Here is a 47,413-nt window from a genome sequence, read left to right as displayed (position 1 = left end):
CGGCGAGCGAGGCGCGCAGCGCGGCCGTCCGGTAGGCGCCGGCGAGCGGCTGGTCCCGGCCGCCCGCGTCGACCAGCACGGCGGCCTCCGCCTTGGTGTCGTCGAGCGCGTCGAGCAGCCGGTGCACGGTGCGGTCGTCCAGGAAGGGGAGGTCGGCGGCGAGCAGCAGCACCCGGTCGGCGGTCACGCCGGCGAGGCCGGCTGCGACGGCGGCGACCGGGCCGCCGCCGGGCGGCTCCTCGCGGGCCCAGTGCACGGTGCGGGCGACGGTGCGGACGGGGCCGACCACGACGGTGGTGCGGGCGTCCGCGCAGGCCTCCAGCACGCGGTCGAGCAGGGTGCGGCCGCCCACGTCCAGTCCGGGTTTGTCGACGCCGCCGAGCCGGCTCGCGGCGCCGCCGGCCGGCACGATCACGTCGAAGACCGTCATGCCGCCAGTATCCGCCGTGCGGCGCGCCGTTGGGGAGCATCGTCCGGGAGCGGGCGGGCGGGCGGGTTCAGTCCTCCTCGACGATCTCCGCGTCGACGATCTCGGCGTCCTCGGCCGGCGTGGTGTTGGCCGCCGCGCCGAGGTCGAGGATGGCGGGCAGGGTGAGCGCGCCGTACCGCTCGTTCATGGCGGCGGCCAGCGCCTCGGGGTCGTGCGGGTGGGCGGCCAGGGCGCGGTCGAAGTCCTGCAGGTACTCGCCGGTGAAGGCGAGCACCCGCAGGGCGTCGTCGTCGGTGCCGGGCGCACGGTGGCCGGCGACGACCCGTTCGGCGCCGAGGTCGGCGATCCGGGCCAGGTTGTGCGCCCAGTCGATCCGGCGGTAGGCGTCGGTGTCGGCCGTCCAGACGTGGGTGCCGTTGTAGACGAAGTCGCCGGCGAGCACGGTGCGGATGCTCGGGATGTGCACCACGGTGGAGCCCTCGCAGTCGCCCTGGCCGAGGGCGAGCACCCGGATCGGCTGGCCGTCGACCATCAGCGGCTGCGGCAGCAGCGGTGCGGGCAGCAGCGGCTGGTCGGGGATGTCGTCGCCGTAGACGGGCTTCCACTCGGCGACCTTGGCGGCGGCGGTGCGGGCGATCCCGTCGACCACCGGCGGGGCGGCCAGCAGCTGGGCCTCGGGGAAGAGCCGCAGCACCTCCTCCGCGCCGAAGTAGTGGTCGGGGTGGCGGTGGGTGACCACGATGGCGAGCAGCCGGCGGCCCTTGCCGGCGATCCACTCGGCGAGTTCGCGGCCGGCGCTGCGGGTGAGCTGGGCGTCGACCAGGATGGCGGTGCCCTGGCCCATGATCAGCACGGAGGTCGCGAAGAAGGCGCTCTCCGGGCCTGTGAAGACGTCGATCTCCAGCGGCGGGTGGCCCGGCCCGGGGGCCGCGCGGTGGGGTCCGGCGGTCTCGTCGGGCGGGTTGGGCGTCACATCGGCTCCCTGGTCGGCGGGGCGGCCCGGCGGGCCGCTCGTTCGTACCAGCTTGGTCGGTGGGGGTACCGATCGCCGGTCAGGCGCGCCCGGGCGGGTGGAGCGGAGGGCCGCCCGGGCGCGGGGGCGTCAGGCCGCGACGCGGCTGCCGACGGCCTCGGCGCGGGCCGCGGCGTCCACCAGGGCCTTCGCCTTGGAGGCGTCCGCCTGCTCGGCGAAGCCGGCCAGTGCGGGGTTGACCCGGGCCAGGGTGAACTCGGGCACCACGAAGTCGACCTCCAGGCCGAGCATGCCGGTCAGCACCTTCTCCAGGTAGGTGGTGACGAACTCGAAGCTCTCCCGCGGGGTGCCGGGGCCGTACGCGCCGCCGCGGGAGGCGACCACGGTGACCGGGGTGCCGGCGGCGGAGGGCTGCTCGCCCGCGCTGCGGCCGATCACGATCACCTGGTCGAGCCAGGCCTTGAGGGCCGACGGGATCGTGAAGTTGTACATCGGGGTGCCGATGACGACGGCGTCCGCCTGCTCCAGCTCGGTGACCAGCTGCTCGCGCAGGGCCCAGGCCTGCTGCTGCTCGGGCGTGCGGTGCTCGGCCGGGGCGAAGGCGGAGGTGATGCCGGCGGCGTCCAGGTGCGGCACGGGCTCGGCGGCCAGGTCGCGGTAGATCACGGTGCCACCCGGGTTGGCGGCCTCCCAGGCCTCGCGGTAGGCCGCGGAGACCTCGCGGGAGACGGAGCCCTCGGAGAGCGCGGACGAGTCGATGTGCAGCAGCGTGGGCATGGCGATGCCTCCATTTCGAAAGTTACTGCAGCGCAGTGCGTTGCTTCCACAACAGTAGCAGCTTACTTTTCTGCAGTCACTTGCCGCAGGGCAGTACCCTGGACGACATGGCGCAGGAAACAGCACCGGCACACACGGCCTGTACGGGGGCGGACGCCGCCATCACCCGGGTCTTCGCCCTGCTCGGCAAGCGCTGGACGGGGCTCGTGGTCGCCGTGCTCAGCCACGGTCCCGGCCACTTCTCCGAGCTGCGCCGCGCCATCCCCGGCATCAGCGAACGGATGCTCTCCGACCGGCTCACCGAGCTCGGCGAGGCAGGCCTGGTGCTGCGCGAGGTCGACGAGGGCCCGCCGCTGCGGGTCCGCTACCGGCTCACCGAGTCCGGCGCCGCCCTCGGCCCCGCCCTCACCGAGCTGCGCGCCTGGGCCGAGCGCTACCTGCCCCCGCTGCCGCCCGGCGGCTGCCCGTAGGGCACACCCGGACACGACGAAGCGCCCCGCCGCGGACACCGAGCAGTCGCTCGGCACCGCGACGGGGCGCTCCCGTCACCCCGGAGGGTTACTTCTTGTTCTTGCCGGTGATCTTGTCGAGGCGGGAGGTGATGCCCCAGGTGGTGACGCGCCAGAGGGCCTCGACGACGATGTTGCGGCTCATCTTGGAGGCGCCGTGCTCGCGTTCGACGAAGGTGATCGGGACCTCGGCGACCTTGAAGCCGGCCTTGACGGTGCGCCAGGCGAGGTCGACCTGGAAGCAGTAGCCGGCGGAGGCGACCTCGTCCATGCCGAGGCCGAGGAGGGTCTCCTTGCGGAAGGCGCGGTAGCCGCCGGTGACGTCGCGGATCGGGACGTCGAGCATGAGGCGGGAGTAGGTGGAGCCGCCGCGGGAGAGCAGCAGGCGGGACTTGGGCCAGTTGACGACCTTGCCGCCGGGTACCCAGCGGGAGCCGAGGACGAGGTCGGCGCCGCGCAGGGCGGTGAGCAGGCGGGGGAGTTCCTCGGGCTGGTGGGAGCCGTCGGCGTCCATCTCGACGAGGACGGTGTAGCCCTGGTCGATGCCCCAGCGGAAGCCGGCGAGGTAGGCGGCGCCGAGGCCTTCCTTGCCCTTGCGGTGCAGGACGCGGACGTGGTCGTCCTCGGAGGCGAGCTTGTCGGCGAGGTCGCCGGTGCCGTCGGGGCTGTTGTCGTCGGCGACCAGGACGTGGACCTCGGGGACCGCGGTGCGGACGCGGGAGACGATCCGCTCGATGTTCTCGGCCTCGTTGTAGGTCGGGATGATCACCAGCACCCTGCCGAGATCGGCGAAGGTGGTCTCCTCAGGGGCAGTCACGGCACAGCCTTTCGAAACTTCGGGGAACGATGCGGCGAGCCCGCAGCCGGAGGGGGTTCGACAGCGCATGTCATCGCGACAGGGCCCGGATGGCATCCGAGCACACGGCCCGGAATGCGGATCGTACAACGTCGTGTCCACCCCACCGGCCGCCGGGACGGGCGGCCACCGGGCAACAGGTAGTCTCAGCACCACGTGAACACCCGAAGGTCGCGCAGCAACCGGTCGCTCGCGACCGGCTCCCCGGCCGGCCGGCGCCCTTTCCGGGGCATCGGCGGCGGCCGGCACCCGGAGCCCCGCACCGGGTGTCGACGACGAGACCGTGCGGGCCGTCCCGCACCGAACAGGGTGGGAGCCGCGATGCGGGACCTCAGTCAGCTGGTGAAGGCGTACGACGTCCGAGGCGTGGTGCCGGACCAGTGGGACGCCTCGTACGCCCGTGCCTTCGGCGCGGCCTTCGTGCAGGTGCTCGGCGCCTCCGCGGTCGTCGTCGGCCACGACATGCGGCCCTCCTCCCCCGAGCTGTCCCGGGCCTTCGCCGAGGGCGCCGCCGCCTACGGCGCGGACGTGGTGGAGATCGGCCTCTGCTCCACCGACCAGCTCTACTACGCCTCCGGCAGCCTCGACCTGCCCGGCGCCATGTTCACCGCCTCGCACAACCCGGCGCAGTACAACGGCATCAAGCTGTGCAAGGCCGGCGCCGCCCCGGTCGGCCAGGACACCGGCCTGACCGAGATCCGCGAACTGGTGGAGTCCTGGCTCGCCGAGGACGGCACCGTCACCGTCCCCGCCGCCGCGGGCGCCACCCCGGGCACGCTCTCCTCCCGGGAGACCCTGGACGGCTACGCGGCCCACCTGCTCTCGCTCGTCGACCTGTCCGCGATGCGGCCGCTCAAGGTCGCCGTGGACGCCGGCAACGGCATGGGCGGCCACACCGTTCCGGCCGTGCTCGCCGGACTGCCGGTCGAGGTCGTGCCGATGTACTTCGAGCTGGACGGCACCTTCCCGAACCACGAGGCCAACCCGCTGGACCCGAAGAACCTGGTCGACCTGCAGGCCAAGGTGCGCGAGGTCGGCGCCGACCTCGGCCTCGCCTTCGACGGCGACGCCGACCGCTGCTTCGTGGTGGACGAGCGCGGCGAGCCGGTCTCGCCCTCGGCGATCACCGCGCTGGTCGCCGAGCGGGAGATCACCCGCGCCCGTGCGGCCGGCGAGGAGAAGCCGACCGTGATCCACAACCTGATCACCTCCTGGACGGTGCCGCAGGTCGTCACCGACCTGGGCGCCGTGCCCGTCCGGACCCGCGTCGGCCACTCCTTCATCAAGGAGGAGATGGCCCGCACCAACGCCGTGTTCGGCGGCGAACACTCCGCGCACTACTACTTCCGCGACTTCTGGCGGGCCGACACCGGCATGCTGGCCGCGCTGCACGTGCTGGCCGCGCTCGGCGGCCAGCAGCAGCCGCTCTCGCGGCTGTGCGCGCAGTACGACCGCTACGCGGCCTCCGGCGAGATCAACTCCACCGTGGCCGACCAGGCCGGCCGGACGGCCGAGGTGCGCGCGGTCTACGGCGCGCTGGAGGGCGTCTCCGTCGACGAGCTGGACGGCCTGACGGTGGCCGGCGACGACTGGTGGTTCAACCTCCGGGCGTCCAACACCGAGCCGCTGCTGCGCCTGAACGTCGAGGCCAAGGACCCGGCCCGGATGGCCGAGCTGCGCGACGCCGTGCTGGCGATCGTCCGCGCCTGACCCGCGGCTCGCGGTGCGGCGGCCCCGGGCCGGGCCGCCGCACTGCACCGTCCGTACACACCGCTCGGCTAGAGTCTGGCGTTCCGACAGAGCCACCCCGCAGGGAACAGCGAGGAACCGAGCCGATGGACAGGCTGCAGAACACCGTCCGCCCCTACGCCTGGGGATCGACCACCGCCATCCCCGCCCTCCTCGGCGAGCAGCCCACCGGGGAACCGCAGGCCGAGATGTGGCTCGGGGCGCACCCCGGCGACGCCTCCCGCCTGGAGCGCGGCGACGGAACGACCACCCTGGACGCGGTGATCGCCGCCGACCCCGAGCGCGAGCTCGGCGCCGCCGCCGTCGCCCGGTTCGGCCCCGCTCTGCCCTTCCTGCTCAAGGTCCTCGCCGCCGGCAAGCCGCTCTCCATCCAGGCCCACCCCACGCTGGAGCAGGCCCGCACCGGGTTCGCCGCGGAGGACGCCGCCGGCATCCCGGTCGAGGCCCCGCACCGCAATTACAAGGACGCCAACCACAAGCCCGAACTCATCTGCGCTCTGGACGAGTTCGAGGGCCTCTGCGGGTTCCGGGAGCCCGCCGAGGCTGCCGCGTTGATGGCCTCGCTCGCGGTGCCCGCGCTCGACCCGCTGATCGACACCCTGCGCAGCAAGCCCGCCCCGGAGGCGCTCGCCGACGCCCTCGCCGCCGTCCTCTCGCTGTCCGGCGAGAAGGCCGAGCGCACCGTGGCCGAGGTGGCCCGCGCCGTCGAGGCCGCCGCCGCGGGCGACCCGACCGGCGCGATGGCCGGATACGCCTTCGCCGCCCGCGAGTTCCCCGGCGACACCGGACTGATCGCCGCCCTGCTGCTCAACCACGTCCGACTGCAGCCGGGTGAGGCGCTCTACCTGGGCGCCGGCATCCCGCACGCCTACCTCCGCGGCACCGGCGTCGAGATCATGGCCAACTCGGACAACGTGCTGCGCTGCGGGCTGACGCCCAAGCACATCGACGTCCCCGAACTGCTGCGCGTGGTCGTGTTCGAGCCCGGCGCCCCCGACGTGCTGCGGCCCACGGCCGCCGCCGACGGCGAGCACCACTACCCGGTGCCGATCGACGAGTTCCGGCTCTCCCGCTACACCCTCGGCGCCGCGCCCGCGGTTCTGCCCGGCCGCGCCCCGCAGATCCTGCTCTGCACCGAGGGCCTCGTCCGGCTCACCTCCGCCGGCGGCGGGACGCTGGACCTCGCCCGCGGGCAGTCCGCCTTCCTGCCCGCCGACGGCACCGACACCACCGTCGCCGGGCCCGGCGCCACGGTCTTCCGCGCGACCGTCACCCTCTGACGCCCGGTCGGCTGCGCGGCGGGGCCCCGCGGCTCCGCCGCGCAGCCAGGGATCGGCACTCCCAGGGTCGGCTCTCCTCTCCCGCCGCCGATCGCACGGTGACAGCCTCGAAGCACGCCGACCGGCCGGGCCGCCGCCCGACCAGCGAGATTCGAGGAGAGCACCATGCGCGCTGTCACAGTCCGGAGCTACGGAGACGCCCGGCAGGCCGAGATCACCGAGGTGCCCGTCCCCGTCCCCGGGCCGGGCGAGGTCCGCGTCCGCAACCGGGCGCTGGCCGTGCACCCCGCCGACACCGCGGTGCGCTCCGGTCTGATGGCCGGGCTGCTCGGCGCACCACCGTTCCGGCTGGGCTGGGACGTCGCCGGCACGGTGGACGCGGTGGGCGAGGGTGTCACCGCCTTCGCGGTCGGCGAGGACGTCATCGGCCTCTCGCACTGGTTCGCCACCCGTAACGGCACCCACGCCGACCACGCGGTGCTGCCCGCCGACCAGCTCGCCCCGGCCCCGGCCGACGTCCCGGCCGCGACCGCGGCGGCGCTCCCGCTCAACGGACTGACCGCGCTGCAGGCCGTGGAGCGCACCGGCCTCGGCGCCGGCGGCACCCTGGTGGTCACCGGCGCCGGCGGCAACCTGGGGAACCTCACCACTCAGCTGGCGCTCGCCCGCGGCGTGCGCGTGATCGCCGTCGCCGGTCCGCGTGACCAAGCGGAACTCGCCGCCTTGGGGGCCGAGTTCGTCGCCCGCGGTGAAACGGCCGTGGACGCCCTGCGTCGTCTGGCCCCCGCCGGCGCCGACGCGGTGATCGACACCGCCGGCCTCTCGACGCCGCTGCTGGCGGCGGTGCGCGACGGCGGCCTGTTCGTCGCCGTCCGGCCGCCGGCCGCACCCGCCGCCGAACGCGGCATCGAGGTCGCCGTCCACAACGTCCGCCCCGACGGCGCCCAGCTCGCCGGACTGGCGAAGCTGGTCGCGGACGGCCGGCTCGTCGTCCGGGTGGACTCCGTCCTCCCCCTGGAGGAGGTGGCCGCCGCGCACGCCCGACTGGAGGCGGGCGGCACCCGCGGCGCCGTGGTGCTGACGGTCTGACACCCGGCGCCCTGCCCGCCGGAACGCACCGGGCCCGCACGGGCGCACGAGCCCCGCCGGCCCGTGCGGAAGGCGCCAGCCCGCAGCACCGCCGGACGGCGACGCCTCGCGAACCAGGGCGCCTCAGCCCAGGACGGGGTGGGCGGCCTGGTACGCCAGCCGTTCCTCGGCGCCGTCGCCGATGCGGGTCAGGAGTTCGTCCAGCGCCAGGAACTCCTCCCAGCCGGGGCGCCCCCCGGCCCGGCACAGCTCGGCCACGACGCGGTCCTCCAGGTCGGGCAGGCGCTTGTTCTTCCAGACCTTGTCGGCGAGGCTCACCAGCAGGTCCTCGGCCCGGGTGCCGGGGGCGTCCCAGGTCGCGTGCCCGGCGGCGAACCGGGCCAGTTCCTCGGCCACCCCGTGCTCCAGCAGCAGTTCACGCCCGGCCGGCTCGTGCGCCGATCCGGGGCCGGACAGTTCGGCGGGGTGCCGGACCTTGCCGATGTCATGGGTGGCGGCGCCGAACAGCACGGCCTCCCGGTCGACTTCGAGCGCCGGGCAGTGCTCCGCCACCCAGCCGAGGAGCTGCCCTGCGACCTCGTGGACGGCGCGCAGATGGGCCACCAGGCGGGGCGGTGCACCGAGCTCCTGCAGCAGCTCCGCGACCTCCTGCGGCAGCGGCCGCAACCGCGGTGCCCGGCAGTCGTCCAGAGCGATGGCGAGCACGTCCACGGCCGTCCCCGTGCGGGGTCTCGCCGCTCGTGGCATGTCGATCGTGCGTGACCTCGGCGTTCCCGGCTGTCTCACGACCTTGTCACCCATCATCGGTCTCAAATCCGTGGCATTTCCTCGCGGGGGCGAGGTCGAGATCGGGCGGCTTGCCCGTGTCGGCCGAGTACACCACGCCGGGCCCCGATCACGAGGACCGCCGGCGAGCCCGGATCGCGCACCGACGGGTTCCCGCGCCACGCTGGTCTGTACGCCGCACACCCACGGACGGAAGGCTGGGCCATGCGGAAACTGATCTACGGCATGAACCTGACCCTGGACGGCTACATCGCCGCGGCCGGCGACGACATCGGCTGGAGCGGACCGCCGAGCGACGAGCTGTTCCAGTGGTGGCTCGACCACGAGCAGGCGAGCGGCCTGTCGCTGTACGGGCGCAAGCTGTGGGAGACGATGAGCTCCTACTGGCCGACCGGCGACCAGCAGCCCGACGCCACCCCGGCGGAGATCGAGTTCGCGCGGAACTGGCGGGACACGCCGAAGGTGGTGTTCTCCTCGACGATCGACAAGGTCGACTGGAACACCCGCCTGGTCACCGGCGACGCGATCTCCGAGATCACCCGGCTCAAGGCCGAGGACGGCGGCCCGATGAACATCGGCGGCGCAACGCTCGCCGGGGCGGCCATGCGGGCCGGGCTGATCGACGAGTACGTGATCGCCGCCCATCCGGTCCTGGTGGGCGGCGGCACGCCGTTCTTCACCGCGCTGGACAGCTGGGTGAACCTGAACCTGGTGGAGACGCGGACGTTCCCCGGCGGCGTGGTCCTGACCAGGTACGAGACGAGGCGCTGAGCAGCGGCCCCTCAGCCCATGTCGCGGGTCATGTCGACGAAGCGCGAGTAGTGGCCCTGGAAGGCGACGGTGATGGTCGCGGTGGGGCCGTTACGGTGCTTGGCGACGATCAGGTCGGCCTCGCCCGCACGCGGGGACTCCTTCTCGTAGGCGTCCTCGCGGTGCAGCAGGATGACCATGTCGGCGTCCTGCTCGATGGAGCCGGACTCTCGCAGGTCGGAGACCATCGGCTTCTTGTCGGTGCGCTGCTCGGGGCCTCGGTTCAGCTGGCTGAGCGCGATGACCGGGACTTCGAGCTCCTTGGCGAGCAGCTTGAGGTTACGGGACATGTCGGAGACCTCCTGCTGACGGCTCTCGGCCCGGCGGGAGCCGCCGGACTGCATCAGCTGGAGGTAGTCGATGACGACCAGTCGGAGATCGTTGCGCTGCTTGAGCCGACGGCACTTGGCCCGGATCTCCATCATCGACAGGTTCGGCGAATCGTCGATGTACAGCGGCGCGTTGGTGACGTCCGGCATCCGGCGGGCGACCCGCGTCCAGTCGTCGTCCGTCATGTTGCCCGAGCGCATGTGGTGCAGCGCCACCCGCGCCTCGGCGGAGAGCAGGCGCATGGCGATCTCGTTGCGCCCCATTTCGAGCGAGAAGATCACGCTGGGCAGGTTGTTGTGGATGGAGGCGGCCCGGGCGAAGTCCAGCGCCAGGGTCGACTTGCCCATCGCGGGACGGGCCGCGATGACGATCATCTGACCCGGGTGCAGGCCGTTGGTCAGCTGGTCGAAGTCGGCGAAGCCGGTGGGTACGCCGTTCATCTGGCCGGCCCGGGAGCCGATCGCCTCGATCTCGTCGAGGGCGCCCTCCATGATGTCGGCCAGCGGGGCGTAGTCCTCGTTGGTGCGCTGCTCGGTGACGGCGTAGATCTCGGCCTGCGCGGCGTTGACGATCTCGTCCACGTCGCCCTCGGCGGCGTAGCCCATGCCGGCGATCCGGGTGCCGGCCTCCACCAGCCGTCTGAGGACGGCCCGCTCGTGGACGATCTCGGCGTAGTACTCGGCGTTGGCCGCGGTCGGAACGGAGTTGACCAGGGTGTGCAGATAGCCGGGGCCGCCCACCCGGGCGAGCTCGCCGCGCTTGGTCAGCTCGCCCGCGACGGTGATCGGGTCGGCGGGCTCGCCGCGCGCGTACAGGTCGAGGATCGCGCCGTGGATGAGCTCGTGGGCGGGCCGGTAGTAGTCGGCCGGCTTGAGCACCTCGACCACGTCGGCGATGGCGTCCTTGGAGAGCAGCATGCCGCCGAGGACGGACTGCTCGGCCGCCAGGTCCTGCGGGGGAACGCGCTCGAAGCCGTCGGCGGCGGGCGTCCGGTCCTCGTCGCCCCCGCCGTCCCGCCGGCCGCCCTCACCACGCCGGAATCCGTCGCCGCCGCGCTGGAAGGCGCCCCGGCCGCCGCCCTGGCCGCCGCCGTCACGGCCGCGGGAGACCGGCAGACGGTCGCTCGGGGTGCTGGGGAAGGAGCCGGGACCGAAGGCGTCGTCGGACGGCTGCCAGTCGTCCTCCGGGGGCGGGGGAACGTCGTGGTCGTCGTACTGGGGGCCGGTCACGCGTGTTCCCCGATCAGCGAATCGTGCGAGTGGAGCGGGCCTTGCCGATGACGCATCCTCCTTCATACGCCAACCGGCCGACATTTCCGCCACCGGGCCACGGGTGTCGCGCGGGGCGGGCCCCGGGCCGGCCCGGAACGGGCGCAGGGCAGGGGGCGGGTCGGCGCCCCACGCTACGGCGCCGGGGGCCGTTCGGCCAAGACGGTTATCCACAGGGGGTGTGGACGACGGGGCGGCACCTGTGGAGAAGTGCCCGAAACCTGTGCACAACCCTGTGGACAGCTCTGTGGATAACCACACCATCCATCCACCGTCAACCGGCTGACCTGGGACTACTTCCTCGATCGGCTGTGCATGAGAAAAAGTTCACACGGCCGCCCGTTCACCCGACAGGCCGTGGACATCCCGCCCCCACGCCCCTCGATCAAGATTTCGAGTAAGTGATGCATCTCCTATTCACCACTTACCTGTGGATGAGTAGGCTGGCTCACATGACCTCCCCGACCGCCCGCCGCCGGCACGACCGCGAGATCCTCGCACTCGCCGTGCCGGCCTTCGGCGCACTGGTCGCCGAGCCGCTCTTCCTGATGGCCGACTCGGCGATCGTGGGCCACCTCGGCACCGCCCAGCTGGCCGGGCTCGGCATCGCCTCCGCCGTGCTCACCACCGTCATCGGCGTCTTCGTCTTCCTCGCCTACGCCACCACCGCCGCGGTCGCCCGCAGGATCGGCGCCGGCGACCGGCGGGCCGCCGTCCAGCAGGGCGTGGACGGCATCTGGCTGGCACTGCTGCTCTCGGCCGGACTCGTCGTGCTCACCCTGGCGCTGGCCCCGCAGGCGGCCGACCTGCTGGGCGCCTCCCCCACCGCGGCCCCCTACGCCGTCACCTACCTGAGGATCAGCGCCCTCGGCATCCCGGCGATGCTGGTGGTGCTGGCGGCCACCGGCGTGCTCCGCGGCCTGCAGGACACCCGTACCCCGCTGCTGGTCGCGGTGGCCGGGTTCGCGGCGAACACCGTGCTCAACCTCGGTCTGGTGTACGGCGCCGGCCTCGGTGTGGCCGGCTCCGCCTGGGGCACCGTGCTGGCCCAGAACGCGATGGCCGCCGCCTACCTGGTCGTGGTGGTGCGGGGCGCCCGGCGGGAGGGCGCGGGCCTGCGTCCGGACGCCGGCGGGATCCGGGCCTGCGCCCGGGCCGGCGGGCCGCTGCTCGTCCGCACCCTCAGCCTGCGGGCCGTCCTGCTGATCGCGACCGCCGTGGCCGCCACCCTGGGCGACGCCGAGATCGCCGCCCACCAGATCACCATGACCATCTGGTGCTTCGTAGCCTTCGCCCTGGACGCCGTGGCGATCGCCGGGCAGGCGATCATCGGCCGGCACCTGGGCGCCGGCGACGTGGCGGGCACCCGCGCGGCCACCCGGCGGATGGTCGAGTGGGGCATCGGGGCGGGTTTGCTGCTCGGCCTGCTGATCGTGCTGGCCCGGCCGCTGTACGTGCCGCTGTTCACCGCCGACCCGGCGGTGCAGGCCCAGCTCGCCACGGCGCTGCTGCTGGCCGCGCTGACCCAGCCGGTGGGCGGCGTGGTCTTCGTCCTGGACGGGGTGCTGATGGGCGCCGGCGACGGCGGCTACCTGGCCGCCGCGATGCTGGCCACCCTGGTGCTCTTCGCCCCGGCCGCGCTCGCGGTGCCCGGCCTCGGCGGCGGACTGACCGCGCTCTGGTGGGCGATGAACCTCTTCATGCTGACCCGGGCGGCCTTCCTGGTGCTCCGGGTGCGCACCGGACGCTGGCTGGTGACCGGCGCGGTCCGCGCCTGAGTTGGCCACGGCCCTGAGCCCACCGGGCCGCCCGGCCGGAACGACCGAGAGCCGGCCTCCCCTCGTGGGGAGGCCGGCCCTCGGGCTGCTACGGGAGCGCTCAGGCAGCCACGACGTTGACGTCGAGGTTGGCCTGCACGTCGGAGTGCAGCTTGACCGAGACCTTGTGGGTGCCCAGGGTCTTGATCGGGGAGGCGATCGCGACGGCGCGCTTGTCCACCGCCGGGCCGTCGGCAGCCTTGATGGCGTCGACGACGTCGGCCTGGGTCACCGAGCCGAACAGGCGGCCGGCGTCGCCCGAGCGGACGGCGAGCTTGACCTGCAGGCCCTCGAGCTTGGCCTTGACCTCGTTGGCCGCCTCGAGGGTCTGGATCTCGTGGATCTTGCGGGCGCGACGGATCGCGTCGACGTCCTTCTGGCCGCCCTTGGTCCAGCGGATGGCGAAGCCGCGCGGGACCAGGAAGTTGCGGGCGTAGCCGTCCTTGACCTCGACGACCTCGCCGGCGCTGCCGAGGCCGGGGACCTCGTGAGTGAGGATGATCTTCATTCTTCGGTCACCCTCTCTTAGCGCGTGGTGGAGGTGTAGGGCAGCAGCGCCATCTCACGGCTGTTCTTCACGGCCGTGGCGACGTCACGCTGGTGCTGGGTGCAGTTGCCGGTGACCCGGCGGGCACGGATCTTGCCGCGGTCGGAGATGAACTTCCGCAGCAGGTTCGTGTCCTTGTAGTCAACGTAGTTGACCTTGTCCTTGCAGAAGACGCAAACCTTCTTCTTCGGCTTGCGAGCAGGCGGCTTCGCCATCATGTGCTCCATTGGGGATGGACGGCCCGGACGCGCGAGGCGGCGCGGACCGCACGAAATCTCTCAGCATGCCGGGGCCCGGCCCAGGGGCCGTGCCCGGCGTGCACCGCTAGAACGGGGGCTCTTCCGAGTAGCCGCCGCCGGAGTTTCCACCCCAGCCGCCGCCCTGGTTCCCACCGGAGGGAGCGGAGGACGCCCACGGGTCGTCGGACGGGCCGGACTGACCGCCGGGGTTACCACCCCAGCCGCCGCCGCCACCGCCCTGCTGGCCGCCCCAGCCGCCGCCGGACGGAGCCCCGCCCTGCTGGCCGCCGAAGCCGCCGCCACCGCCCGGGCCGCCGGACCGGTTGGCCCGGGTGACCTTGGCGGTCGCCGACCGGAGGCTCGGGCCGACCTCGTCGACCTCAACCTCGAAGACCGTCCGCTTCTCGCCTTCCTTGGTGTCGTAAGACCGCTGGCGCAGTCGGCCCTGCACGATGACGCGCATGCCCTTCTGCAGCGACTCGGCGACGTTCTCCGCCGGCTGCCGCCAGACGTTGCACGTGAGGAAGAGGCTCTCGCCGTCCTTCCACTCGTTGGTCTGGCGGTCGAAGGTGCGCGGGGTGGACGCGATACGGAACTTCGCGACCGCGGCACCCGACGGGGTGAAGCGCAGCTCGGGGTCGTCGACGAGATTGCCGACGAGGGTGATGACGGTCTCGCCTGCCATGGTGGTGATGACCTCTCGGAAAAAGGAGTTCTGCGGTGCTCGCTCGGCGTTTCACGTGAAACACCGGGCGTGAGTCACCTGACGCCGGAGGCGTCAGAGGTGGCTCAGTGGGTGTCCGGGCGCAGGACCTTGGTCCGCAGAACCGACTCGCTCAGGCTGAGCTGGCGGTCGAGCTCCTTGACGACCTCAGGCGTGGCCTTCAGGTCGATGACCGAGTAGATGCCCTCGGACTGCTTGTTGATCTCGTAGGCCAGACGACGACGGCCCCAGGTGTCGATCTTCTCGACCTTGCCGCCACCGGTGCGGACAACGTTGAGGAAGTTCTCGATCAGGGGGGAGACAGCGCGCTCCTCGACCGACGGGTCGAGGATCACCATCACCTCGTAGTGACGCATGGGTAACCCACCTCCTTTGGACTCAACGGCCACGGTCTCTCCGTGGCAGGAGGGTTGTGCAGCGTCGCACCGGTGCGGTGTCGACTCCGGCCACCGTAGTGGCGGGGTCTGACAACCGGTCCCGGCGAAGGGCACACGGGGGCACACCTACACCAGTGCAGACCGCACAGCCTACCGGGCCGGAGCTGCCGACCCAAAACGCATAGGGGTTGTGATCCAGGGCATACCGGCCGCAATCTGGACGGAACGGCACGCTGTCCGGTCCGTGCCGCCGACGGGCACCCGCCCGTCCCGCCCGTAGTCCACCCGGGAGGTGGGTCCCATGGCTCAGACCGTCCGCCGGTTTCCGGCCCTCACCCTCAACACCGACGGCCACGCGCACCCGCGCGAGAACGCATTCGTCGCGGTGGCCGCCGTCTTCGGCCTGCTGGCCTTCGTCAGCGCGTTCTTCGACAGCCTGCACATCATGAGCTCGTGGACCGGCCTGGTCGGTGTCGTGGCCGGCCTGTGGGGCCAGTTCATCTCGGTCACCACGGCCGAACGCTTCGCCCTGGTGATCTCCACCGGCCTGGCCGGGGTGGGTCTCTACCTCGGTCTCGCGCACGGCGGCTTCTTCGGGGGCCTGTGGTGACAGCCGCGCGCCGGAGCCCCGCGTGACCTCCGGTGCCCTCCCCGTGTACCCGGGTGTGCTCAGGTATGCGGAGAGGGCACCGGCACGTCCGGCCAGTCCCAGCAGAAACGGACCATTCGGGCGATAGGGTCGCCGTGACCTCACCCTGGAGCGCCCGACCGAGGAGGAGCATCCCAGCATGAGCCTGCGCCTGAGGACGATCAGTCGCGAGGAGCACCTCGCCTTCGTCCAGTCCCGTCCCTCCGCCAGCCACATGCAGGTGCCCGCCTGGGCCGACGTCAAGGCCGAGTGGCGCTCGGAGAGCCTCGGCTGGTTCGACCCGTCCGGCGGGATCGTGGGCGCGGGCCTGGTGCTCTACCGCCAGCTCCCCAAGGTGAAGCGCTACCTGGCCTACCTGCCGGAGGGGCCGGTGATCGACTGGTTCGACCAGGACCTCGACGCCTGGCTGCAGCCGATGCTGGCCCACCTCAGGGCCCAGGGCGCCTTCTCGGTGAAGATGGGCCCGCCGGTGGTCGTCCGCCGCTGGGACGCCACCACCCTCAAGGCGGCCATCGCGAGCAAGGAGGCCAAGCGGCTGCGCGACGTCGAGCCGGACTGGTACGAGCCGCGCGCCTTCGAGGTCGCCGACCGGCTCCGCCGGGCCGGCTGGCTGCAGGGCGAGGACGGCGGCGCGGGCTTCGGCGACGTCCAGCCCCGGTACGTCTTCCAGGTGCCGCTGGCCGACCGCTCGCTCGACGACGTGCAGCGCGGCTTCAACCAGTTGTGGCGGCGCAACATCAAGAAGGCCGAGAAGAGCGGCGTCGAGGTCGTCCAGGGCGGCTACGACGATCTGGAGGTCTTCCACCGGCTGTACGTCGTCACCGCCGAGCGGGACCGATTCACCCCGCGCCCGCTGGCCTACTTCCAGCGGATGTGGAAGGCACTGGCGGCCGAGGACCCGAACCGGATGCGGCTCTACATCGCCTACCACGAGGGCGAACCGCTGGCCGCGACCACCATGCTCGCCGTCGGCGAGCACGTCTGGTACTCCTACGGCGCCTCCGCCGACCACAAACGCGAGGTCAAGCCGTCGAACGCGATCCAGTGGCGGATGATGCGCGACGCCTACGCCCTCGGCGCCACCCTCTACGACCTGCGCGGGATCAGCGACACCCTGCAGGAGGACGACCACCTCTTCGGACTGATCCAGTTCAAGCTCGGCACCGGCGGCCAGGCCGCCGAGTACCTCGGCGAGTGGGACTTCCCGCTGAACAAGCTGCTGCACAAGGCGCTCGACCTCTACATGTCGCGCCGCTGAGACGCCCTCACCACATCCTCGGGGAGTGACGATGACCCTGTCGCTGTACGTGGACACCGCCCGGTGGCGGGCGCACCAGCAGGCGGTGCTGGCGGAGTTCCCCGGCCTGGTGCCGGTGGCCAAGGGCAACGGCTACGGGCTGGGCAACGCCCGGCTCGCCGAGGAGGCCGCGCGGCTCGGCACCGGGATGCTGGCGGTGGGCACCGCCCGGGAGGCCGCCGACGTCAGCTTCCCCGGGGACCTGCTGGTGCTCACCCCGTACCGGCCGGGCGAGGACGCGCCCGCCGTGCCGCCGGGGACGATCCGCACGGTCGCCCACGTCGAGGCGCTGCGGGCGCTCCCGGCCGGCACCCGGGTGGTGGTGGAGTGCATGACCAGCATGAGACGCCACGGCATCGCCCGCGCCGACCTGGCGAAACTGCCGACGGACGGCCCGGTGGTGGAGGGCTTCGCGCTGCACCTCCCGCTGGACCGGCCGGACGGCTCCGACCCGGTCGGGGAGGTGGCCGACTGGATGGCGGCGATCGCGGCGGCCGGCCCGGCGCCGGCCTCGGTCTACCTGAGCCACCTGGCCGCCGACGACGTGGCCCGGCTGAGCGCCCGCCACCCGGACACGGCCTTCCGCTCCCGGATCGGCACCCGGCTCTGGCTCGGCGACGTCGCCGCGCTGCACGCCGCGGCCACCGTGCTGGACGTGACCGCGGTGGCCAAGGGCGAGCGCTACGGCTACCGCCAGCACAAGGCGCCGTCCGACGGCCACCTGCTGGTGGTGACCGGCGGCACCGCGCACGGGGTCGGCATGGAGGCGCCCAAGTACCTGCACGGCATGCTGCCCCGGGCCAAGGGCCTGGCCCGGGCCGGCCTGGCCGCCGTGAACCGGACCCTGTCCCCGTACGCCTGGGCCGGCCGCCAACTGTGGTTCGCCGAGCCGCCGCACATGCAGGTGTCGATCCTCTTCCTGCCCGGGGAGCTCAAGCCCCCGGTGATCGGCGACGAACTCCCGCTCACCGTCCGGCACACCACCACGCACTTCGACCGCGTGGTCGACCACCGGGAGACCCTGCTGGGCGCGGCCTAGGGCTCGTCCCGGCCGGCGGCGGCGCCTTCCGCAGGCACCGGGGTGCCCTCGTCGGGCTCCGTCCAGGTCCAGTCGTCCCGCGGCGCGTACTCCGCGTAGGTCGCCTCCTCGCGCAGCCGGCGGGCACTGCCCAGCACGAAGACGTCCGGGGCGCCGTCCAGCACGCCGCCGGACGGGTCGTCGCTGCCGTCCCAGCGCACGGGGTCGTGCTCCGGGTGCAGCATGTCCCGGACGACCATCGCGCAGAGGTAGAGCGTGCCCAGCAGGTGCAGGGCGATCGCCAGGTGGTACCAGTCCTGGCCGATGCCGTGCTGCTTGGAGTCGCCGGTGTAGGCGAGGTACGACCAGACGCCGAGGAAGTACAGCACCTCGCAGGTCTGCCAGATCAGGAAGTCCCGCCAGCGCGGCCGGGCGAGGGCGGCGAGCGGGATCAGCCACAGCACGTACTGCGGCGAGTAGACCTTGTTGGTGAGCACGAACGCGGCCACCACCAGCAGGGCGAGCTGGGCGAAGCGGGGGCGCCGCGGGGCGGAGAGCGCGAGCCAGCCGACGGCCAGGCAGCAGAGCACCAGCAGCACCGAGATCCAGGTGTTGAGGGTGGGGAGCTGCTGGTTGCGGTCCTGCATGAGGATCAGCCAGAACGAGCCGAAGTCCTCCTTGCGGACCTGGCTGAAGGTGTAGAAGGTCGCCCAGCCCTTGAAATTGGCGATCATGATGGGCAGGTTGACGACCAGCCAGGCCGCGACCGCGCCGCCGAGCGCCCGGCCGAAGTCGCGCCACTTCCCCGCCCGCCAGCACAGCACCAGCAGCGGCCCGAGCAGCAGCACGGGGTAGAGCTTGGCCGCGGTGGCCAGTCCGATGAGGACACCCGCCGCGACCGGCCGGGAACCGGCCCAGTACGCCATGGCCACGGCGGCCAGCGCCACCGCGAGCATGTCCCAGTTGATGGTGGAGTCCAGGGCCAGGCAGGGGGCGGCGGCGAACAGCAGCGCGTCCCAGGGGCGGCGCCGGTGGGTACGGGTGAGCGCCACCACGACCACCACCGCACAGACCATCAGCATGCCCGCGTTGACCATCCAGAACCACTGCTCGCGCCCCTGCAGCTCCCCGCCGGTCGGCGTCAGCCAGGCCGCGACCTGCATGAACAGACCGGTCAGGACGGGGTACTCCAGGTACTGCATGTCCTGGGTCGGGAAGGGCAGCGGGTCCAGGTACGGATGGCGCCCGCTGTCGAAGCCGCGACCGGAGAACAGGTGCGGGATGTCGCTGTAGCAGGCGTGCGTGTACTGGGTGGTCGCGCCGTGGAACCAGCCGCCGTCGTAGCAGGGGATCTTCTGCACCAGGCCGAGCACATAGGTGACGATGACGACCAGGGCGAGGAAGCGGGCCGGGGTCCACCAGGAGACGCCCAGCAGGGCACGGCGCCCGGGCGGGCCGCCGAACACCTCGCTGCCGGCCGCCGCCACCGGGTCCTCGTCGGCTGGCACGACGACGGTGTTGGGCAGCGGACCGGCCGGTACGGGCGCGGGCCCGGCGGTCTCGTGGGTGCTGGACGTCATGGCGGACATACTGCCGCACCACCGCCCGCACGACGAGGAGACCCCGGCAAAGACACCGGCGCCGGCCCGCCCCCGAGGGGGTGGACCGGCGCCGGTGTTCGGTCACTGTCCCGGCAGGGCTCCTCCGCCGCCACCGCCGCCGCCCAGGGTGGAGGTGTCGGTCGGACTCGGCGACGGCTTGCCGGGCCGGGTGGGCGTCCGGGTCGGGCAGAGGATGAAGCAGCTCTGCGTGGCGGTCGGCGACGGGGTGCCGCCGGTCGGCCCGCTGGTCGGGCTCGGCGTGGTCGACGGGCTCTCCGTGGGCGAGGCACTGGTCGAGGCCGAGGCGGAGGCGGAGGGCGAGGCGGTGGACGGGGCGCCCGAGGCGTCCACCTTCACACCGGCCTCCTCCGGGTCCGGGAAGTTGCGCGGGCTGCCCGGGCCGATGACCTTCATGTAGCGGGTGAAGACGTCGGTCGGGAAGTCACCACCGTGGATCTCGGTCTTGCCGGCGGTGCCGTCGAGCGAGAGCAGACCGGGCTTGCCCGGCTCCTCGCGCCACATGCCGACCGAGGTCACCAGGCTGTTGGTGTAGCCGACCCACCAGGCCGAGGTGCCGGCGTCGGTGGTACCGGTCTTGCCCGCCACCGGGAAGCCCAGCTCGTTGGTCTTCTTACCGGTGCCGTTCTTGGCCACGTTCTCCAGCACGTCGGTGATGTTGTCGGCGACGGCCGCGTCGAGCACCTTCTTCGGGGTCGACTTGGTGAACTGGGGCAGCTCGATGCCGTCCTTGGTCACCCGCTTCACCGAGTACGGGTCGGTCTGCTGGCCGTGGGCGGCGAACACCGAGTAGGCCGAGGCCATGCGGATCGCGCTCGGGGTCGAGGTGCCGAGCGGGAAGGTGATGGTGCTGGACGGCGCCAGGCTGGCCTGGCGCAGGCCCATCCTCAGCACCATGGCCTCGACGTTCTTACCGCCGACGTCCTGGTTGAGCTGGACGAAGGGCACGTTGTAGGAGTTCTTCATGGCCTCCTTCAGCGTCACGTACCCCGGGGCGGAGGTGCTGTCGTTGCGCTGGCGGTAGGGCTGGCCGTTGTCGCCTATGACGGGGCTGCCGTCCGGCTTGAAGATCTCGGTCAGGTTGTTGGCCATGTACCGGCTGTCGGTGCTGATCCTGGTCGGCTTGCCGTCGTCGTCCGTCTTGGTCAGCACGCCGGTCTGCATGGCGGTGGCCAGGACGAAGGGCTTGAAGGTCGAGCCGACCGGGATGCCGGTGGCGTCGGCGTTGTTGGTGTAGTGGCCCTTCTCGATGCCCTCGCCACCGTAGATGGCCACGATGGCACCGTCGTTGGGCAGCACCGAGGCGGCGCCCATCTGCACGAACTTGTCCTGGTCGCGCCTGTCCGGGTGGAGGTTGTCCTTCTGGAAGCCGTCCACGGCGTTCTTCAGCGCGTCGACCTTGGACTTCTCGAAGGTGGTGTAGATCTTGTAGCCGCCGCGCTGGAGCTCGGCGTCCGTGATGGTCGGGTCCTTCGCCATCAGGTACTTGTTGGCCGTCTCCACCAGGTAGCTGATCTCACCGGTCATGTTGGACGCGGCCTTCGGCGGGATCGGCTCCGGGAAGGCCTTGCCGCACTTGTCGACGTCCTCCTTGGAGGCGAGGTTGGCGACGACCATCCGGTTGAGGACGTACTCCCAGCGCTCCTGCATGCGCTTGTGGTTCTCGGGGTTCAGCGACGGGTCGTAGAGGCCGGCGCCCTTGAGCAGGCCGGCCAGCATGGCGCCCTGGCAGATGTCGATCTTCGAGGCGTCCTTGCCGTAGTACGCCTGCGCCGCGGCCTGGACCCCGATGGAGTTCCGGCCGTACCAGCTGGTGTTGAGGTAGCCCTTGAGCACCTCGTCCTTCCGGTCGGCGATCTTGAGCGTGATGAACAGCTCCTTGACCTTGCGGGTCAGGGTCTGATCACGGCTCAGGTAGTAGTTCTTGACGTACTGCTGGGTGATCGTCGAACCGCCCTGGGTCTCGCCGCCGGTGGCCATCTTGTAGACGGCGCGGGCGATGCCCTTGGGGTCGATGCCCTTGTCGGTGCGGAAGGTCTCGTTCTCGGCCGCGATCGTGGTGTCCTGCGCCGCCCGGCTGATGTCGGCCAGCGGGACGACCTGGCGGTTGGTGGTGCCCTTGCGGGTCATCTCACTGCCGTCGGCCCAGAAGTAGATGTTGTTCTGCTCGTCGAACTGCTTGTTGGCGTCCGGGACGGGGGTCATCGCGAAGGCGACGCCCACGGCCGCGACGGTGCCGCCGAAGAAGATCAGGAAGAGCGTGAGGATCTGCTTCCACGAGGGGATCCAGCGGCGGAGGCCGCTCTTGCCCCAGCGCGGGTAGTCGATGAACTTCTTCTTGCCCGGGCTGCCGGCCGGCGGGCCGCCGCGGCGCCCGCCACCACCGCCTCCGCCCTTCTGGGCCTGGCGGCGCATCTCGGCCCGGGTGAGCCGGGGCTGCTGGGCGGTCTCGCGAGCGGCCGCACGCGCACGGCGGAGCCCGTCGGCCCGGAGCTCGTCCTGGCCGGGCCGACCGTGGGAGGACGCACCCTGCGAGGGGTTGCCCTGGGGGTACGGGCGACGACCGTCGCCAGGGCCGCCCGGGGGCTGGCCGCCTCCGTTGGGCGACCTTCGCCGGTGTTCGCTCATCTCTCAGCAACTCCTCGGTCGGGCTGTCCGGGCCCGAAGGCAGGGTTCACGTCCGATGCCCGCAACCGCCTGATCCCCGGAGGTGGTCCTCGTGCACACGCGACAGCGTACGCATCCTTCAAACGTCAACATTCGGACATCAAAGGACAAAAGCCACATATCTTCGGCAGATCATTACAGTGCCGTTGCCTAGCGGCCCGCGTCGGCCTTGACGCGGGGCCCGCACGCGCCCCATCGCCACGCACCGCGGCCGCCTTGTGATCACGTTCACGCGTGCCCCCCTTGCTCGCATCGTGACCCCGGTTTACTGTTCTCGATATATCGAGCCGATACATCGGAGCGGCATAGCCGCGCCGTGCATCGGACCGGACGGCCACGGGGAGAGGAGGCGGCAGGGGATGAGCAGGCGTTCCGGAGTGCTGGAGTTCGCCGTTCTCGGACTGCTGCACGACGCCCCGATGCACGGCTACGAGCTGCGCAAGCGCCTCAACGTCCTGCTCGGCTCGTTCCGCGCGTTCTCGTACGGCACGCTGTACCCCTGCCTGAAGAACCTGGTCGCCCAGGGCTTCCTGGTCGAGGACAACCCGGACGTCGAGTACGTTCCCGCCACCGCGCTCAACGGCAAGCGGTCGAAGATCGTCTACCGGCTCTCCCCCGAGGGCAAGCAGCGCTTCGAGGAGCTGCTCGCCGACTCGGGCCCGGACGCCTGGGAGGACGAGCACTTCGGCGTCCACTTCGCGTTCTTCGCGCGGACCGACAAGGCCGTGCGGATGCGCGTCCTGGAGGGCCGCCGCAGCCGGCTGGAGGAGCGGCTGGAGCGGATGCGCACCTCGATCGCCCGCACCCGCGAGCGGTTCGACGACTACACCCTCGAACTCCAGCGGCACGGACTCGAATCGGTGGAGCGCGAGGTCCGCTGGCTCAACGAGCTCATCGAGACCGAGCGTGCCAACCGCACCGGGCGCAACGGCGCGTCGACCGGTGCGACACAGACTTCGGACGGCCGTGGCCAGGAGGCCGGGTCCTCGGACCCGCCGGGGCCACCGCACGACCGCCCGGGGCGCTCCGCTCAGGAGCGCTGAGACCCGCGGCCCGGTGCCCTCGCAGCACCGGATCCACGGGAGGAGTGGGCGCCGCGCGCCCGTCAGACAGTCATACCAGTAGGGACGAGAACCGCCTTCCCGGCGGGCCTCATGAGAACACAGGGAGCAACCGGAATGGGTTCGGTTCGCGTAGCCATCGTGGGCGTGGGCAACTGCGCCGCGTCGCTGGTGCAGGGTGTCGAGTACTACAAGGACGCCGACCCGGCCGGCAAGGTCCCCGGGCTGATGCACGTGCAGTTCGGCGACTACCACGTCCGTGACGTGGAGTTCGTCGCCGCGTTCGACGTCGACGCCAAGAAGGTCGGCTTCGACCTGGCCGACGCCATCGGCAACAGCGAGAACAACACCATCAAGATCTGCGACGTGCCGCCGACCGGCGTCACCGTTCAGCGCGGCCACACCCTGGACGGCCTGGGCAAGTACTACCTCGAGACCATCGAGGAGTCGGACGAGGCCCCGGTCGACGTCGTCCAGGTTCTCAAGGACAAGCAGGTCGACGTCCTGGTCTGCTACCTGCCCGTCGGTTCCGAGGCCGCGGCCAAGTTCTACGCCCAGTGCGCCATCGACGCCAAGGTCGCCTTCGTGAACGCCCTCCCGGTGTTCATCGCCGGCACCAAGGAGTGGGCGGACAAGTTCACCGAGGCCGGCGTGCCGATCGTCGGTGACGACATCAAGTCGCAGGTCGGCGCCACCATCACGCACCGCGTGATGGCGAAGCTCTTCGAGGACCGCGGTGTCATCCTCGAGCGCACCATGCAGCTGAACGTCGGCGGCAACATGGACTTCAAGAACATGCTCGAGCGCGAGCGCCTGGAGTCCAAGAAGATCTCCAAGACCCAGGCCGTCACCTCGCAGATCCGCGACCGCGAGCTGGGTGCGAAGAACGTCCACATCGGCCCGTCCGACTACGTCGCGTGGCTCGACGACCGCAAGTGGGCGTACGTCCGCCTCGAGGGCCGCGCGTTCGGCGACGTCCCGCTGAACCTGGAGTACAAGCTCGAGGTCTGGGACTCCCCGAACTCGGCCGGTGTCATCATCGACGCCGTGCGCGCCGCGAAGATCGCCAAGGACCGCGGCATCGGCGGCCCGATCCTCTCCGCGTCCTCCTACTTCATGAAGTCCCCGCCGGTCCAGTACTTCGACGACGAGGCCAAGGAGAACGTCGAGAAGTTCATCCGCGGCGAGGTCGAGCGCTGAACCAGCGGCACCGCACCCGGCGACGGGCGCTGATCCGCTGAGCGGTCTCACCCCGATGGGCCCCGGTCGACGACCGGGGCCCATCGGCGTTCCCGGAGCCGAGGGATGTTTCACGTGAAACCGCGCCGCCCGGCATGGCAACCTGTCGGGGTGGCGATCATCCAGAACGACGGCAGGCAGGCTCCCCAGCGCGCCACCCTCCGCGGGCTGTTGCGCGGGCGCGACTTCCGCCGGCTGCTCGTGGTCCGGATGCTCAGCCAGCTCTCCGACGGCACCTTCCAGGTCGCGCTGGCCGCGTACGTGATCTTCTCACCCGAGCGGCAGTCCTCCCCCGCCGACATCGCCGCGGTGTTGGCCGTCATGCTGCTGCCGTTCTCGGTGGTCGGCCCGTTCGCCGGTGTGCTGCTCGACCGCTGGCGCCGCCGGCAGGTCCTCCACTACGGCAACCTCGCCCGCTTCGGGCTGGGCCTGGTCACCGCGGCCCTGCTGCTCGGCCGCGCCCCCGAGTGGCTCTTCTTCGCCTCCGCGCTGCTGGTCACCGCCCTCAACCGGTTCATCCTGGCGGGCCTGTCCGCCGCGCTGCCCCGGGTGGTCGGACCCGGGCAGCTGGTCACCGCCAACGCCGTCTCCCCCACCCTGGGCACGGTCGCCGCCACCCTCGGCGGCGGGCTCGGATTCCTCGTCCACCAGGTGCTCCCGCCCAGCCCGCGGGCCGACGCCGCCCTGGTCGGCATCGCCGCCCTGCTCTACCTCTCCGCCGCACTGGCCGCGCTGCTCATCGACCGCGACCTGCTCGGCCCCGAGCACCACCCCGGCCGTCCGCCACTGCGCCGGGCGCTCACCACCGCCGCCCGCGACCTCGGCACCGCACTGCGGCACCTGGTCCGCGACTGCCGCCCGGCCACCCACGCGCTGGCCGCGGTCACCCTGGCCCGGTTCTGCTACGGCGTGCTGATCGTCGTGGTGCTGATGCTCTCCCGCTACACCTTCAACTCCCCCGACGACGCCGCCGGCGGCCTGACCAGCCTCGGCCGCGCGGTCGGATTCTCCGCGGTCGGCTTCTTCCTTGCCGCACTGATCAGCCCCTGGTGCACCCGCAGGCTCGGCCTCACCGGGTGGATGGTGACCTGCCTCGCCGCCGCGGCGGTCTTCGTCCCCGCCCTCGGCCTGTCGTTCCGCGAGTGGCCGAGCCTGGTCGCCGCGCTGCTGCTCGGCGTGGTCACCCAGGGCACCAAGATCTGCGCCGACACGCTCGTCCAGGAGTCGGTCGAGGACGACTACCGGGGCCGGGTCTTCGCCGTCTACGACGTCCTGTTCAACGTCTCCTTCGTCGCCGCCGCCGGCGTGACCGCCGTGGTCCTGCCGCTGGACGGACGGTCCGTCGCGGTGGTCTGCGGGGTCGCCCTGACCTACGCGCTGGGCGCCCTGTACTACGCCCGGGCGGCCCGTTCCGACCGCCGCGGGCAGGGACTGACGTCCCGTCGGCCCGCCGGGAGTCGCTAAGGTACGTCCGCGTACCGGCGCGACCTCAGCAGCCCACGGGGGGATCGATGAGCACACCGCAGAATCCGTACGGCCAGCCGCAGTACGGCACGGCGCCCCAGGGCCAGCCGCCCTACGGCGCACCCCCGCCGCCTCCGGCGTACGGCCAGCCACCGGCCTACGGGCAGCCACCCGCCTACGGCCAACCTCCCGCCTACGGGTCGCCGCCGCCGGCGTACGGCTACCCCGGCCCGGGACAGCAGCCGCCCGCCCCGCCCGGCGGACCGCAGCCCCCGTACGGTGGCGGCCCGGGACACCAGGCACCCGCGTACCCGCCGCCGCCCGGGCCCGCCGCCGTGCCCGCACCGCCGAAGCCGAAGCGCGGGCTGAGGTTCTGGCTGCGTGCCGGCGTGGTGGCGGCCGGCGCGCTCGTGATCGTCATCGGGTTCTTCGTCGCCGACTCCTCGCCCTCAGCCGCCAAGGCGGGCGACTGCGTGGAGAAGACCGGCTACAAGAGCGTCTCCAAGGTGGCCTGCACCGACCCGAAGGCCACCTACAAGGTGCTGAACAACATCAGCGGCGGCAGCGCGGCCGCCTGCGACGGCACCCCCGGGACGACGGCCACCTTCAGCGGCAGCACCGGCCGCCGCTGGCGCAAGAAGCACTACGTGCTCTGCCTCGGCCCGCTCACCTCCGGTTCGGTCAAGACCCCGGGTTCGACCGCCTCGCCGAAGAAGTTCTGACCGCCGGCGCACCGCAGGGCCCGGGGACACCCGTCCCCGGGCCCTGCGCCGTCAGCTCAGCAGGACGGCCAGCTCGTCACCGTCCGCACCCTCCTCGACGGCCTGCAGCAGCAGCCGGCGGCGCCGGGCGACGGCGCGCTCGCCGTCGTCGAGGACGACCCGCTCCAGCCGGTCCACCCGGTCGGCCATCGCGTCGATCTTGCTGCTGTTCCGGCCGACCTCGACCGCCAGTGCATTGAGCAGCGGCACCACCGCCGTGCCGACGACGTCCCGCACCACATGCTCGGCCACCCCCGCGACCGCCGCCTGCAGCGAGCCCTCGGGCCACCGCGGCGCGTTGTCCACAGGCAGTGCGGCGTTTTCCACAGCCGTCCGGCGCGCGGCCTGCTCGGCGTCCAGCAGGTGGCAGCGCACCTGCCGGGCGGTCTCGCTGTCCCGCAGCAGCATGGCGACGTTGAGGACGGCACGCCTGGTGAACAGGGCGAGGGAGCGGGCGCGCGACCGAATCCCACTGACCTCCTTGAAGGAGGCCAGTCGCGCACCGGCCACCACGACGTACCCGTTGGCGGCCAGCTCGGACCGGTGATCGACCACCAGGGAGTAGATGGCCTTGAGGCTCACCCCGAAGTAGGCCGCCACTCCCTCGGTGGTGACGTGCACGCCGTCCGGCAGCAGTTCCAGTGCCCGCACCCGGTCGAGTGCCTCGACCCGGTCGGCGACGGTCGCCCGCATGGTCGGCGACTCCAGGAGGACTGCATCCACAGCCATGGCCGTGTCCTTCCGTCCGGGGAGGGGCGGATCCCCTCCCTCGGACGGAGCAACGCTCCGCCGAGCGGGTGGTTACGCTCGGCAATGCTCGAATACTGGGTTCCCGGCCGAGGCCGGCCCGCTCACTGCTGGCCGGCCCACCACTCCCGCAGCGCGGCGACGGCGTCCTCGTACTCCATCGGGCCGTGCTCCAGGCGGAGTTCCATCAGGAACTTGTAGGCCTTGCCGACCTGCGGGCCGGGCTTGAGGCCGAGCAGCTCCATGATCTGGTTGCCGTCCAGCGCCGGCCGGATCGCGTCGAGCTCCTCCTGCTCCTTGAGCAGGGTGATCCGCTCCTCCAGGGAGTCGTAGGTGCGGGCGAGGGCGGCGGCCTTCTTGCGATTGCGGGTGGTGCAGTCGGAGCGGGTGAGCTTGTGCAGCCGCTCCAGCAGCGGGCCCGCGTCGGTGACGTAGCGTCGCACCGCCGAGTCCGTCCACTCGCCGCCGCCGTAGCCGTGGAACCGCAGGTGCAGCTCGACCAGCCGGGAGACCTCGTCCACCAGCTCGTTGGAGTACTTGAGGGCGCGCATCCGCTTGCGGGTCATCTTGGCGCCGACCACCTCGTGGTGGTGGAAGGAGACCCGGCCGTCGGACTCGAAGCGGCGGGTGCGCGGCTTGCCGATGTCGTGCAGCAGCGCGGCCAGTCGCAGGGTGAGGTCCGGACCGTCCTGCTCCAGCGCGATCGCCTGCTCCAGGACGGTGAGCGAGTGCTCGTAGACGTCCTTGTGGCGGTGGTGCTCGTCACTCTCCAGTCGCAGCGCGGGCAGCTCCGGCAGCACGTGCTCGGCGAGGCCGGTGTCGACCAGCAGCCGCAGGCCCTTCACCGGGTGGGCGGCGAGCAGCAGCTTGTTGAGCTCGGCCTGGACGCGCTCGGCGGAGACGATGGTGATCCGCTCGGCCATGGCGGTCATCGCCGCGACGACCTCGGGCGCGGGCGTGAAGTCCAGCTGGGCGGCGAACCGGGCCGCGCGCATCATCCGCAGCGGGTCGTCGGAGAAGGACTCCTCCGGGGTCGCCGGGGTGCGCAGCACCCGGGCCTCCAGGTCCTCCAGGCCGCGGTGCGGGTCGACGAAGCCGCGGCCGGGCAGGTCGACGGCCATCGCGTTGACGGTGAAGTCGCGACGGACGAGGTCCTGCTCGATGGTGTCGCCGTAGGTGACCTCGGGCTTGCGCGAGGAACGGTCGTACGCCTCGGAGCGGTAGGTGGTGATCTCGATCAGGAAGGAGCCGTCGGCGGTGTCCTTGCGGGCGCCCACGGTGCCGAAGGCGATACCGACGTCCCAGACCGCGTCGGCCCAGCCCTTGACCAGCTTGAGCACCTGGTGCGGGCGGGCGTCGGTGGTGAAGTCCAGGTCGTTGCCCAGCCGGCCGAGCAGCGCGTCCCGGACGGATCCGCCGACCAGCGCCAACCGGAAGCCGGCCGCCTGGAAGCGGCGGGCGATCTCGTCGGCGACCGGCGAGACCCGGAGCAGTTCCTGCAGACCGAGGGTCTGCGCCTCACTCAGCCCGGGCAGGGCGGTCGGCACGGTGGAACTGGAATGATGGACGCTGGAGTCATTGGCAGTGGACACGGCTCCCTAGGGTACGTGCCCGGCAGGCACCGCCGCCTGTCCGTTTTCCCGTGTGCGGCGCTCGTCGCCCGGGTGCGCCGGGTGCCCCCGCCGGGCAGTCGGCGGCCCGCACCACCGGTGGCTCGGACACGTCGTTACCATGCCGGGAGAGCCAGGTACGGGCGGCGCCCGCGGGTGCTCCGGTCGGCCGGGGCTGCCCGGCGCCGGACGAGGCCTCCGGCCGGGTCCGCGGTGGTCATGGTCATCCACTCATTCGATCGAGAAACGGCGAGGGCACAGCACGTGGGCGAGGCTCGGCACGGCCTGACAGCGTACGGACGTGTGGGACGGGCGGCCCGCCGCCTGGCGGCGGTGCTGGCCGGCAGCACCGTCCTGCTGTCCGCGGCGCCGTACGCCACTGCCGCGGCCCCCGCGCGGACGGCCTTCCCGGCCGCCTCCCCGGACTACCCGGCGACCGTGCAGATCGACTCGGTCTCCGCGCCGGTGGCGGGCGACAACGCCACGGTGACCGTCACCGGCCGGGTCACCAACGCCGGCTCGTCCACGGTGAAGGCGGCCCACGTGGTGCTGCGCTCCCCCAAGGAGGAGCTGACCACCCGCAGCGCGATCAACCTGGTCGCCGGGCGCACCAACCCGACCAGCAAGGACGGCACCGTCCTGCCGGGGCACAAGGCGGACCTCGGCGACCTCGCCCCGGGGCAGTCCCGGCCGTACGTCCTGCAGGTGTCGACCTCGGACCTCGGCCTCAGGACGGCCGGCGTGTACGAGCTGGCGGTGGACGTCCGCGACACGGACGAGGACCGCCCGCTGGGCATCGCCCGCACCTTCCTGCCGTACAACACCGCGCCGAGCGGCAAGCAGACCAGGATCGCCACGCTGTGGCCGATCACCCACGCCCCCGAGCTGGTCGCCCAGACCATGCCGGACGACGACCAGATGCCGGTGCTGCGGGACGACAGCCTGACGACCGAGCTCGCTCCGAACGGCCGGCTCGGCAAGCTGGTGTCCATCGGCCAGACCCTGCCCAACCTGACCTGGGTGATCGACCCGGACCTGCTGGACACGGTCTACGCGATGACCAAGCCGTACCGGGTGCAGAAGCCCGGCACGGGGGGCGAGTCCGCCAAGGCCGAGAACACCGTCGCCGGCACCGGCCAGAACGCCGCCACCGCCTGGCTGGCGCAGCTGCGCACGGCGGTGGCCGCCAACGGCTCGCAGGTCGTGGCGCTGCCGTACGCCGACCCTGACCTGGCCTCGATCGCGCACAACGGCAGCGGGCTGGCAGGCATGGACACCGCGCTGCGCAAGGCGTCCACCGCAGGCAAGGTGACCGCCGAGGGCCGGCTGTCGGTGGACGTGAGCAGCGGTGTCGCCTGGCCGTACCAGGGCCGGCTGGACCAGCAGACCGCCGGTGTCGCCCGCACCACCGGCGCCGACCTGGTGCTGGTGAACGGGTCGAGCATGCCGGAGTCGCGCTCGCTCGCCTACACGCCGAACGCGGCGCGGCCGATCGGCAACGGGCAGACCGCGGTGGTGGCCGACCCGGTGCTCTCCTCGCTGTTCTCCGGCGACCTCGACTCCGACCAGGCGCAGAGCCTCGCGGAGCAGCGCTTCCTGGCCGAGACGATGACGATCACCCAGCAGCGCCCGGACGACCAGCGCAGCCTGCTGGTGATGCCCTCCCGGACACTGACGGTGGGCACCGCGGAGGCGCTGGCCGACGCCCTGCACGCGGCCGCGCAGCCGAACGGCTGGGTGGCGCCCACCCGCCTCGACGCGGTGGCCACGGCCCCGGCCGACCCGGACGCCAACGGCTCCGTGCCGGGCGACTACCCGGGCGACCTGCGGGGATCCGAGCTCTCCCCGGCCGCGCTGAGCTCGGTGATGGGCGTGCAGACCGGGCTGGACCAGCTGCTGCAGATCCTCACCCAGCCGCAGCGGGTGCGCGGCCCGTTCAACGCCGCGATGGTCCGCTCGATGTCCACCGAGTGGCGCGACCACGCGGAGTCGTCCGCGGCGTACCGGGACGGCGTGCAGAGCTACCTGGTCAACCTCACCACGGCGGTGAAGGTGCCCGCCAAGAGCGCGATCACGCTGCCGGGCGACAACGCCATCCTGCTCATCAGCGTCAAGAACGACCTCAACCAGGCGGTCGGCAACCTCGAACTGCGCGTCACCTCCTCGCAGGTGAACCGGCTCAACGTGGGCCAGCCGGCGACCGTGGTGCTGGACGGCACCACCAGCCGCACCTTCCGCTTCCCCGCCGAGGCGCAGGTCAACGGGCCGGTGCAGATGACCGCCCAGCTGTGGACGACCGGGCCGAACGCGCAGCCGTACGGCAAGGCGGTGTCCTTCACCGTCGAGGTGACCTCGGTGGCGAGCGGCGTCATGTACGTCATCGGCGGCGGCGTGGTGCTGATGGCGCTGGCCGGCGTCCGGTTCTACCTGCAGCGCAAGAAGCGCTCCGCGGCCGGCGAGGTCGACCTCGACCCAGAGCGGCTGCTGGAGCCGGAGGAGGCCGAGGCCGAAGGGGAGACCGCCGCGGGCGGGGAGACCGGTGGGAAGGCCGCCGGGGAGGCCCCCGCGGAGGCGGGCCGGAAGGGCCCCGGGGAGGCGTCCGACTCCACGCCGGAGAGCGCCGCAGATGCCCGGGATCGGGCCACCGGTGATGAGAAGGTTGGTCACTGAGGGAACCCCGTCCGGGCTCCACCGACCAGCGAAGAGGTGGCATGAGCAGCGGTCCGCGCGAGGAGCGAGCACAGGGCCGGGGCGGTCCCGGCGGCACGGGCGGGCCGAAGGCCGCCGAACCTGCCACCGACTGGTACGTGGACGACACCTACTCCCGTGATCCGCACGCGGGCGACGCCTTCGGCAGCGCGGCGGAGCACGATCCGTACGGGCTGGCCGCCGCCGAGGCGGCGGCCCTGCCGCCGCAGCCCGGTCCGCAGCCCTCCGAGGCGCAGCCGGCGGCCCTCGGTGCCCCCGTCCCGCACTGGGCGGGCGCCCCGGTGCTGACCGCGGCGGAGCCACCCGCCCCGCACGGCGAGCACGGCGAGGACGACGAGGACGACGAGGACGACGAGGACGACGACGAAGCCGGGGACACCGGGCCCACCGAGGCGGGGACCGAAGCCGAAGCAAGAGCAGAAGCAGAGGCCGAGGCCGAGGCGGCCGACTACCTGGGCGTCGACGCGCTGCTGAGCGGCGAGCGCAGCGCCCCCGAGCCGCAGCCCTTCGTCCCGACGATCGAGTTCGACCCGCCGCTCACCCCGGAGGAGGCGAGCCTGCACGAGGCGCTCGCCGAGGGCAGCGGCCCGCAGTCCACCGTCCCGCCCACCACGACCCCGCCCGCCACCGCCCCGCCCGCCGGGCCACCGCCTGCGGCACCGCCGACCGCGCCCCCGACCCCGGCCGGCGCCAAGGTCGCGAGCCTGGTCAACTCCAGTGCGGTGATGGCCGCCGGCACGCTCGTCTCCCGCGGCACCGGCTTCCTCCGGACGATGGTCATCGCCGCCGCGATCGGCGTCGGCACGATGGGCGACTCGTACAACGCCGCCAACACCCTGCCGACGCTGCTCTACATCCTGATCGGCGGCGGCGCGCTGAACGCCGTCTTCGTGCCGCAGCTCGTCCGGAGCATGAAGAACGACGAGGACGGCGGAACCGCCTACGCCAACCGGCTGCTCACCCTGGTGGTCTGCGGCCTGGCGGGCGTGGCGGCGGTGGCCGTGGTCGCCGCGCCGCTGCTCGTCCAGCTGATCTCGCACTCGCTGATGCGGGACCCCGCGAGTGCGGAGACCACGGTCGCGCTGGCCCGGTACTGCCTGCCGACCATGTTCTTCATGGGCGTGCACGTGGTGATGGGCCAGATCCTCAACGCCCGCGGCCGGTTCGGGGCGATGATGTGGACGCCGGTGCTCAACAACCTGGTGGTGATCTTCACCTTCGGCGCCTACATCTGGGTCTACGGCACCTTCCAGCACAGCCAGGTGACCCCGCAGACGATCGCCCCCGAGGGCGTCCGGCTGCTCGGCATCGGCACCCTGCTGGGCCTGGCCGTCCAGGCGCTGTCGATGATCCCCTACCTGCGGGCCGCCGGGTTCTCGTTCAAGCCGCGCTTCGACTGGCGCGGCCACGGCCTGGGCAAGGCCGCCCGGCTGGCGAAGTGGACCTTCCTGTTCGTGCTGGCCAACCAGGCGGGTTTCCTGGTCGTCACCCAGCTCGCCACCGCCGCCGGCATCGCTGCCGAGGAGGACGGCCACCTGGGCGTCGGCCTCGCCGCGTACTCCAACGCCCTGCTGATCTGGCAGCTGCCGATGGCGGTGGTGACGGTCTCGGTGATGAGCGCGGTGCTGCCGCGGCTCTCCCGGGCCGCCGCCGAACACGACGCCGGCGCCGTCCGCGACGACCTGTCGTACGGGCTGCGTACCTCGGCGGTGGCGATCGTCCCGGCGGCCTTCCTGTTCCTCTCCCTCGGCCCGGTCATCGGCTACGCCGTCTACGGCCTCGGCAACGGCGGCTCGGCGGCCCACGGCGCCCTGTCGATCGGCTACATGCTGTCGGCATTCGCGCTCGGCCTGATCCCGTACTCCGTGCAGTACGTGCTGCTGCGCGGCTTCTACGCCTACGAGGACACCCGCACCCCGTTCTCCAACACCGTCTGGGTGGCCGCCTGCCAGGCGGCGACCGCGGTGCTCTGCTGGCTGGTGCTCCCGCCCCAGTGGGCGGTCACCGGCATGGCGCTCTGCTACGGCGCCTCGTACGCGGTCGGCGTCGCCGTCGCGGTGCCCCGGCTGAAGGCCCGGATCGGCGGTCTGGACACCGGCCGGATCGGCCGGACCTACGTCCGCCTCGCGATCGCCTCGCTGCCGGCCGCCGCCTTCGGCCTCGCCGTCGAGCTGGTGATGCTCGACCTCCTGGACGGCTGGGTGGCCGGGGTGATCACCCTGGTGCTCGCCGCGGCGGTGCAGATCGGCGCCTTCCTGCTGGTCGCCCGACGGATGCGCATCGAGGAGCTGAACGCGATGGTCGGCATGGTCCGCAGCCGACTCGGCCGCTGAGCATGACATAGCGTCAACCCGGCGCGACCCGAGCGGTCGCGCCGAGGGGGGACCCCGATGACGGGCCGTCCACCGGATCGCGGATGATTGCGCAACCGGTCGGGCGGCCCAGCGGTCGTACCAGGGGAGAATCAGTGGGCACAATTGTCCTGGCGGGTCCGGCGCCCCGGCGGCCGGGCGGACGGGCAGCCGGATTCTCAGGACCGGGCCGGAACTAAGGGGAGGCAGGACCACGGTGGCTGATGGCACCAAGGCGGTCGTCGACACGTCCGTCGCGGACGAGGCGGCGCTGGCCATGGCAATCGAGGACATCGAGCCCGAGGACGGCTCCACGGCCGCCGGGCAGGGCTCCGCGGACGAGGCCCCTGACGCCGCCTCGGACGCCCCTGACGCCGTCTCCGCCCCCGCTGCAGCCACCGCCCGCGGCGAGAGCCCCGAGAGCACCTCCGAGGGCACCTCCGAGGGCTCCTCCGAGGTCTCCCAGCAGCCCTCCAGGGCTGCTGGGGACGCCGCCGGCGCCCAGGTCGGCAAGGCCGCCTCCGCGGCCGTTGCGGCGGCCGTGACGGCCCGTGAGCCCGCCTCCGACGACGCGGACGCGAGCACCGGTGCCGACGAGCTCCCCGACGCCGCTGTCGCCGACGGTGCCGAGGCCGGCACCCGCCGCACCACCGACGCCGCCCCGCGCGGCTCCTCCGCGGGCACCGACGCCGGAGAGTCCACCGCCCAGCTCTCCGCCACCGAGCTCGCCGCCGAGCTCACCGCCAGGGGGGCCGCCGCCCCGGCCCGCCGCCCCTCCCGCTCCGGCCGCCCCGCCCCCCAGGCCCCGGTCCGCGAGGACCGACCCGTCGTCAGCACCGAGACCCTGGACGCCGACACCGGCACGCTCCCCGCCGCCAAGCCGGCCCCGCTGCGGCACAGCGGCGACAAGATCGGCGGCCGCTACCGGCTGGAGGAGTGCATCACCCAGTCGGAGACCTTCAGCAGCTGGCGCGCGGTCGACGAGAAGCTCCGCCGCGCGGTCGGCGTGCACCTGATGGCGGCCGGCCACCGGCGCGCCAAGGCGGTGCTGACCGCCGCCCGCTCCGCCGCCCTGCTCAACGACCCGCGCTTCGTCCAGGTCCTCGACGCCGTCCAGGAGGGCGACCTGGTCTACGTCGTCCGCGAGTGGCTGCCGGACGCCTCCGACCTGGCCCACCTGCTGGCCGACGGCCCGATGGAGCCGTACGACGCGTACCAGATGGTCCGTCAGGTCACCGACGCGGTCGCCGCCGCCCACCGCCGCGGCCAGGCCCACCTGCGGCTCACCCCGCGCTGCGTGCTGCGCACCGACACCGGCCAGTACCGGATCAACGGCATCGCGGTGGACGCCGCCCTGCGCGGCCTGCCCACCGAGGAGGCCGAGCGCACCGACACCCGCGCGATCGGCGCCCTGCTGTTCGCCGCGCTCACCCACCGCTGGCCGTACCCCGAGGACCGCTACGACCTGCGCGGCATGCCGAAGAGCCTCGGCTGCGTGCCGCCGGACCAGGTCCGGGCCGGCGTGCACAAGGGCCTGTCCGAGCTGGCCGCCAGGGCGCTGTGCGAGCACCCGCCGCACCACCAGGACCCGATCACCACCCCCGAGCAGCTCGCCAAGGCGATCGCGCTCATGCCGAAGATCCGCCAGCCTGAGCAGCCCGCGCCGGCGTTCACCGCCAAGCCGAAGCCCAAGCCGCACACCCCGCCGCACCCGGCGGGCGCGCACGCCGCGGGGCGCCCGACCCCGCCGGCGCGGCCGCAGCACACCGCCCTCCAGGAGGCCGTCCCGGCGTCCCCGCGGCCCCGGCGGCCGCGCCGGCTGGTGCGGACGGCCCTGCGGACCACGGCCTCGCTGGTGGCGCTGGCCGCGATCGTGGTCGGCTCCTGGCAGGGCGTCGAGTACCTCAACAAGTCGAAGGACGGGCAGTCCAGCGCCCCGCCGGCCGAGCAGTCCAGCACCCCACCGGCCGAGCAGTCCGGCGCGCCGCTGTCCGGCGCCACCCTCGACTACACGCCCAGCTCGTTCAACGCGTTCGGCGACCGCAAGGACGAGCACGCCTCGGCGCTGCCCCTCCTCAAGGACGGCAAGGCCGACACCGCCTGGACGACCCAGAGCTACAACGACCCGTTCGGCGGCGGCTACCGGCCTGGCACGGGCGTGCTGCTCGACCTCGGCTCGGCCCGCACCGTCGGCTCGGTCGTCGTCAAGCTCGTCGGCGGCGCCCACACCGTCGAGCTGAAGGCACTGCCCGGCGCCACCTCGGCCCCGCAGACCAGCAAGGCCGGCTTCGACGGCTTCGGCGACGCGATCGCCTCCGGCACCAGCAGCAACGAGCTCCAGTTGAAGCCCAAGAAGCCGGTCACCACCCGCTTCCTCTTGATCTGGCTGACCGCCATCCCCAACGATGGGGGTGGCTACAAGGGCCAGGTGGCCGAGATCACGGTCAACGGCTGAGCGAGGACGGACAGGGGGTGGCGGACATGGCGGAGGAGCCGTCCGACGCCGATCTCCTGGCCCGGCACGTGGCCGGGGACCCGGACGCCTTCGGCCTCCTCGTCCGACGCCACCGGGACCGCCTGTGGGCGGTCGCCCTGCGCACCCTCGGCGACCGCGAGGAGGCCGCCGACGCCCTCCAGGACGCCCTGGTCTCCGCACTGCGCGCCGCCCACACCTTCCAGGGCCGCGCCCAGGTCACCACCTGGCTGCACCGGATCGTGGTCAACGCCTGCCTCGACCGGGCCCGCCGGGCGGCCTCCCGCCGGGCCGGCTCGCTCGACGAGGACCCGCAGCGCCTCGACGCCGCCCTCGGCAGCGCCGAGCCCACCGACAGCCTGGTGGTCCGCGCCGAACTGCGCCGCGAGGTCACCGAGGCGCTGACCGCCCTCCCGGCCGAGCAGCGCGCCGCCCTCGTCCTGGTCGACATGCAGGGGTACTCCGTCGCCGAGGCCGCCGAGGTGCTGGGGGTTCCGGTGGGCACGGTGAAGAGCCGCTGCGCCCGCGGCCGCGCCCGCCTGCTGCCACTGGTCCGCCATCTGCACGGCGGCGGTGTTTCACGTGAAACGGCGGAGGGGGACAGGCCGGGCCGGGGAACCCGCACGGATGTTTCACGTGAAACGCCGCTCCGCGGGAACCCGTCGGGCACCCGCACCGTCCCAGGTACGGACGCCGCCGGGCGCCGCACCGTGGTGGAAGGAGATGCGACCAAGCGATGACGCCGCACCCGCCTTCCACGCCGTCCGCACCCCAGCCCGAGCACCCGGACATCGAGGCGCTGGCCGACCTCGCCGAGCAGCTGACCGATCCGGCCGACGAAGCGGCCCTGCGGCGCCATCTCGACACCTGCGCCGAGTGCGCGGACACCTTCGCGGCCCTCGCCGAGGTGCGCGAGCTGCTGGGCGAGGTGGAGGCGCCCCCGATGCCCGCGGACGTCGCCGAGCGTATCGACACCGCCCTGGCCGCGGCCCGCACCGAACTCGCCGCCTCCCCCGCTCCACCCGCGGAACGCACCGCCGACCGGCCGACAGGACGCACCCCCGGCACCACCGCACCGCCCGCCGGACGGCCCGCCGGTGTCACCGGGCCCGGCAGCACCGGACCGGGCCGCGGGCAGCGCTCCCGCCGACGCGTCCGCCTGCTGCTGGCCACCGTCACGGCCGCGGCCGCGATCGGCTTCGGCGCGCTGCTGCTGCCGCTCTCCACCACCGGTGGTGGCAGCACCGCGCAGGCCCCGGCCGACAGTGCCGCCCAGCCCGCCGCCGGCAGCGCCCGGAAGCCGGCTCTCACCGGCGGCACCGCCTTCCAGGACGACACCCTGATCGCCCAGGCCCAGCAGCTGGTCCGCGCCGCCTCGGCCGCCCCCGGCACCTCCAAGACACCGGAGGCGCTCGCCCAGCCCAACCGGAGCGAGTCCCCCGGAGGCACCGCCGGCTCCACCGCGCCGTCCTGCGCCGCCGCCCTCACCGGACAGCGCGACCGGGCACCGCTCGCCGTCGCGCCCGGCCGGTACCACTCGTCGGCCGTCACCGCCCTGGTGTACCCGGACGGCTCCGACCGGCTGGACGTCTACCTCATCACCCCGGACTGCTCGGCCCCCGGCGTCCTGCTCCACCGCACCGTCCCGGCGGGCTGAACCGGACCGCCCGGGACCGCGCCGACCGCTCCGGACGGCGCAGACCGCCCGGCGGACCCGGCAGAAGGCGCCCGCCCATCGGAACATCCGCTCCCACAGTGCGGGCATGTTGCACAGCCGTGCCCGGGAATGCGGGAGACTGGTGAGTCGTTGTCCCGGGCGGCGGAGCAGGACCGCCCTCCCCGCAAGCGCGGGTCGCGAAGCGAACCAGGAGATGCAGTGAGCGATGTCCGTAACGTGATCATCATCGGTTCCGGCCCCGCCGGATACACCGCTGCGCTGTACACCGCGCGCGCCTCCCTCAAGCCTCTGGTCTTCGAGGGCGCGGTCACCGCGGGCGGCGCGCTGATGAACACCACCGAGGTCGAGAACTTCCCCGGCCACCGCGACGGCATCATGGGCCCCGAGCTCATGGACAACATGCGCGCGCAGGCCGAGAAGTTCGGCGCCGAGCTCGTCCCGGACGACATCGTCGCCGTCGACCTCACCGGCGACGTCAAGACCGTCACCGACTCCGAGGGCACCGTCCACCGCGCCCGCGCCGTGATCGTCGCCACCGGCTCCCAGCACCGCAAGCTCGGCCTCCCCCGCGAGGACGTCTTGTCCGGCCGCGGTGTCTCCTGGTGCGCCACCTGCGACGGCTTCTTCTTCCGCGACCAGGACATCGCCGTGGTCGGCGGCGGCGACACCGCTCTGGAGGAGGCCACCTTCCTCTCGCGCTTCGCCCGGAGCGTCACCGTCGTGCACCGCCGCGACAGCCTGCGCGCCTCCAAGGCGATGCAGGAGCGCGCCTTCGCCGACCCGAAGATCACCTTCGCCTGGGACAGCGCCGTCCAGGAGATCCACGGCGACCCGAAGCTGACCGGCCTCACCCTGCGCGACACCACCACCGGCGAGACCCGCGAGCTCCCGGTCACCGGCCTGTTCATCGCGATCGGCCACGACCCGCGCACCGAGCTCTTCACCGGCCAGCTGGACCTGGACGCCGAGGGCTACCTCAAGGTGGAGTCCCCCTCCACCCGGACGAACATCCCCGGCGTCTTCGCCGCCGGCGACGTGGTCGACCACACCTACCGCCAGGCCATCACCGCCGCGGGCACCGGCTGCTCCTCCGCCCTGGACGCCGAGCGCTACCTCGCCTCGCTCGCCGACCTGGAGGCCCAGGCCGCCACGGTCGCGGTCTGACCCTTCCCCCCTGAAACAGAACAGCCCTCGCGGTTGTTGACCCGTCCGAAGGTGCCGAGCCGCCGCCCAGGCGGCGAGGCACCGCCTCGTCCGTGACCCCAAGGAGAGTTCCGTGGCCGGCGCCACCATCACCGTGACCGACGCGACCTTCGACGCCGAGGTGCTCAAGAGCGACAAGCCCGTCCTGGTCGACTTCTGGGCCACCTGGTGCGGCCCGTGCCGCCAGGTCGCCCCGATCCTGGAGGAGATCGCCGCCGAGCACAGCGACAAGCTGACCATCGCCAAGCTCGACGTCGACAACAACCAGGAGACCGCTGCCGCCTACAACGTCATCTCGATCCCGACGCTCAACGTGTACCAGAACGGCGAGCTGGTGAAGACCATCACCGGCGCCCGCCCGAAGGCCGCACTGCTGCGCGAGCTGGCCGACTTCATCTGAGCCGCCCGCCCGCCGGCCGCAGAGGGCCCCCGGAAAGATCCGGGGGCCCTCCGGCGTTCCCGGGCCCTTTCGGCGGACTCCGGCACGGCTCAGAACGGCCGGAGCGCCGGCTCCTTCCGGGCCCCGCCCAGCAGCCGCTCCAGCGCCCCCTCGACGTCGCTGCGCCAGGAGAGCGTGCTCCTGGCCTCCAGCCGCAGCCGCGGGTAGCGGTGGTGCGGCCGTACCGTCTTGAAGCCCACCGCCAACAGGTGGTCGGCTGGCAGCACACAGCTCGGCGTCGGACGGCCCACCGCACCGAACGCCTCGATCGCCCGGAAGCCCCTGCGGAGCACGTCCTTGGCCACCGCCTGGACCAGCACCCGTCCCAGCCCCTGACGCTGGTAGCCGGGCACCACCCGGCTCACCATCAGCTGCACGGCGTCCGAGGACACCGGGCTGGTCGGGAACGACTGCGAGCGCGGCACGTACGCCGACGGCGCGTAGAGCACGAAGCCCGCCGGAACGTCGTCCACGTAGACGATGCGCCCGCACGAGCCCCACTCCAGCAGCACCGCCGAGATCCACCCCTCCTTCTCCAGCTCCCCCTTCCCCCCGTCCACCGCTGCCCGTCCGCTGACCGGGTCGAGTTCCCAGAACACGCACGAGCGGCAGCCGTCCGGCAGGTCGGCCAGGTTGTCCAGCGTCAACGGAGCGAGCCTGCGACCCACGCCCCACACACCTCCTCCGGCTCGGTCCCACACCACGAGCTTGCTCCGAAAAACGCGGCGGGTGCACGTTTCACGTGAAACATGCACCCGCTCGTCCGTTTCTCGGTGAACTGCCGGTCAGCTCTGGGAGAGCCGCAGCCCCTCCTCGCCCGGGGCGAGGCTGTCGAGGATCCGGTTCAGGTCCTCGACCGATCCGAACTCCAGCACCACCTTGCCCTTGCCCAGCTTGCCGCCGCGCTGCGAGACCTCCACCTTCACCCGGGTCTCGAACCGGTCGGAGAGCCGCCCGGCGAGATCGTCGAACGCCGGCGAGAGGATCCGGCCCGCCTTGGGTGCGGCGGCCTTCTTCGGATTCGTGTCCCGGGCCATCAGCGCGACGATCTCCTCGGTGGTCCGCACCGAGAGCCCCTCCGCGACGATCCGTCCGGCCAGGGCGTCCTGCTGCTCCGCGTCCGGCACCCCGAGCAGCGCCCGCGCGTGGCCGGCGCTCAGCACCCCGGCCGCGACCCGGCGCTGCACCACCGGGGAGAGCCTCATCAGCCGCAGCGTGTTGGAGACGTGCGAGCGGGAGCGGCCGATCCGGTCGGCCAGCTCGTCGTGGGTGCAGGAGAAGTCCCGCAGCAGCTGGTCGTAGGCGGCCGCCTCCTCCAGCGGGTTGAGCTCCGCCCGGTGGAGGTTCTCCAGCAGCGCGTCCAGCAGGAGCTTGTCGTCCTCGGTGTCCCGGACGATGGCCGGGATCACCGCGAGACCGGCCTCCCGGGAGGCCCGCCAGCGGCGCTCGCCCATGATGAGCTCGAAGCGCTCCGGGCCGACCTGGCGGACGACCACCGGCTGCAGCAGGCCCACCTCCTTGATGGAGGTGACCAGCTCGGCGAGCTTCTCCTCGTCGAAGACCTCGCGCGGCTGGCGGGGGTTGGGCGTGATCGAGTCCAGCGGCAGCTCGGCGAAGCGCGCCCCGTCCACCGGCGCCAGGGCCGACTCCGGGACGCTCCGCGCATGGGCATCGCCCGCCAGCTCCCGCAGGCTCTCCGCAGCGGCCTTCGCCGCCACCGTGCCTCGGCCGGTCGGCAGGACCGGTACGGCCACGGGGGTCGCCGATCCCGCGGTCGCCGCCGGGACGGTCGCCGGCGCCCCTGCCGCCGGGGTGGCGGCCGGGATCAGCGCCCCCAGGCCCCTGCCCAGTCCTCTGCGCCCACCACTCACCGGTTGCCCTCCATCGTGCCGTGCTGTGTCGTGGCGGCGGTCGCCGCCGCGGCCGCGGTCCGCTGCTGCCCGACCGCACCGTAACCGGCCGGGGCGCCGGCCGCGAAACCGCCCTCCGCGGACCGCAGCGCGATCTCCCTGGAGGCCTCCAGGTAGGAGAGAGCGCCGGCGGAACCCGGGTCATAGGTGAGCACGGTCTGCCCGTAGCTGGGCGCCTCGGAGATCCGGACCGAGCGCGGGATGGCCGTCCGCAGCACCTCGTGCTCGAAGTGCGTCCGGACCTCCTCCGCGACCTGGGCGGCCAGCCGGGTGCGGGCGTCGTACATGGTGAGCAGGATCGTGGAGACGTGCAGCGCCGGGTTGAGGTGGGCGCGCACCAGCTCGACGTTCCGCAGCAGCTGCCCGAGGCCCTCCAGCGCGTAGTACTCGCACTGGATCGGGATCAGCACCTCCTGGCCGGCGACCAGGGCGTTGACGGTCAGCAGGCCGAGCGAGGGCGGGCAGTCGATCAGGACGTAGTCCAGCGGCTGCTCGTACGCGGCGATGGCACGCTGCAGGCGGCTCTCACGGGCCACCAGCGAGACGAGCTCGATCTCCGCACCGGCGAGGTCGATGGTGGCCGGGCAGCAGAACAGCCCCTCCACGTCCACCACGGGCTGGACGACGTCCGCGAGCGGCTTGCCCTCGACCAGGACGTCGTAGATCGACGGCACCTCGGCGTGGTGGTCGATGCCGAGCGCGGTGGAGGCGTTGCCCTGCGGGTCGAGGTCGACGACCAGCACCCGCAGCCCGTGCATGGCGAGGCCGGCCGCCAGGTTGACGGTGGTGGTGGTCTTGCCCACCCCGCCCTTCTGGTTGGCCACCACGATCACCCGGGTGCTGGCGGGCCTGGGCAGCCCCTCCCCGGTCCGCCCGATGGCCTGAACCGCGGCCTGCGCGGCGCGCGCGATCGGCGTGTCGTCGATCTGGTGGATGGTCTCGGACTCCTGCATGGGGGTCAGTGTTTCACGTGAAACCGGAGCGGCAACAGTCACCGCCATGGCGCGGTCGAGGATTCCGGGAAGCAGTGAGCGTCGTTTCACGTGAAACACCATGACCGGAATGTCACAAATCTGACGGTGCGACACTCCGACCACGATCCGATACCACCCGCCCGGCGACGCCGCGGGCGGACCTGACCCGTCCCGGCCTGCAGGAACGCCGAGAGCGGGCGGCCCGAGGACCACCCGCTCTCCGCACCTGCGAAACGACGCCGGTCAGCGTCGACGGCGCGCACCCCCGCGACCGCCGTCCTTGGAGCCGCGGCCGGCCCGGGCCGCCTTCGCCCGCCGAGTGGCCGCCCTCACACCGCCGGGGCTCTCGCCCGCCTCCACCCGGACCACCCGGGTCGAGGTCTCCAGCGTGCCCTCGCCCACCGAGATCACCGACCAGCGCTCCGCCCCCAGCTTGGTGAGCGCGGACCGCGACTCCTCGATCTCCTGCTCGGCGGTGTCGCCCTTCAACGCCAGCATCTGGCCGTACGGCCGCAGCAGCGGCATGCCCCAGCCGGCCAGCCGGTCCAGCGGGGCCACAGCCCGGGCGGTGACGATGTCCACCGCGACCTTGCCGACCATCTCCTCGGCCCGGCCGCGCAGCACCGTCACATTGTCCAGACCCAGCTCACGGACCACCTCCTCCAGGAAGGTGGTGCGTCGCAGCAGCGGCTCCAGCAGGGTGACCGAGACGTCCGGCCGGGCCATCGCCACCGGGATGCCCGGCAGGCCGGCCCCGGAGCCGACGTCGCACAGCGAGGCGTTGGCCGGCAGCAGCTCCGCCAGCACGGCGCAGTTCAGCACGTGGCGGTCCCACAGCCGCGGCACCTCGCGCGGGCCGATCAGTCCGCGCTGCACCCCGGCCGTGGCCAGCAGCTCGGTGTACCGCACCGCGACCGGGAGCCGCTCGCCGAAGATGCCGGCGGCGGCCGCCGGCGGCTCGCCGGGCCCCTCGCCCGGGACCGGGGCTCCCGCGGGAGCGCCCTCCACCGGGGTGCCCCGGCCGGGTCCGCCCTCCGACGGCCCGCCCTCGGTCGCCACGCCGTCCGTCTCCATGTCAGCCTCTCCGCTCACCGTATCCACCCCACATCAGGCACCATCCTCACGCGGGTACCCGCCCCGCGCGCAAACCGGGCCGTACGAACCACCCTCGAAGGAACGACGACCCCGCCCGCACGCGGCGGACGGGGTCGCTCGACAGGGCGCGAGGTCAGCTCGGAAGCACGACCACGCACCGCTGGGGCTCCTCGCCCTCCGATTCGCTGCGCAGCCCGGCGGCCGCCACGGCGTCGTGCACCACCTTGCGCTCGAAGGGCGTCATCGGGCGGAGCTTGACCTGCTCGCCGGTGGACTTCGCCTGCTCGGCCGCCTCGGCGCCGAGGGCGGCCAGCTCGGACCGCTTGCGGGCCCGGAAGCCGGCGATGTCCAGCATCAGACGGCTGCGCTCACCGGTCTCCCGGTGCACCGCCAGGCGGGTCAGCTCCTGCAGCGCCTCCAGCACCTCGCCGTCCTGGCCGACCAGCCGCTGCAGCGCCCGGTCGGGGCCGTCGCTGACGATCGAGACCAGCGCCCGGTCGCCCTCGACGTCCATGTCGATGTCGCCGTCCAGGTCCGCGATGTCCAGCAGACCCTCCAGGTAGTCGGCGGCGATGTCGCCCTCGCGCTCCAGCCGCGCGACGAGGCTCTCGCCGGACTCCGCGCCTGCCTCGACCTCGACGGCGGAGGTGGTGCCTTCCGTCACTGATGGACTCCTTCGGGGATGGGCCCTCGGGTGGGGCCGAGAGGGAAGATCTGGGTCCGCGTCGACCGGCGGCGGCCGGTCAGGACTTCTTCTTCGGCCGCTGGCCGCTGCCCTGACCGCCGCGCTTCGGCTGCTGGCGGGGGCCGGTCTTGCCCGCGGGCTGCTTGGCCGCCGACCGGCCGGCCGGCACCGCGGCGTCCTGCTTGGACAGGACCACCGGCTCGTCGGCGACGTGCTCCTCGGCAGCGTGCGCCTCGGCGTGCTCGCCCCCCGCCGTCTGCGCGTGGTGACCGGCGGCCTGGTGGCGCTGGGCCTTGCTCTGCTTGCGCGGCTGCTGCCGGCGGACCTGGACGGTCTCGGCCACCACGGCCTCGGCGGTCGCGGCGGGCTGCTTGTTGCCACCGGTCAGCGCGGCCAGCCAGGGGGCCTTGCGGACGCTGCCGTCCGGGTTCAGCCGGCCGGCCTTCTTCAGGCGGGCCTGGCGCTCGGCGAAGGCCTTGGAGCCCGGCGTCGGGTTGTTGCGGATGACGATCAGCTGCTGGCCCATCGACCAGACGTTGGTGGTCAGCCAGTAGACCAGGACGCCGACCGGGAAGTTGATGCCCATCACGGCGAAGATGATCGGGAAGACGTACATCAGCATCTTCTGCTGCTGCATGAACGGCGTCTTGATCGTCAGGTCGACGTTCTTGGTCATCAGCTGGCGCTGGGTGATGAACTGCGACAGCGACATCAGGACGATCATCACCGCGACGACGATCTTGACGCTCAGCTCGTCGCTGCCCAGGAAGGTCGCCGACAGCGGGGCGCCGAAGATGTGCGCCTGCTTGGCGCTGTCCAGCAGGTCGGAGTTGATGACACCGATCGTCTTGTCATTGGCCACCGAGGCCAGCACGCCGTAGAGGGCGGTGAAGAACGGGGCCTGCACCAGGATCGGGAGACAGCTCGAGAAGGGGTTGGTGCCCGCCTCCTTGTAGAGCTTCATCATCTCTTCGGACTGGCGCTGCCGGTCGTTCTTGTAGCGCTCCTGGATGGCCTTCATCTTCGGCTGGATCGCCTGCATGGCCCGGGTCGCCTTGATCTGCTTCACGAAGAGCGGGATCAGGCAGATCCGGATCACGATCACCATCGAGACGATGGACAGACCCCAGGCCCAGCCGCCGTCCGGATCGAAGACGTGGCTGTACAGCGAGTGGAACTGGACGATGATCCAGGACACTGCCGTGTAGAGGGGGCTAAGGAAGGAGAAGGTCACCGGTCAGGCTCCTTGGACATCAGGATTGGCCACCGGCTCCGGCCCGGCGGTCCCACTCTTCGGGCTCAGCAGATTGCGGACCCGGCGGTGCCACACCGGGTGCTTGCGCGGTGGCACATGGTCGACCCCACCCGGCGACCAGGGGTTGCAGCGCAGGATGCGCCATGCGGTCAGACCGCTCCCCTTGATCGCACCGTGCAGGCGCACCGCCTCGTACCCGTAGTGCGAGCACGAGGGGTAGTAACGGCACACCGGCCCGAGCAGCGGACTGATCGTCCACTGGTAGAGCCTGATCAGCCCCATCAGCAGGTACTTCATCGCCCTGCTCCCGTCGGCGCACTGCCGGTCGGCTCCGCCCGGAGCAACCGCCGCAGCGCCGCGTCCAGGTCGTGTTCGAGATCGAGGTACGACGCCGACCCGGCCTGGGGCAGCGCGCGTACCACTATCAGGCTACCTGCGGGCAGCCGGGGCAGACGCTCACGGACGAGGTGACGAAGGCGACGCTTCACGAGATTCCGCACGACAGCGGATCCCACGGCCTTGCTCACGACGAAACCCGCACGCGCCGAAGGGAGCCCCTCGGCGGCGTGCGGGCCGCAGTCGCTTTCCCGGTCCGTGGGCCCCGGCCGACCGCCCTCTCTGTCGAGGTGGACGACCAGCAGGGGCTTACCGGCCCGGCGACCGCGTTTCACCGCGGTCGAGAAGTCCTGGCGCCGCCGCAGCCGATTCTCGGAGGGCAGCACGATCAGAACCCGTGCGCCGGATCAGGCGGACAGGCTGGCGCGGCCCTTGCCACGGCGGGCGGCCAGGATGGCGCGGCCGGCGCGGGTACGCATCCGGAGCCGGAAGCCGTGGGTCTTGGCGCGACGGCGGTTGTTCGGCTGGAAGGTGCGCTTGCTCACTCGGGGGCTCCTGAGGCGAATCGTAGGATGACGGGACGTCGCTTGGCCGTCACCGTGCGTCCGCGCGATCTCCCCTTCGACGGGAAATCCACCCCAACGGCCCAGGTCTGCTGGGGTTGGGGCCATCCACGGCGCCCGTGCTGCGCGCCTTGTGGAAGCGGGTGGACCCGCGGGCATGCGGCAGCGGCCATCGACAACTCGACCTGGTTACGGTACGCGGGACCGCCCCGGAGGGTCAAACCGGCAGCCCCGCCGCCCGTCGCCCACAGCCTGTGGACAACAACTTGAATCAGCTCTGCCCGCTGACTACCGTTGCAGGACTTGTCGGGTTTGTTCATCGATCGGACCGGCACCCCGAGTCCCCTGAGCCCCCCAACGCGGGGAACGAGAAAGCGTGCACCAGTGGCTGATGTCAACAGCGATCTCGTCCCGCTCTGGGCGAAGGTCGTCGAGCGGCTGGTCAACGACGCCGGGGTCGGGGACAGCGACAAGATGTGGCTGCGGCGCACGCAGCCGATGTGGATGATGCACGACACCGCCCTGCTGGCGGCCCCCAACGAGCGGGCCAAGCAGGTGCTGGAGGGGCGTCTCCTCCCCCAGCTCACCGAGGCCCTCACCTACGAGTTCGCCCGGCCCGTCCGGATCGCCGTGATGGTGGACGCCAACGCGCTGCCCACCCCCGCACCCGAGCCGCAGCCGGCCGAGCCGCCGCGCCCGCAGGCCGGCCAGGACTGGTCCGACCGCCCGTACCACGGCGAGCCCGAGCGCTACGCGCCCCCGTCCTACGAGCAGCCGCAGCCGTACGAGCAGCAGCCCGAGCGGCACGAGCGGTACGAGTCCCCCCGCTACGAGCAGGCCCCGGGCCCCTACGCCGAGGAGCAACGCCCCTGGGGCGAGCGCCCCGCCGGACCGGCCGAGTGGGACCGGCCCGAGTACGAGCAGCCGTCGCCGACCACCGCCGAGCGGCCGTCCGAGCCCCCGCGGCCGAAGGGCCTGCCGACGGCCACCCCCGCGCAGGGCGACCTGTTCGGCGGGGTGCTGGGGCCCGACCCGTCCGAGGCCCGGCC

Annotated in this window: 43 protein-coding genes and 1 pseudogene; 21 read left to right on the top strand and 23 right to left on the bottom strand. The window is 72.6% G+C overall.

Going from position 1 to position 47,413, the window contains the following annotated elements:
• The 3 genes from KSNIM_RS19185 to KSNIM_RS19175 all read right to left on the bottom strand — a co-directional run.
• On the bottom strand, window positions 1–430 hold a 430-nt coding region (locus tag KSNIM_RS19185; protein ID WP_263104435.1), incomplete at its 3' end, for a molybdenum cofactor guanylyltransferase.
• 67 nt (window positions 431–497) lie between these two features.
• Window positions 498–1,403: an MBL fold metallo-hydrolase gene (locus KSNIM_RS19180; RefSeq protein ID WP_263104434.1), complete on the bottom strand. Its 906-nt coding sequence runs from the start codon at window positions 1,401–1,403 to the stop codon at window positions 498–500.
• Window positions 1,404–1,532: 129 nt separating this feature from the next.
• A complete protein-coding gene (locus KSNIM_RS19175) occupies window positions 1,533–2,180 on the bottom strand; it encodes an FMN-dependent NADH-azoreductase (RefSeq protein WP_263104433.1) in 648 nt (215 codons plus the stop codon).
• 107 nt (window positions 2,181–2,287) lie between these two features.
• On the opposite strand from KSNIM_RS19175, the gene KSNIM_RS19170 reads away from it, so the two are divergent.
• Window positions 2,288–2,650, top strand: coding sequence for a winged helix-turn-helix transcriptional regulator (locus KSNIM_RS19170; RefSeq protein ID WP_263104432.1), 363 nt, complete (start codon window positions 2,288–2,290; stop codon window positions 2,648–2,650).
• Between the two features lie 88 nt (window positions 2,651–2,738).
• On the opposite strand, the gene KSNIM_RS19165 is transcribed toward KSNIM_RS19170, so the two are convergent.
• Window positions 2,739–3,506, bottom strand: coding sequence for a polyprenol monophosphomannose synthase (locus KSNIM_RS19165; protein ID WP_263104431.1), 768 nt, complete (start codon window positions 3,504–3,506; stop codon window positions 2,739–2,741).
• A 360-nt stretch (window positions 3,507–3,866) separates the two neighbouring features.
• Here KSNIM_RS19165 and KSNIM_RS19160 point away from each other — a divergent pair, with 360 nt between their 5' ends.
• The 3 genes from KSNIM_RS19160 to KSNIM_RS19150 all read left to right on the top strand — a co-directional run bounded on the left by KSNIM_RS19160 (window position 3,867) and on the right by KSNIM_RS19150 (window position 7,663).
• Window positions 3,867–5,255 carry a phosphomannomutase/phosphoglucomutase gene (locus KSNIM_RS19160; protein ID WP_263104430.1) on the top strand — a complete coding sequence of 463 codons (1,389 nt, stop codon included), beginning with the start codon at window positions 3,867–3,869 and terminating at the stop codon, window positions 5,253–5,255.
• Between the two features lie 125 nt (window positions 5,256–5,380).
• Window positions 5,381–6,574 carry a mannose-6-phosphate isomerase, class I gene (gene manA, locus KSNIM_RS19155; protein WP_263104429.1) on the top strand — a complete coding sequence of 398 codons (1,194 nt, stop codon included), beginning with the start codon at window positions 5,381–5,383 and terminating at the stop codon, window positions 6,572–6,574.
• A 165-nt stretch (window positions 6,575–6,739) separates the two neighbouring features.
• On the top strand, window positions 6,740–7,663 hold the full coding sequence (locus KSNIM_RS19150; RefSeq protein WP_263104428.1) for an NADP-dependent oxidoreductase: 924 nt from the start codon (window positions 6,740–6,742) through the stop codon (window positions 7,661–7,663).
• A gap of 123 nt (window positions 7,664–7,786) precedes the next feature.
• Here KSNIM_RS19150 and KSNIM_RS19145 read toward each other — a convergent pair whose 3' ends face one another.
• Window positions 7,787–8,374, bottom strand: coding sequence for an HD domain-containing protein (locus tag KSNIM_RS19145; protein ID WP_263104427.1), 588 nt, complete (start codon window positions 8,372–8,374; stop codon window positions 7,787–7,789).
• A 279-nt stretch (window positions 8,375–8,653) separates the two neighbouring features.
• Between KSNIM_RS19145 and KSNIM_RS19140 the strand changes: the two genes are divergently transcribed.
• The gene (locus tag KSNIM_RS19140; protein ID WP_263104426.1) at window positions 8,654–9,220 is read left to right on the top strand and encodes a dihydrofolate reductase family protein; all 567 of its coding nucleotides are present in this window, start codon (window positions 8,654–8,656) and stop codon (window positions 9,218–9,220) included.
• 11 nt (window positions 9,221–9,231) lie between these two features.
• Here KSNIM_RS19140 and dnaB read toward each other — a convergent pair whose 3' ends face one another.
• Entirely contained in the window at window positions 9,232–10,704 is a 1,473-nt protein-coding gene (dnaB, locus tag KSNIM_RS19135) for a replicative DNA helicase (protein ID WP_263108020.1), read from the bottom strand.
• Between the two features lie 605 nt (window positions 10,705–11,309).
• Here dnaB and KSNIM_RS19130 point away from each other — a divergent pair.
• Window positions 11,310–12,635: an MATE family efflux transporter gene (locus KSNIM_RS19130; protein ID WP_263104425.1), complete on the top strand. Its 1,326-nt coding sequence runs from the start codon at window positions 11,310–11,312 to the stop codon at window positions 12,633–12,635.
• A gap of 100 nt (window positions 12,636–12,735) precedes the next feature.
• Here the strand turns inward: KSNIM_RS19130 and rplI are convergent, their stop codons facing one another.
• The 4 genes from rplI to rpsF form a co-directional block, all read right to left on the bottom strand.
• Complete coding sequence (rplI, locus tag KSNIM_RS19125) at window positions 12,736–13,182, bottom strand: 50S ribosomal protein L9 (protein ID WP_263104424.1); 447 nt, start codon at window positions 13,180–13,182, stop codon at window positions 12,736–12,738.
• 17 nt (window positions 13,183–13,199) lie between these two features.
• Window positions 13,200–13,436: a 30S ribosomal protein S18 gene (gene rpsR / locus KSNIM_RS19120; RefSeq protein WP_030270170.1), complete on the bottom strand. Its 237-nt coding sequence runs from the start codon at window positions 13,434–13,436 to the stop codon at window positions 13,200–13,202.
• 109 nt (window positions 13,437–13,545) lie between these two features.
• Window positions 13,546–14,145, bottom strand: coding sequence for a single-stranded DNA-binding protein (locus KSNIM_RS19115; protein WP_263104423.1), 600 nt, complete (start codon window positions 14,143–14,145; stop codon window positions 13,546–13,548).
• Between the two features lie 104 nt (window positions 14,146–14,249).
• A complete protein-coding gene (gene rpsF / locus KSNIM_RS19110) occupies window positions 14,250–14,540 on the bottom strand; it encodes a 30S ribosomal protein S6 (protein ID WP_030270167.1) in 291 nt (96 codons plus the stop codon).
• 322 nt (window positions 14,541–14,862) lie between these two features.
• Here rpsF and KSNIM_RS19105 point away from each other — a divergent pair, with 322 nt between their 5' ends.
• From KSNIM_RS19105 to KSNIM_RS19095, 3 genes are all read left to right on the top strand, one after another.
• Window positions 14,863–15,171 carry a hypothetical protein gene (locus KSNIM_RS19105; RefSeq protein ID WP_263104422.1) on the top strand — a complete coding sequence of 103 codons (309 nt, stop codon included), beginning with the start codon at window positions 14,863–14,865 and terminating at the stop codon, window positions 15,169–15,171.
• A 178-nt stretch (window positions 15,172–15,349) separates the two neighbouring features.
• Entirely contained in the window at window positions 15,350–16,468 is a 1,119-nt protein-coding gene (locus KSNIM_RS19100; RefSeq protein WP_263104421.1) for a lipid II:glycine glycyltransferase FemX, read from the top strand.
• Between the two features lie 31 nt (window positions 16,469–16,499).
• Complete coding sequence (locus tag KSNIM_RS19095; protein WP_263108019.1) at window positions 16,500–17,546, top strand: alanine racemase; 1,047 nt, start codon at window positions 16,500–16,502, stop codon at window positions 17,544–17,546.
• On the opposite strand, the gene KSNIM_RS19090 is transcribed toward KSNIM_RS19095, so the two are convergent.
• The gene (locus tag KSNIM_RS19090; RefSeq protein WP_263104420.1) at window positions 17,543–19,105 is read right to left on the bottom strand and encodes a glycosyltransferase family 87 protein; all 1,563 of its coding nucleotides are present in this window, start codon (window positions 19,103–19,105) and stop codon (window positions 17,543–17,545) included. The two genes, KSNIM_RS19095 and KSNIM_RS19090, sit on opposite strands and share 4 nt — an antisense overlap.
• Before the next feature lie 102 nt (window positions 19,106–19,207).
• A complete protein-coding gene (locus KSNIM_RS19085) occupies window positions 19,208–21,772 on the bottom strand; it encodes a transglycosylase domain-containing protein (RefSeq protein WP_263104419.1) in 2,565 nt (854 codons plus the stop codon).
• 398 nt (window positions 21,773–22,170) lie between these two features.
• On the opposite strand from KSNIM_RS19085, the gene KSNIM_RS19080 reads away from it, so the two are divergent.
• The 4 genes from KSNIM_RS19080 to KSNIM_RS19065 all read left to right on the top strand — a co-directional run bounded on the left by KSNIM_RS19080 (window position 22,171) and on the right by KSNIM_RS19065 (window position 26,297).
• Window positions 22,171–22,854 (top strand): PadR family transcriptional regulator, encoded by a 684-nt coding sequence (locus KSNIM_RS19080; RefSeq protein ID WP_263104418.1) that lies wholly within the window; start codon window positions 22,171–22,173, stop codon window positions 22,852–22,854.
• A 135-nt stretch (window positions 22,855–22,989) separates the two neighbouring features.
• Complete coding sequence (locus KSNIM_RS19075; protein WP_263104417.1) at window positions 22,990–24,072, top strand: inositol-3-phosphate synthase; 1,083 nt, start codon at window positions 22,990–22,992, stop codon at window positions 24,070–24,072.
• A gap of 150 nt (window positions 24,073–24,222) precedes the next feature.
• Complete coding sequence (locus KSNIM_RS19070) at window positions 24,223–25,575, top strand: MFS transporter (protein WP_263104416.1); 1,353 nt, start codon at window positions 24,223–24,225, stop codon at window positions 25,573–25,575.
• A 47-nt stretch (window positions 25,576–25,622) separates the two neighbouring features.
• Complete coding sequence (locus KSNIM_RS19065; protein WP_263104415.1) at window positions 25,623–26,297, top strand: hypothetical protein; 675 nt, start codon at window positions 25,623–25,625, stop codon at window positions 26,295–26,297.
• A gap of 51 nt (window positions 26,298–26,348) precedes the next feature.
• Here the strand turns inward: KSNIM_RS19065 and KSNIM_RS19060 are convergent, their stop codons facing one another.
• Entirely contained in the window at window positions 26,349–27,065 is a 717-nt protein-coding gene (locus tag KSNIM_RS19060; protein ID WP_263104414.1) for a restriction endonuclease, read from the bottom strand.
• A 122-nt stretch (window positions 27,066–27,187) separates the two neighbouring features.
• On the bottom strand, window positions 27,188–28,630 hold the full coding sequence (locus KSNIM_RS19055) for a CCA tRNA nucleotidyltransferase (protein WP_411543871.1): 1,443 nt from the start codon (window positions 28,628–28,630) through the stop codon (window positions 27,188–27,190).
• A gap of 366 nt (window positions 28,631–28,996) precedes the next feature.
• Here KSNIM_RS19055 and KSNIM_RS19050 point away from each other — a divergent pair, with 366 nt between their 5' ends.
• The 7 genes from KSNIM_RS19050 (at window position 28,997) to trxA (ending at window position 39,507) form a co-directional block, all read left to right on the top strand.
• On the top strand, window positions 28,997–31,363 hold the full coding sequence (locus KSNIM_RS19050; protein ID WP_263104413.1) for a DUF6049 family protein: 2,367 nt from the start codon (window positions 28,997–28,999) through the stop codon (window positions 31,361–31,363).
• A 41-nt stretch (window positions 31,364–31,404) separates the two neighbouring features.
• Window positions 31,405–33,735 carry a murein biosynthesis integral membrane protein MurJ gene (gene murJ, locus KSNIM_RS19045; protein ID WP_263104412.1) on the top strand — a complete coding sequence of 777 codons (2,331 nt, stop codon included), beginning with the start codon at window positions 31,405–31,407 and terminating at the stop codon, window positions 33,733–33,735.
• 235 nt (window positions 33,736–33,970) lie between these two features.
• Entirely contained in the window at window positions 33,971–36,208 is a 2,238-nt protein-coding gene (locus tag KSNIM_RS19040) for a protein kinase family protein (RefSeq protein WP_263104411.1), read from the top strand.
• A 26-nt stretch (window positions 36,209–36,234) separates the two neighbouring features.
• Window positions 36,235–36,966 (top strand): RNA polymerase sigma factor SigM, encoded by a 732-nt coding sequence (sigM, locus tag KSNIM_RS19035; protein WP_263104410.1) that lies wholly within the window; start codon window positions 36,235–36,237, stop codon window positions 36,964–36,966.
• Window positions 36,963–37,883 carry an anti-sigma factor family protein gene (locus KSNIM_RS19030; protein WP_263104409.1) on the top strand — a complete coding sequence of 307 codons (921 nt, stop codon included), beginning with the start codon at window positions 36,963–36,965 and terminating at the stop codon, window positions 37,881–37,883. Before sigM ends, KSNIM_RS19030 begins: the two co-directional genes overlap by 4 nt.
• A 219-nt stretch (window positions 37,884–38,102) precedes the next feature.
• A complete protein-coding gene (trxB, locus tag KSNIM_RS19025; protein WP_030270129.1) occupies window positions 38,103–39,068 on the top strand; it encodes a thioredoxin-disulfide reductase in 966 nt (321 codons plus the stop codon).
• A gap of 112 nt (window positions 39,069–39,180) precedes the next feature.
• Window positions 39,181–39,507: a thioredoxin gene (gene trxA, locus KSNIM_RS19020; RefSeq protein WP_263104408.1), complete on the top strand. Its 327-nt coding sequence runs from the start codon at window positions 39,181–39,183 to the stop codon at window positions 39,505–39,507.
• An 89-nt stretch (window positions 39,508–39,596) separates the two neighbouring features.
• On the opposite strand, the gene KSNIM_RS19015 is transcribed toward trxA, so the two are convergent.
• The 9 genes from KSNIM_RS19015 to rpmH all read right to left on the bottom strand — a co-directional run bounded on the left by KSNIM_RS19015 (window position 39,597) and on the right by rpmH (window position 46,346).
• Entirely contained in the window at window positions 39,597–40,214 is a 618-nt protein-coding gene (locus KSNIM_RS19015; protein WP_263104407.1) for a GNAT family N-acetyltransferase, read from the bottom strand.
• 117 nt (window positions 40,215–40,331) lie between these two features.
• Window positions 40,332–41,417 carry a ParB/RepB/Spo0J family partition protein gene (locus tag KSNIM_RS19010; RefSeq protein WP_263104406.1) on the bottom strand — a complete coding sequence of 362 codons (1,086 nt, stop codon included), beginning with the start codon at window positions 41,415–41,417 and terminating at the stop codon, window positions 40,332–40,334.
• Entirely contained in the window at window positions 41,414–42,382 is a 969-nt protein-coding gene (locus KSNIM_RS19005) for a ParA family protein (RefSeq protein ID WP_317634110.1), read from the bottom strand. The genes KSNIM_RS19010 and KSNIM_RS19005 overlap by 4 nt, the downstream gene beginning before the upstream one ends.
• Before the next feature lie 291 nt (window positions 42,383–42,673).
• Window positions 42,674–43,522, bottom strand: coding sequence for a 16S rRNA (guanine(527)-N(7))-methyltransferase RsmG (gene rsmG, locus KSNIM_RS19000; RefSeq protein WP_263104404.1), 849 nt, complete (start codon window positions 43,520–43,522; stop codon window positions 42,674–42,676).
• Between the two features lie 136 nt (window positions 43,523–43,658).
• Window positions 43,659–44,189 (bottom strand): protein jag, encoded by a 531-nt coding sequence (locus tag KSNIM_RS18995; protein WP_411543741.1) that lies wholly within the window; start codon window positions 44,187–44,189, stop codon window positions 43,659–43,661.
• 79 nt (window positions 44,190–44,268) lie between these two features.
• The gene (gene yidC, locus KSNIM_RS18990) at window positions 44,269–45,444 is read right to left on the bottom strand and encodes a membrane protein insertase YidC (RefSeq protein WP_263104403.1); all 1,176 of its coding nucleotides are present in this window, start codon (window positions 45,442–45,444) and stop codon (window positions 44,269–44,271) included.
• A 3-nt stretch (window positions 45,445–45,447) separates the two neighbouring features.
• On the bottom strand, window positions 45,448–45,762 hold the full coding sequence (gene yidD / locus KSNIM_RS18985) for a membrane protein insertion efficiency factor YidD (protein WP_095873843.1): 315 nt from the start codon (window positions 45,760–45,762) through the stop codon (window positions 45,448–45,450).
• On the bottom strand, window positions 45,759–46,187 hold the full coding sequence (rnpA, locus tag KSNIM_RS18980) for a ribonuclease P protein component (RefSeq protein ID WP_263104402.1): 429 nt from the start codon (window positions 46,185–46,187) through the stop codon (window positions 45,759–45,761). The genes yidD and rnpA overlap by 4 nt, the downstream gene beginning before the upstream one ends.
• Window positions 46,188–46,208: 21 nt before the next feature.
• Entirely contained in the window at window positions 46,209–46,346 is a 138-nt protein-coding gene (rpmH, locus tag KSNIM_RS18975; protein ID WP_030059672.1) for a 50S ribosomal protein L34, read from the bottom strand.
• Window positions 46,347–47,091: 745 nt separating this feature from the next.
• Between rpmH and KSNIM_RS39435 the strand changes: the two are divergent.
• Window positions 47,092–47,413, top strand: a pseudogene (locus KSNIM_RS39435) (hypothetical protein); the annotation flags it as partial.

It is taken from the genome of Kitasatospora sp. DSM 101779 (assembly GCF_025655475.1).
Classification (GTDB): domain Bacteria; phylum Actinomycetota; class Actinomycetes; order Streptomycetales; family Streptomycetaceae; genus Kitasatospora.
The sequence above is the reverse complement of the archived record's forward strand: the minus strand, read 5'-3'. Positions and strand labels throughout refer to the sequence as shown.

Coding starts and splice junctions, on each gene's coding strand:
- KSNIM_RS19175 (WP_263104433.1), bottom strand. CDS start 2,180: ATGCCCACGCTGCTGCACATCGACTCGTCCGCGCTCTCCGAGGGCTCC.
- KSNIM_RS19170 (WP_263104432.1), top strand. CDS start 2,288: ATGGCGCAGGAAACAGCACCGGCACACACGGCCTGTACGGGGGCGGAC.
- KSNIM_RS19160 (WP_263104430.1), top strand. CDS start 3,867: ATGCGGGACCTCAGTCAGCTGGTGAAGGCGTACGACGTCCGAGGCGTG.
- manA (WP_263104429.1), top strand. CDS start 5,381: ATGGACAGGCTGCAGAACACCGTCCGCCCCTACGCCTGGGGATCGACC.
- KSNIM_RS19150 (WP_263104428.1), top strand. CDS start 6,740: ATGCGCGCTGTCACAGTCCGGAGCTACGGAGACGCCCGGCAGGCCGAG.
- KSNIM_RS19140 (WP_263104426.1), top strand. CDS start 8,654: ATGCGGAAACTGATCTACGGCATGAACCTGACCCTGGACGGCTACATC.
- KSNIM_RS19130 (WP_263104425.1), top strand. CDS start 11,310: ATGACCTCCCCGACCGCCCGCCGCCGGCACGACCGCGAGATCCTCGCA.
- rplI (WP_263104424.1), bottom strand. CDS start 13,182: ATGAAGATCATCCTCACTCACGAGGTCCCCGGCCTCGGCAGCGCCGGC.
- rpsR (WP_030270170.1), bottom strand. CDS start 13,436: ATGGCGAAGCCGCCTGCTCGCAAGCCGAAGAAGAAGGTTTGCGTCTTC.
- KSNIM_RS19115 (WP_263104423.1), bottom strand. CDS start 14,145: ATGGCAGGCGAGACCGTCATCACCCTCGTCGGCAATCTCGTCGACGAC.
- rpsF (WP_030270167.1), bottom strand. CDS start 14,540: ATGCGTCACTACGAGGTGATGGTGATCCTCGACCCGTCGGTCGAGGAG.
- KSNIM_RS19105 (WP_263104422.1), top strand. CDS start 14,863: ATGGCTCAGACCGTCCGCCGGTTTCCGGCCCTCACCCTCAACACCGAC.
- KSNIM_RS19100 (WP_263104421.1), top strand. CDS start 15,350: ATGAGCCTGCGCCTGAGGACGATCAGTCGCGAGGAGCACCTCGCCTTC.
- KSNIM_RS19095 (WP_263108019.1), top strand. CDS start 16,500: ATGACCCTGTCGCTGTACGTGGACACCGCCCGGTGGCGGGCGCACCAG.
- KSNIM_RS19090 (WP_263104420.1), bottom strand. CDS start 19,105: ATGACGTCCAGCACCCACGAGACCGCCGGGCCCGCGCCCGTACCGGCC.
- KSNIM_RS19085 (WP_263104419.1), bottom strand. CDS start 21,772: ATGAGCGAACACCGGCGAAGGTCGCCCAACGGAGGCGGCCAGCCCCCG.
- KSNIM_RS19080 (WP_263104418.1), top strand. CDS start 22,171: ATGAGCAGGCGTTCCGGAGTGCTGGAGTTCGCCGTTCTCGGACTGCTG.
- KSNIM_RS19075 (WP_263104417.1), top strand. CDS start 22,990: ATGGGTTCGGTTCGCGTAGCCATCGTGGGCGTGGGCAACTGCGCCGCG.
- KSNIM_RS19065 (WP_263104415.1), top strand. CDS start 25,623: ATGAGCACACCGCAGAATCCGTACGGCCAGCCGCAGTACGGCACGGCG.
- KSNIM_RS19060 (WP_263104414.1), bottom strand. CDS start 27,065: ATGGCTGTGGATGCAGTCCTCCTGGAGTCGCCGACCATGCGGGCGACC.
- murJ (WP_263104412.1), top strand. CDS start 31,405: ATGAGCAGCGGTCCGCGCGAGGAGCGAGCACAGGGCCGGGGCGGTCCC.
- sigM (WP_263104410.1), top strand. CDS start 36,235: ATGGCGGAGGAGCCGTCCGACGCCGATCTCCTGGCCCGGCACGTGGCC.
- KSNIM_RS19030 (WP_263104409.1), top strand. CDS start 36,963: ATGACGCCGCACCCGCCTTCCACGCCGTCCGCACCCCAGCCCGAGCAC.
- yidD (WP_095873843.1), bottom strand. CDS start 45,762: ATGAAGTACCTGCTGATGGGGCTGATCAGGCTCTACCAGTGGACGATC.